Source organism: Dyadobacter sp. 22481, from assembly GCF_052044875.1.
GTDB lineage: Bacteria > Bacteroidota > Bacteroidia > Cytophagales > Spirosomataceae > Dyadobacter > Dyadobacter endophyticus.
In genome coordinates, this window is sequence record NZ_JBQENV010000001.1 from 2,074,027 (window position 1) to 2,131,124 (window position 57,098).

Genomic DNA, 57,098 nt, shown 5'->3' on the forward strand with positions numbered 1-57,098 from the left:
GTAGTAACCTATTGCACGGGCGGTATCAAATGCGAGAAGGCCAGTGCTTACCTGCTCGACCAGGGCTTTACGGATGTTTACCAGCTACACGGCGGCATTATACGCTACGGCCTTGAGGAAGGCGGCGAGAACTTCGATGGCAAATGCTACGTGTTCGACAACCGCATTACCGTAGACGTGAACAGCGTAAACCCGACGGTGATCTCCAAATGCCACATTTGCGAGGAGCCCTGCGACCGCATGGTGAATTGCGCCAATGCCGAATGTAACAACCATCTGCCCATTTGCGAAAAATGTGGCTGGGAAATGGAGGGCACATGCTCAGCGGAATGCAAATCGCACCCCGGCAAACGCACCTACGACGGAACAGGTTACTACGTGGTCAACAGCAACAACTACAATCCGTTACAAGGCCTGAAAAGCCAGCAGAAGAATATCAAAAAAATGAAACTCGCGTTGAAAACTGAATCGGCATAGCCGGTTCAGTTCAATGCTTTTTCGAGGATATAATCGTTCATCCAGTAGGGCCCGATGGGAATATCCTGCTCGTCCACGACGCGGAAACCCATTTTTTCGTAGAATGCCCGAGCCTTATTGTAGCGGTTGACATTCAGCGACAGCACAGTTCCTCCCACCGACTTCACGTAATTTTCTGTTTCGTGCAAAAGGTATTTACCAGCGCCGGTCCCCTGTGTGGCGGGAAGCACATATATTTTATGTAATTTGAACTTCCCGGGCTGCTCTTCCGACACCGACGAAAAGCCAACCGAGGTTTGGTCACTCAGCAGGATCATGAATTGCTGGCCCGATTGCATCTGTTGCGTGAGGGATTCCGGAGAATATATTTTTTCGAACATAAAATCGATCTGCTCCTTGCTAAGGATGTCACGGTAAGTCGGTTCCCATGTTTCTTCCTGGATTTCGATGATGGTCGGAATGTCCCTGACCGAGGCTTGTAGTGTTGCGAATGAAGGCATATTGCTTAAATTTGACAGCTTGAAGAGCGCAATTAAATATTTATTCACTAAAAAACCATGTTACTGAGCCGGCAGACGAGATCGCAAGAAGCAGCTAAGCACCCGATCAGTAGAAATATATGAAACCCCTCATTTTAGTTACTAATGATGACGGAATAACGTCAAAAGGAATCCGAACACTGGTTGAAATTATGCAGACGCTGGGCGAAGTGATCGTGGTCGCTCCCAATAGCCCGCAATCCGGAATGGGCCACGCCATTACCATCGGTGAACCGCTCAGGCTATATTCCACCCATATTTTTGATGATATAACGGAATACGAATGCTCGGGAACGCCGGCCGACTGTGTGAAGCTGGCGAAAAACTACGTGTTGCGCGACCGCAAGCCCGACCTCGTGGTGAGCGGGATCAACCACGGTAGCAACAGTTCGATCAGCGTGCTATATTCCGGCACGATGTCGGCAGCGATCGAAGCGGCCATCGAAGGCATTCCGGCCATCGGTTTTTCGCTTTGTGATTTCAGGGAGGATGCGGATTTCAGTCACGCAGTGCCCTTCATCAAGTCTATTACCGAGGAAGCTTTAAAAAATGGTATTCCAAACGGGATTGCTTTGAATGTGAACATTCCGGCAAAAACTGATCTGGCATTGAAGGGCGTCAAAGTTTGCCGCCAGGCGCATGCCAAATGGCAGGAGAAATTCGACTACCGCGTCGACCCGAACGGTCGCGGCTACCTTTGGATGGCCGGAGAGTTTGTCAATTTCGATACAGAAAAAGAAGATACCGATGTCTGGGCACTGGATAACAACTATATTTCAGTGGTGCCATGTCAATATGATCTGACAGAGTATGAAGCGTTGAAAAAGCTATCGACCTGGGATTTGTAATTTAACCAATAGCTATGGCATTAGTAGGCAGTTTATTAAAGAAAGGCATCCATTTCAGCAACATCGTTGCCAACCGCCGCAAGGCAAGTTTACATCAGCAGCAAAAGAAAACCCTGGCCAAATTGCTGGCCAAGGCCAGATATACCGAGTTCGGCGAGAAATACAACTTCGACGAGCTGCTTTCTTCGATTCTTTTCGGTGAAAAAGGCGCATTTTACGAGCTTTATAAGCGTACCGTGCCAGTTTACGACTATAACAAGATATTCAACGAGTGGTGGCACAAATCGCTCGAAGGCGAAAATGACGTGTGCTGGCCGGGAACGGTGAAATACTATGCATTAAGTTCGGGAACCTCGGAGGCTGCTTCCAAGCAGATCCCGGTTACCAAAGCAATGACAAAAGCCATTCAGAAGACCAGTATCCGTCAGATTCTGTCATTAGGCCATTACAAAGATCTTCCGCCGGATCTGTACGAAAAGGGATTCCTGATGCTTAGCGGAAGCACAAATTTGAATCCGCACGATACCGGCAGTCTGGCAGGTGATTTAAGTGGTATTCAGATCCAGCAAATCCCGCGCTGGTTCCGCCCCTATTACAAGCCCGGCCAGAAAATCGCCGCGCAGCGCGACTGGGGTTTGAAACTGGAAGAAATCACCCGCGTCGCGAGCGAATGGGACATTGGGTTCGTGGTAGGTGTACCCGCGTGGATCCAGTTGCTTTTCGAGAAGATCATCGCGCATTACAATGTGAAGAACATCCATGAAATATGGCCCAACTTGCAGGTTTTTGCACATGGGGGCGTTTCTTTCGAACCCTACCGCAAAGGTTTCGAGAAGCTTTTGGGTAAACCGATGACCTACATCAATACCTACCTGGCTTCCGAAGGCTTTATCGCCTACCAGTCGCGGCCGGGTGCGGCAGGAATGGAGTTGGTGTGCGACAACGGCATATTCTTCGAATTCATCCCTTTCACCCCTAAAAACTTCGATTCAGACGGTGTAATGCTCGATGACCCGGAGACGCTGATGATCGATCAGGTGGAAGAAGGGAAAGAATATGCATTGCTGCTCTCGACCTGCTCCGGTGCCTGGCGCTACCTGATCGGCGATACGCTGAAATTCGTGGACAAATCGCGCGGAGAGATAGTGATCACCGGCCGAACGAAGCATTATCTCAGCCTTTGCGGCGAGCACCTTTCGGTCGATAATATGAATAAGGCGATTGACCTGGTTTCCGATGAAATGGGGTTGACGGTGAAGGAATTCACGGTCTGCGGCATTGAGCACGGCACTTTATTTGCACACCATTGGTATGTAGGTGTGGAAGAGTCCGATGTGGACGCAGAAATTCTAAAACAAAAAATCGATGCGAAGCTTTCGGAACTGAACGACGATTACGCAGTAGAGCGCCGTCACGCATTGAAAGAAATATTCGTGACCGTGCTGCCCAATCAGGCATTCTACCACTGGATGGAATCCAAAGGCAAGCTCGGCGGACAAAACAAATTTCCCCGCGTTTTCAAGAAAGACCTGATCGGTGAGTGGCAAAACTTCCTGAAAGCCGAAGGTTATATTAAAGAATAGCCGCTACTTCAAAAAATTGGTATAAGCAATCTGACAGGCGATGAGAATGAAAACCACGCCTGTCACTTTGTTAAATATAGTGACCACTTTGGGCGTAAAAACCCTTTTCAGCCTGTGCGCGAAGACTGCGATAGCGCTCTCAACCAAAAATACGGCAATTACACTCGCCGTAAAAAACAGCAGTACCTGGTTCAGGTCATAATGCAGGTTCGTGCGGATGTACGAGGCGATAGTTACCCAGCTGATAAAATTCACCGGATTCAGGCCATTCAACAGGAAGCCGGTTGTAAAATAATATAGAAAATTCCCAAAACGCGTCTGCGGTTCTGCTATCTGAGGCTGGCCTTTGATGATATTGCTCAAACCTAATGCGGTCAGAAAGACAACCCCGGCGCCGGCCATCCATTGCTGAAAATTGGGGATATCGGGCAGCAAAGCCGTGCCGAAAATGGCGAAGAAAACGAAGATAATATCGCACACAAATACGCCCAGTGCGATCTTGACACCAGTCCGGTAACCGTTATCGACGCTGTTTTGTACTAATGAAAAGAAAACGGTGCCAAAAGTAAGACACAATGCGACGCCCGTCAGCGTCCCGTAAAGTAGCGCTTGCAGCATATCAGATACCTTTCAGTCTGGCAGTCATCAATATGGCCGCTACCGAAAGTGAATCGGTAATTTCGGATCGCATGACCATTTCTACTGCATCTTTTAAAGGCAGCTTCCATACCTGTAAATCCTCCGTATCTTCGGGCTCGGCCTGGTCTTGTGTGAGTTCTTCGGCAATGAACAGGAACCCTTCTTCGTTAGTTGCCGAGTTGGATGTATGAATGCGAGAGAGTCTGGTCCATTTGTTAGCCAAAAGACCGGTTTCTTCTTTCAGTTCACGCTTAGCAGCGTCGAGCGGGTCGGCGTTAAGCGCTCCGCCGCCTTCGGGGATTTCCCAGGAATACTCATCGATCGCGTAACGGTATTGGCCAACGAGGTAAATATTGTTGTCGCTATCCACCGGGATCACCCCTATCGCCTGATTTTTAAACTTAACCACACCGTAAATACCTTTATTGCCGGAGGGGTTAATCACGTCACGGTGACTGAGTTCCAGCCAGGCATTCTCATACACGGTTTCAGACGATAGTGTTTTCCAGTTATTTTCAGTGGATATAACCCGCATTTTCTTAGTATTTTTGGCTCCTTATTGACAAATCTCAAATGCAAATAAACCAAAATAAGCTTAAACAACGTCTCATCATGCTGTCTTTTGTAGCCAGCATCCTGTTGACAGGATTGAAGTTTTTTGCATTCTACCTCACCTCTTCGAACGCCATTCTGAGTGACGCGCTCGAATCGATTATCAACGTAATCGCCAGTGGTTTTGCGTTCTACAGCATCTATCTTTCGTCCCAACCCAAAGACCGGAACCACCCTTACGGCCACGGCAAAGTCGAATTTTTCTCAGCGGGCTTCGAGGGCGCGTTGATCATCATCGCTTCGATATTTATTGTCGTGGAGGCTGTGAAAAGGCTTATGGACCCCTCGCCAATCGAGAACCTGGCGCAAGGTTCGGTCTTTATCATTTTCACGATCTTTGTCAACACCGCCATCGGCTATAAACTGCTAACGGAAGGCCGCCGGGCGAATTCGCTCGCTTTGGTCGCGGATGGAAAACACTTAATGTCCGATAGCATCAGTAGTGTGGTGCTTATTTTAAGTGTCGGGTTAATCATGCTAACCGGCTACGTCTGGATCGACAGCGTTGCGTCCCTCCTTTTTGGCATTTTCTTGGCTTATAGCGGGTCTCAGCTGGTCGGCAGATCGGTCGCCGGGCTCATGGATGCTAGCGACGAACTGCTGCTGGACAAAGTGATCCATGTTTTAAATGAAAACAAAAAGGACGAATGGATCGACGTCCATAACCTCCGCGCCCAGCAATACGGTTCCGATTTGCATATCGACTGCCATTTGACACTACCCTATTACTGGGAATTACAAAAGGTACACGAGACAATCCACGACTTCGAGAATATTCTGAAAGGCTCGCAGCCGGGGGAAACTGAAATTTTCGTGCACGCCGATCCGTGCATATACCAATGTTGCTACTTTTGCAGGATCGACAATTGTCCCGTCCGCCAACACGAATTCGTGCAGGACATCGAATGGGACGCAGCCAAGCTCACCAAAAACGAGAAGCTGTACCGCGAAGCCAGAATCAATATTCAGGAATAATAATTAATCTAAATTCTAACCAATCATGGACTTTTCTCGTCGCGATTTCCTTAAAAAGGCCGGAGCCACTGCGCTTGCTGCCTCCGCATTCACTGATCTGTTCGCCGACCCGGCTGCAAAAAAACTCTGGTTTGACATTTCACTGGCCGAATGGTCGCTGCACAAGGCTCTTTTCGCGAAAAAACTCACCAACCTGGATTTCCCTGAGCTGGCTAAAAAAGAGTTTGGTATCTCTATCGTAGAATACGTAAACCAGTTCTTCAAAGACAAAGCAGAAGACAAAACCTACCTCGCCGAGCTTCTGAAAAGAGCGAAAGACAACGGCGTGACCAACAACCTGATCATGATCGACGGCGAAGGCGGGCTGGGCGAGCTAGACGCGGCGGTACGTAACAAAGCGGTTGAAAACCACTACAAATGGGTAGAAGCTGCCAAATACCTGGGTTGCAAAACCATCCGCGTGAATGCATTCGGTAAAGGTTCCGACGAAGAAATCGCAAAAGCAGCGGTGGAAGGCTTGGGTAAACTGGGCGAATTTGCTTCCAAAACCGGCATTAATGTAATCGTCGAAAACCACGGTGGTTCTTCTTCAAACGGCAAATGGTTGTCGGGCGTGATGAAGCAAGTGAACATGAAAAATGTAGGTACGCTTCCGGATTTCGGTAATTTCTGTATCAAACGTTCGGCCGATGGCTGCGCGGAGTCCTACGACCGCTACCTGGGAACGCAGGAACTGATGCCTTTTGCAAAAGGTGTGAGCGCGAAAACTTACGATTTCGATGAAAAAGGCAACTGTATCGAAACTGATTACACTAAAATCCTCAAAGTGGTGAAGGATAGCGGCTTCAAAGGCATCGCAGGTATCGAATATGAAGGAAGCAAGCTTTCGGAATATGACGGTATCAAGGCAACAAAGGCCTTGTTGGAACGTGTTGGACCGACCGTATAACCGCATCCGGAGCAACAAGTGACAACTTGACTATAAATGACAACACCTGACAAGCTATTTGTCAGGTGTTGTCATTTATAGTCAGATATTGCTTTGGGGATTACATTCCGAGGTAGCTCAAAAATTCTTTCTTGGTCATCTCCTCCTCGAACTTACCGCCATAATAAGCGGTAACGGTCGAGCTACCGGAATCGCGTATCCCTCGTGACTGTACGCACATGTGTTGCGCGTCGATTACCACGGCAACATCCTCGGTTTGCAACGCCTGCTTCAATTCATTGGCGATTTGAACGGTCAGCCTTTCCTGCACCTGCGGGCGTTTAGCATAATATTCGACGATGCGGTTCAGTTTCGACAAGCCGATCACCTTCCCGCTCGAAATATAGGCAACGTGCGCTTTGCCGTAAATCGGAACAAAGTGGTGTTCGCAGTTCGAAAACACGGTAATGTCCTTCTCAACCAGCATTTGGTTGTATTTATACTTATTATCAAAGAGCGCGATGGCCGGTTTGTTCTTGGGGTCCAAACCGCTGAAAACTTCTTTAATATACATTTTCGCAACCCGCTTTGGCGTGCCTTTAAGGCTGTCGTCGGTCATATCCAGACCCATGATCTCCATAATGTGGCGAAAATGCTTCTCTATAAGCTCCATTTTAAGCTCGTCCTCCATCGCGAACGCGTCCTTACGAAGGGGAGTCTCTATTCCTGAAAACAAATGATCGTCACCAACCTCCTCGATGTCCAAAGCTTCACTGGACTGGATACTCGACAAAATTCCGTTCTGTTTCATACAATCTGATTTTCAGGTCAAGACCTGCTTCTATTTGGGGTCTTATAATTGAATAAATAACGATCGCGATATTTTCCGCGGTCGGATTAAGGGTTTTGAATTCATCAACGTCGAGATTCAGGTTCCGGTGGTCAAACCGGTCGATAACGGATTCCTTCAATATGGCGCTCAACACTTTCATGTCCATCACATAGCCTGTTTCGGGGTCAACCGGACCCGTTACCTGCACGATCAGTTCATAGTTGTGTCCGTGAAAGTTGGGATTGTTGCACTTTCCGAAAACCTCCCCGTTCTTTTTCTCCGACCATTCCGGATTATGAAGACGATGGGCTGCATTGAAATGCTCCTTGCGGAACACCGCCACCTTTTGCACCATATTTTAAACCACTTAAAATTTTAGTTTGCCTTAAATGTCGTAACAAAGTTTGTGTCCAACACATTTAAGGGTCCGAGCATGCTGTGAGTCGCTCTCAGGAGTCTCTTGCTTTGGGTAAACGCTGTAAGCTAGCAAATTGTTCACTGCGTTCCTATTTCGTGTTATCGCAAAGCGTCCGCAATGTCAATTTTTAATTAATAAAAAAATTTAAAAATCTGGGTTTTGCGTGTAAATTGCAGCCCCGGACCGGATAAGACCAAATAATCTTCTACTATCCGTGCCGCAAACTTTCAAGAGATTTTGATATGGATAGACGTGATTTTCTGCAAAAAACAGCATTGGCGGCACCCATCACGGGGATCATCCCATCGCTTAACTTAAAAAAAGCAAAACCGGCAGGAAATGTACGCTTGGGATTTATCGGGGTCGGGCTGAGAGGCCGCAACCATGTGGAGCAGGCACTTTTCCGTCCGGATGTCGAAATCAATGCAATTTGCGATATCGACCCCGACGCCGTCAACATCACGCTTGACAAGATCAAAAAAGCGGGGCGCAAAGCACCAGCCGTGTATTCCAAAGGCGAGGAAGATTTTCTGAACCTCGTCAAACGCGACGATCTGGACGGTGTACTCATTGCTACACCCTGGCAATGGCATGTGCCGATGGCACTGTCGGCGATGAATGCAGGGAAATATACGGCGGTGGAAGTTTCGGCTACCGTTACGTTGCAGGAATCCTGGGACCTGGTCAATACTTTCGAGAAGACCGGCTCGCATTGCATGATCCTCGAAAATGTGTGCTACCGCCGCGATGTGATGGCCATTCTCAAAATGATCCGGGCAGGCATGTTTGGCGAAATGACTTACGCGCATTGCGGATACCAGCACGATTTACGGGCCATTAAGTTCAACACCGGCAAAAGCAATGAAGGCCACGGCGTCGAATTTGGTACGAAAGGCTTCTCCGAGGCAAAATGGCGCACCCAGCATTCCGTCGACCGTAACGGGGACCTCTACCCTACCCACGGGCTCGGACCAGTGGCGCATTGGCTCGATATCAACCGGGGCAACTGTTTTACGCATCTAACATCCACCAGCACCAAATCCAGAGGTTTACATAAATATATAGTAGACCACGGCGGCAAGGACCATCCTAATGCCAAAGTGAATTTTAAACTGGGCGACATCGTGACAACCGTCATTCAATGCTATAATGGCGAAAACATCGTGCTCGTCCACGATACCAACTCACCGCGTCCCTACTCGCTCGCATTCCGTGCACAGGGGACTGAGGGGATCTGGATGAACGACGGCCACACGATTTACCTCGAAGGCGTATCTCCCAAAGAGCACATCGGCGAACCCGACAAGCCTTACCTCGACAAGAACGATCACCCACTTTGGACAAAATATGCCAAAGAAGCCGAGAATGCAGGTCACGGGGGTATCGATTACTTTGTGTTAAGAGGCTTTGTAGAGGCTATCAAGCGCAAAACAGCCCCACCGATCGACGTTTACGACGCAGCGGTTTGGAGCGCGATCAGTCCCTTGTCCGAGCTTTCAATCGCCCGTGGAAGCTCGCCCGTTGAGATCCCGGACTTTACGCGGGGAAAATGGCGAACAAACAAGCCAATATTTGGCCTGAATGATGAATATTGAGTATTATAACAAATCCAAATTTTTACCCATACCGAATAACCTGAACAACTTATCCAAATACGACTTAAATGAGCAAAAAGAACAGTTACCTGGGTCCCCTCTTCATTATCGGCATTCTATTCTTTGTGATGGGTTTCGTCACATGGGTTAACGGAACTCTGATCACCTTCTTCAAGAAAGCATTCTCACTCGACAACACCAGTTCCTACCTGGTAACGTTCGCGTTTTTTATTTCCTACACAGTCATGGCAATCCCGTGTTCGATGGTTTTGAAAAAAACCGGTTTTAAAAACGGTATGTCGCTGGCGCTTGGGGTTATGGCAGTAGGTACGCTGATTTTCATTCCGGCTGCGGAAATGGCCTCGTATCCGCTGTTTCTGGTCGGCTTGTTCACGATCGGGATCGGCCTTACCGTGTTGCAAACCGCTTCCAATCCATATGCGACGATACTAGGGCCGCGCGAAAGTGCTGCACAGCGTATCAGTATTATGGGTATTGCGAACAAATCGGCGGGTATTTTCAGCCAGATCATCTTCGGTAAACTCCTTCTCGCAGGCGCGTCCACGGGAGATCCAAAGTCGGAGCTCGACAAAGTGGCAATGCCTTACCTGGTGCTGACAGCCGTATTGGTGATTCTGGCACTGGTGATCAGAATGTCGAAAGGACTGGTAGAAGTGAGCGAAGAAGAAGATGATGCGCCCGTAGTGGGCCAGCCGGTAGCGGCACAGAAAACAAGTGTATTGCAGTTCCCTAACCTCGTGTTGGGTGTGTTAGCATTGTTTTGCTACGTAGGTGCCGAGGTAATCGCCGGCGACACGATCATCAGCTACGGGGTTTCACTCGGTTTTCCTGAGGAAGAGGCCCGTTTGTTCGGAACCTATACATTATATGGTATGATGACCGGCTATTTGCTTGGTATTGTACTGATCCCCAAATATGTATCGCAGCAGGCCTATTTAAAATTCTCGGCTATTCTGGGACTGATTGTAACTGTGATAGCCATCAACTCTACCGGTTTCACCTCTGTGATCTGCATTGCAATACTCGGCTTTGCCAATGCAGTGATCTGGCCTGCATTGTGGCCATTAGCTTTGAGCGGCTTGGGTAAATTCACAAAGATCGCTTCTGCATTGCTTGTAATGGGTATTTCCGGCGGTGCGGTATTACCTTTGGTCTACGGAAGCATCGCCGACTCGATCGGCAGTACGCAGAAAGCTTACTGGATTTTGGTTCCACTTTACATTTACATGCTGTATTTCGGCTTTGCAGGCCACAAAAAGAAAAGCTGGTAGTTCAATGAGGATTTCAACTCCCGGCCGCATTTGCTTTTTCGGGGAACACCAGGATTACCTGGGGCTCCCCGTGATCGCAGCGGCCATATCGCGAAGGATTAGCGTTGATGGCGACCGTCGCGATGATCATAAAATAGTATTGCATTTGCCCGATCTGGGCACGACAGAAACGTTTTCGCTCGACACAACCTTCCCTTACGTCAAGCCGCGGGACTACTTCCGCAGCACGGTTAATGTTGTCAAAAGAAAAGGGCTGACATTCTCGAAAGGTTTCGAAGCGACCATCCACGGCAATATCCCTATCAATTCGGGAACGTCCAGCTCTTCTGCGCTGATCGTTTCCTGGGCAAAATTCCTGGACCAGCTAAGCGACAATCCCCTCAATTTCTCCAAAAAGGAATTGGGAGAAATCGCCAATGCCGCCGAGGTGCTGGAATTCGGCGAGCCCGGGGGGATGATGGACAATTATTCCACTGCCATTGGCAACGTCATTTACCTGGAGTCGACGCCCGTAATAAAGGTAGAAGCATTGACGCCCAAATTGGGGACATTCGTCCTGGGCGATTCGCTGGAACCGAAGGACACCCTAGGCATTATAGCCCGCTGTCGATACGGAATGGAGGATGTGATCAAAATCGTCACCGATTACGATCCCTCGTTTTCTATTTTCACGACAGCGATCGACCAGTTGGCAGATTACAAGTCATTGCTATCTACTGACCAGCTAGGCCTGCTTAAAGCGAACATTGAAGATCGAGATATTCTCATCGAAGGGAAAGCCCTGCTGATCGACAGCGCCGAAGACCACGCGACCCAGAATTTCGACAAGCAATTCGGAGGCTTGCTCTACAAGCATTACCAAAACCTCCGCGACCACAAACGGACCTCCACGCCGAAAATCGAACGTATGATGAACGCGGCACTCGGTGCCGGCGCATTGGGCGGCAAGATCAACGGCTCCGGCGGAGGCGGCTGCATGTTCGCATATGCCCCCACGCACGCAGAGGAAGTGGCCGAAGCCATCGAACGCGAAGGTGGCAAGAGTTATATCATTACAGTCGACGAAGGCACCCGGATTGAAGGATAATCTTCCATCCGGGGCGCTTTGTCGCCTCACTTCTCGATCAGCACTCGCTTTGTTTGGATTGTTCCGTCTTCGAAAGTTGCTTTTAAAAAGTAAGCTCCCTTCAATCCTGCTTTCAACTTGACCGTCGTTTGGTTCCCTTCGCCGTCTGGCAAATAATTCTGTACAACCTGCTGCCGGTCATCCAGCAGACTTAGTTTGGTCATTTTATTAACCCGATTATCGAGATTAACCGCTCGAATATCCTCCTGTGAATCAGACAGTATCGAGATAACACCTTCGTCCTGAACCGGATTTGGATAAACCTGCATTTTGGCTCCGCTTGGCTTGAAGAATGTAAACGAATGCCGCGGCGCTCCACAGAATGCGATCGAAACACCGCCATTATTCGAAGGGCCATTAAATGTAAAATTCACAGTACCTGAATTCTGATTATTGATGATGGTGCTACCGGCAGTTGAACTGAATATCGGGCCTGTATCAGGGTCGAGGCCCCAGAATATTTGCATATTGTGCGCTCCCCACGTCGTGTTTTGGAAGCTTCCGGAGATCAACTTGCCGTCGAGGTAGACACTGGTTAGCGGCGGGGCGTAGTTGCAGGTCCAGCAGGTCGACGGATTGCCGTAACCCGGCGGAACGTCGAGCGCATTGTGTTTAACCAATGGTCCGGCACCCCATTTGGAAATAAACTTTCCATCGTATGTGGTAATTGCCGAATGGTCTCCCGTATAGCGGACCCGCACTTTTCCCTTCGTGCTGTTGTAATTGGTTTGGGTATAACTCGGATTAACTCCCGAAACATAAGGCGTAATTCCGCCTTGGGCGCTTAAAATCACAACCTGATTACCGCCAGTTGAAACATGCCAGGCGTAACCATGACAATTATATTGTCTCGAATAATTCCCAATAACTAAGCAACTTGCACCGTAAAGTCCATTCTGTATCGCATTTTGCGCCGCCTGCAATTCCATATTCGTGTTGGGTGACACATTATCATATACGGTAATGGCACCAGGTGGTACCTGTACGCCATTAGGAGTATTGACTTGCGCCAACAACAACTTGGATAGAAAGTAGAGGAGCATTGTTGTTACAAAGTTTTTCATATGTCTTAGAATTTTAATTCTGCCAAGACCACTGCTAATCTTCTTCTATCCGAAAAATCCCTGACATCAATATCCAGGGAATCCAGAGGGACTCCTGCGCAATTGAAAACGTGACCTATCGGCGAACAATCAAACGGATGCATTATCGCAAGAAACTGCTTATCGTCATAAATGTACACTGCCGCATAGTAGCCCCCCATTCTCGGGTCTGAGTAAGGTTTTAATTCGTCCACAATCCATGGGACCGTTTCCAACGACTCTTTCGTAAAACATGGCTGATCTATGTCTTCCAAAGCAGTACTTTCCACGCAGGCAGTGGCTGCACTCAACAAGAACAGGGCTATGACTGCCCAGTGTTGCATAACTTTCGTTTGGTTCATGACTATTAGGTTTTAGTGAAATTGAATCATTTTTTTTCGACAAACTCCGCAAAATCGGCAAGTAACAGTTTCACCAGGTTTCCATCCGTTACAATCAGCTTCGATTCAAAAAGGTCGACATATTTAACATCCGAAATAATTGAAGGAAACTCATGGCCTATCGATTTGGCCAAAGCATAATAAATCAGGGCGGTAGCTGCGAGGCTGGTGCCGCCGAAAAACGTATTCAAACGTTTTTTCAACACGAGTTTTTCAAAGACTTGTTTGAGATAGGGAATACGTTCATCGCGCGACAATTGCGCTTGCAGCTTGGGATTGTTCATTAACAATTCAACGCCTGTCCATTTCAGCGTGTAGTCTCCTATTTGAATCGAATCCTTCATTTCCAACACTTTACTGAAATCTTCCCGGATATAAATTCCGGTAAGCGTTTTCATAGCGTCCTTGCGGGCTAGAAATTCCTGGAATCCATTAAACCCATCCACTGCATAATCTATTCCTTCAATTGCACTGTCATGGAAAACATAACTCCGAAAAAACGGATGTTCCATCGTGATCAGCAGCAACTCCTCGGTACTCAATGTGCTCAAATCGATACCCGTGATCTGACAGGCATTCTGCCTTTCCGCAACGGACGTAAGCGCATTCCAGCATGGAGTTCCGGGCTTGCACGGGTAGTTCCAGCGCGGTAATGCTTGCCCGGATGCGCCCAGTGATAGCAGTGTGATAACTAAACATAGACTTGCTTTCTTCATATAGCTCCGATTTACATGGTGAATAATGCATGCATATGCCGCGACCATTCAGCGGCCCTTTTCGGAACATTGAGTAAGTGATTTTTCCTATGTGCTATCGGGGTGGCGGAAACAAATATTTAACTTTTCAAATACAAAACATAACCATTCATATTTGATATGAGTGTCCGGCTGGAATTAATATACGACCGGTCGCCGCGTAGGAAATCTACGATACGATAAGCATTGGTTACAAACCAGCAGGCGGCAATGGAAAAATGCACCATTGGGATTCCAATTGTGTTTTAGTTTTAAGACCTTTGTCGATATTACCATTCCATGACCGTGATCACACCTTCTGAACAAAAGACTAATATTTACTGCCCGTCGCTGACCGCCTATGAACGGCGCCGGACGATCTCCATCCATATCGGCGATATTCCAATGGGCTCCGATTACCCGATCCGAGTGCAGTCAATGACGACCGTCGATACGATGGATACGCAGGGCTCGATTGACGAGGTGATCCGGATGGTGGAGTCTGGTTGCGAATACGTACGCATTACTGCGCCCAGCGTGAAGGAGGCGCAGAATCTTGAAAATATCCGCAATGGATTGCGGAAGCTGGGCATTCAGGTCCCTCTGATCGCCGATATCCATTTTACGCCCAACGCAGCCGAACTAGCCGCACGGATCGTCGAAAAGGTGCGGATCAACCCCGGTAACTATGCCGACCGCAAGCGTTTTGAAGTGATCGATTATACCGACGCTTCCTATGCCGCCGAGCTGGAAAGGATCAGGGAGAAGTTTATTCCTCTGGTGAGAATTTGTAAGGAATATGGCACGGCAATGCGCATTGGCACCAACCACGGCTCGCTTTCGGACCGGATTCTGAGCCGCTATGGTGACACCCCGCTGGGAATGGTGGAATCGGCGCTGGAATTTTTGCGGATTTGTGAGGAGTTCAATTACTATAACATCGCATTGTCGATGAAGTCGAGCAATACGCAGGTGATGGTGGAAGCTTATCGCTTGCTGGTGCAACGGCTGGCTGAGGAAGGTTTGAAGCCTTATCCGCTGCATTTGGGGGTTACCGAGGCAGGTGAGGCAGAGGATGGCCGCATTAAATCGGCGGTTGGCATCGGTACTTTGCTGGAAGACGGCCTGGGCGATACGGTGCGGGTGTCATTGACCGAGGCACCGGAAAAAGAGGCGCCTGTGGCTCGTGCGTTGATCGAGCGGTACACGTCGCGCGCTACGCATGCGCCGATCGAGCCGATTGACCATTGCCCGATCAATCCATTCCAATATACCCGTCGCGATACGCAGGAAGTTTACAATATCGGCCATTTGAATGTGCCGCGCGTTATTGCCGACTATTCGAATATCGATGTTCAGCAGCTCGACAATCTAAAAAGTATCGGGCACTTCTTTCTGCCGGTTCCCGACAAATGGGCCATGAACGACCAGGGTGCCGATTTTATCTACACAGGGCAAAAACCGGTGCCTTTCATGCTGCCAAACGGCCTGCGCGAGATATTGGACTACCCCCAATGGCTGGTACATCCTGAAAAAGGCAACAAATTCCCGCTGTTCGAAATCTCAGAATGGAATGCCGCAGCGGAAACTTCTTCCGGCCTGAATTTTATCAAAGGGGATATCCACACGTTCGACGAGGCATTTCTGAATGCTATTTCAGATAAAAAGAACGTTGTGCTCCTGCTACATACGCATAATGCGCACGCGATGCCGGAAATGCGGCGGTTCTTTTACAAACTGAAAGAGCTGCACATCAAAGTCCCGGTGATCATAAACGGGAGGTATCAAACTAATCTTGGCGATAAACTGACCTTATACTCCGCCACAGACATTGGCGGCTTGCTAGTGGACGGTTTCGGCGACGGAACGTTGCTTTCGCCTGAATTTGCGGAAGGCACTACGCACGCGGACAAGTTGAAAGCCGCCGCTTCCTATAATAGTATTGCATTCGGCATTTTGCAGGCGGCGCGCACGCGGATGTCGAAAACGGAATATATTTCCTGCCCTTCCTGTGGCCGCACCTTATTCGATTTGCAGGAAACAACGGCGATGATCCGCAAACATACGGAGCATTTGAAAGGTGTGAAAATCGGTATTATGGGCTGTATTGTGAACGGCCCGGGAGAAATGGCCGACGCCGACTACGGCTACGTGGGAATGGGCAAGGACAAAATTGCGCTGTACCGGGGCCAGGAAGTGATCAAACGGTCGGTACATTCATCCAAAGCGGTGGAGGAGCTGATCGAGCTGATCCGGGAAGATGGCCGGTGGATAGAGCCGGAGGAACGTGAAATTTTGGTTTAAACAAATACAATGAAAAAGTATTTTCAACTGGGCGAAGTGTTTTCTTACTTCATCCGCGTTTTCAAAAAGCGCGACCCGAATAACCCCGATTCGTTCAACTTGCGCATGATGCACGGGATCAATCGTATCTCGATCGTCATGTTTTTGATTTGTGTGATTATCATGATCGTCAGAGCCTTAACACGATGAACCTTGAATCGCTGCGGGATTACTGCCTGAAATTGCCCGGCGTAACGGAAGAATTACCATTTGGCCCCGATACGCTGGTATTTAAAGTGGTGGGAAAGGTATTCCTGCTTACGCCGCTGGATTCGCCGCAGCATCAGTTCAATGCGAAATGCGACCCGGAAAAAGCGGAAGAATTAAGAGAAAAATACCCCGACGTGAAGCCGGGGTACCATATGAGTAAAAAGCATTGGAATACGGTGCTTGTGACCGGCAGCATTCCGAGCGAAGCGCTTTTTGGCTGGGTGAAAGACTCCTACGACCTGGTTGTGGCCGGTTTACCGAAAAAATCGCAACTGGAATTAAAAGATATTGTGTAATGTCAGTCTGAGCGTATGGGGCCGTCCCATGCGCTCAGACTGATATCCGATTATTTCGCCGCTTTCATTTCTTCATCCAGTCGCTTGCTCAACGTGTCGCAAACGCCTTCGATCAGATCGGCCATTCCCCGGTCGTTTGTGGCAGTCAGCAGGGTGTCCGCGATACCGCTCATGAGTTCGATATAGAAGCGTTTCATTTCAAAAACCTCCATATCCTTGGTCCAGAGATCGATTTTCAGCGTTCCGCGGTGGTAATGGTCCCATACGCCGATCGCGATCGCGCGGGTGTCGTTGATACCTTCATTCGGGTTATCGGTCGCGTCCCAAAAGATCTTCTCCGGTATATTTTTTTCGTCTAGTTCAACGGTGAAATGTATTTCTGACTTTTTCATAAGAGGTGTTAATTTTTACAAAAGTAAGCATTTGAACCCAAACGGGCAGTCCAAATCAGGGAAGCCCAACTTACTTCCCCGACTGACTGAACACTTTTTTCAGTAAATCGGTCACCCGCGCACCCGGATTCTCACGGATTTTCTTTTCCTCCTGCGCGATCAACACGTACAGGCCGTCGATCGTCTTTTGCGTCGCGTACGCCTTCAAATCGGGGTTCACCTTTTTAACCAGGGGAATCTGATTATAAGTTTTGACAATGTCCGCATAATACTGCGTCGCTTTGTTGAGTTTCAAGGTACTGTCAACTACCGGAAAGAATGTCTTGAAAAGCTCATCGTTAGTACTTTTCTTCAAATATTGCGTTGCCGCGTCGTCAGAGCCTTTCAGAATGCCTAATGCGTCGGGGACGGTCATGGATTTAACCGCCTTAAAAAAAATCGGCTTGGATTTTTTGGCAGCGTCCTCTGCGGCGCGGTTGAGCGACAATGTAAATTTATCAACCTGTTCCCCAAGTCCCATTTTGCGCAGCGTTTCGGCCACTTTTTGCGCTTCGGGCGGTACAGCGATCTTAATCAGCTCATTTTTGAAGAAACCATCCAACTTCGAAGCGGAGTCCGAACCGATACTGACACCCACGTTCAACGCCTCTTTCAAGCCCTGAACGATCTCATTCTCACTGAGTCCGCCACTTTTCCCACCTCCCTTGCCGAGCAACTTCCCGAGATTGAACTGTGCTTGCGAAGTGTGTCCTAAAATGAGCCAAAACAGCGTTAATGAAAGGATTTTGTATTTCATTATAATAGAGTTTGTTAATATTTCACTACGGTTCAAACGTACTCAATAACGATTAATTTTACTTATTTTTGGGAAAATAACGGTCCCATTTAACCTGTTGAAAACCTATGATTTCCTCCGCCAGGGCTGAAATAATCACGATCGGTGACGAGATTCTTTTTGGTCAAATCGTCGACACGAATACGCAATGGATTGGCACCCAACTGACTGACATCGGTATCCGTCCGGCAAGGAAAACTTCTGTTGGCGACAACAAGCAGGACATCCTGGATGCATTTACGCAAGCCAGCCAGCGTGTGAATGTGGTGATCGTAACCGGCGGCCTCGGGCCCACGCGGGACGATATTACGAAGCACACGTTCTGCGAATATTTCGGTACCGAGCTAGAAATCCACCAGGACGCCCTGACGCTCATTACCGAATTTTTCGCCAAACGGGGCCGCGCCATGACCGAGCTGAACATTCAACAGGCAGCGCTTCCCAAAAACTGTACCTACATTCCGAACCTCTGGGGAACAGCCCCAGGCATGTGGTTCGAAAAGGACGGGGTCATTTATGTGTCGCTCCCCGGCGTTCCTTATGAAATGAAGAGTTTGATGGAATTCGAAATCCTGCCACGGCTCAAAGCCCGATTTTCTACCCACATCATTCAGCATAAATCGATTCGTACGATCGGCATTGGAGAATCTTTTCTTGCCGAAAAAATCTCCGCCTGGGAGGACGCATTGCCCGAGCACATTAAACTGGCTTACCTGCCGCATTTCGGGCAGGTAAGGCTGAGGCTTACCGGTACCGGCACGGATCAGGATGTTCTGGAAAAAGAATTGGCCCAGCAGGTTTCATTGGTTATGCCGTTGATCGAAGAACACGTATTCGGTTACGATTCAGACGAGCTCGAAACCGTGATCGGCAACCTTCTGATAAATAGCAATGCGACAGTAGGCACCGCTGAAAGTTGCACCGGAGGCTATGTTGCCAACCAAATCACGAGTATTCCCGGCTCATCGCGGTATTACGAAGGCTCGGTGGTGAGTTATAGTAATGATGTTAAAATGAATGTGCTGGGTGTATCGCACGAAACGCTTGAAGCCTACGGTGCGGTGAGCGAACAAACGGCGCGCGAAATGGCCGAGGGCGCACGCCGATTGCTGAACACCACATTTGCCATCTCAACTACCGGTATCGCAGGGCCCGACGGTGGCACAGCAGAAAAGCCGGTGGGCACCGTGTGGATCGCCTGCGCGACGCCCGAGGAGACCTTTACCCAATTACTGACATTAAGGAACAACAGAAAAATCAATATAGAATTAACCTGCTCTTACGCACTCAATCTGTTGAGAAAAACCATTTTAAAAACTTCTCTCGCAGTAAAGGGGTAAACGAAGATCAGCATCAAAGAGGTAACGAAAGCATGTTTTCATTACCTTCGAAAAAACACCCAGTATGAAAATAGTTGAAATGGTAATGCCTCCGATGGGGGAAAGCATCATGGAATGCACCGTGCTTCACCTGCTTGCAGAAGAGGGGGCGAAAGTGCGGATCGATGACTCCATCCTGGAAGTGGCTACCGATAAAGTAGATACCGAAGTCCCCTGCCCTTACGAGGGAACACTTACCAAATGGCTCGTCAAGATCGACGATGTGGTTCCGATCGGCAGTGCTGTCGCGCAGATAGAAGTTGACGATGATGTGGTTGCACAGGATGCCGGCTCGCCGCTTTTAACAGCTGTGGAGGAAGAAGCAGACGTAGCTGAAACGGTAGCGGTACTTGAAAAAGACTTTCAAACGGCTGTCAGCAGAACACCGGAGCCGGTTTATGAATATGCTCCAACAGATACCGCGGCCAACTCCTTCTATTCACCGCTTGTGCTTAGCATTGCGCGCAACGAACAAATCCCGGTGGATGAACTGAAAGTGATCAAAGGAACGGGGCTCGAAAACAGGGTTACCAAGGACGATATTCTCTCCTATGTGGAGCACCGGCGCAAAAAGGCACCGGTTATAGCTGCGCCAGCCACTTCGCTGAATGGCAGCAACGAGATCATCGAAATGGACCGCATGCGGAAGATGATCTCCCAGCGGATGGTGGAATCGAAAAGGATTTCAGCGCACGTTACCTCGTTCATCGAAACGGATATGACGCCGGTTGTCAGCTGGCGGGAGCACGTCAAGGCAGATTACCGTAAGAAAACGGGCGACAGCATCACATTTACCCCTATTCTCATTGAAGCGGTCGTAAAAGCCATCAAGGATTATCCGCTGATCAACATTTCGGTGGAGGGCGACAAAATCATCAAAAAGAAAGACATTAACATAGGAATGGCCGTGGCATTACCGGACGGGAACCTGATCGTACCGGTCATTCACAATGCCGACCGTTATGACCTGCCAGGCCTCGCCCGCAAAGTCAACGACCTCGCGAAACGAGCACGGGAGAATAGGTTAAAAGCTGACGACCTAGCAGGCGGTACCTATACAGTTTCAAACATCGGGGCATTTGCAAACCTGATGGGAACGCCGATCATCGTTCAGCCTCAAGTGGCGATCATGGCGTTCGGAGCGATCAAAAAGAAACCAGCGGTGATCGAAACACCGCAGGGCGATTTGCTCGGTATCCGCAGCATGATGTTCGTTTCACATTCGTACGACCACCGCGTGGTGGACGGCTCGCTGGGCGGCTTGTTCCTGAAACGCGTGAACGATTATCTCGAAAACTTCGATATTAGCCGAACCATAATCTGATGCTGAGATTGACCCTGGACATGGACGATGTGCTGGCGAATACCCACGAAAAGCTCGTCGACATCGTCCTCGCAGACTTTTCGACCGTGTTGAACCGGGAGGATTTCCAGACAAAGGGATTAAGGGAACTGCTGCACCCGAAACAGCTATCGAAGCTGCACAAGATCATGGATACGCCCGGCTTTTTTGCGGATATCCCGGTAAAAGAAGGCGCAATTGAAACCGTGCACAAGCTTTCCAGATATTACGAACTGTTCGTCGCCACAGCCTGCATGGAGTTCCCCAATTCATTTCGCGATAAGTTCGATTGGCTTAAAAAGCATTTTCCATTTATTCCGTGGACGAATGTAGTTTTCTGCGGATATAAAAGTATTATCCAGTCGGACTACCTGATCGACGACCATGTGCGTAACCTGGCGGCATTCAAAGGCAAGGGAATCCTTTTTTCAGCCCCGCATAACCTAAGGGAAACCAATTATAAGCGCGTTTCAAGTTGGAAGGATGTGTCAGAACTATTTTTGCATAGCGTATGAAACTGTTATTGATAGAGGACGAGCCGAAAACATTGCAATCAATTCGGCAGGGGCTGGAAGAGAATGGCTATGATGTCGATATAGCCTATGATGGGCTGATCGGAAAGCAACTGGCACGCAGCAATGTTTACCAGCTAATTATCAGTGACATTATCATTCCCGGCATTAATGGGATCGAGCTATGCAGGGAAATACGCAGCTGGGGCGATGAGACCCCTATCCTCATGCTGACAGCCCTTGGCACTACCGACGATAAAGTAACGGGCCTTGATGCCGGCGCGGACGATTACCTGGTCAAGCCATTCGAATTTAAAGAGCTGCTTGCGCGTGTACGTGCGCTTACGAAGCGTGGATCGACCATTTCGCATACGGCACAAGTTTTAAAATTTGCGGATCTTGAAGTATCGTTGGACGCCAAAACCGTTTATCGTTCGGGTAATAAGATTAATCTGACGGCTCGGGAATTTAACCTGCTCGTATACCTGATCCGCAATCAGGGAAGAGTTATTTCAAAGGTCGAGATTGCGGAACAGGTCTGGGACATCGGTTTCGACACAGGTACCAATGTCATTGAAGTATATGTAAATTACCTTCGCAAAAAGATCGATAAAGATTACCCGGTAAAACTGATCCACACCCAGTTCGGCATGGGTTATGTGCTCAAAGTAGAATAAGCTATGCAAATCCGCACCCGACTTACGGTTCAGTTTTCCTTGCTGGTAAGCGGTATTTTGCTGGTCACCTTTCTGGCCGTCTACTTTTTCACCTATTATAACGTAACCGAGGACTTTTACGACCGGCTACGCTCGAAAGCCAAGTCTCAGGCGGAGCTTCTGCTGAAAGTACAGGTGCCGCTCATCAATGCAGAGGTGCTGAAAGCCCTCGACGAAACCAACCGTGATCTGATCTACGACGAGAATATCTTCATTTTCGACGAAAAGAACCGGCTCATTTACAGTAACTCTACCTCTCCGCAGCTCAAAGCATTGCACGTCTCCAACTACTGGCTCGACGAAATCCGCAAAGCAGGCCAGATCCGGTACGACGACGGAGACTACAAAGTGGTTGGGCTCTACTACAAATACCCCTTCAACAAGGCGGTGGTTATGCTCGGGGCGAAGGATTTGTACGGGCAGGCCAACCTTTCGAACCTTAAAACGTTGTTGACCGTCCTTTACCTCATTGTCACGTTCGTGGTGGCGATCGTAGGATGGATATTCTCGAAACGTGCATTGAGGCCTATTTCAAAGGTTATGAATGCGGTGGAAGGCATCCTGCCCCAAAAGCTGGATACGCGGCTGAATGTACCTAACCAGAAAGACGAGATCGGGCGGTTGACGGTCACATTCAATAAACTGCTCGACCGTATCGAAACGGCCTTTCAGATGCAAAAGATCTTTGTTGCAAACGTCTCGCACGAATTGAAAAACCCGCTTACTAAGATCAAATCGCAATTGGAAGTCAGCATGCTGAAAGAACGGAATCCGCTCGAATACCAGATGACGATCCGCTCCGTGCTCGAAGACATTCAGGAGCTGGGCCAGCTCTCGAACACATTGCTGGAACTTGCCAAGGTAAGCGAAGATCAGCGCGACCTGCTTACGGAGCTTATCCGCGTAGACGACCTCCTGCTCGACTGCCGTATGAACCTCGCGGAGGCGAATCCGGCCTACAACATTTACCTCAACTTCGACGAGCTCCCGGAGGACGATACCTGGCTCGAAATCACCGGCAATACGACACTGCTCAAAACGGCTTTCCTGAACCTGATGGACAATGCCTGCAAATTTTCGGACGACAACACGGTGAACGTTTGCCTGCACCCGTCGCGCGGGCAGCTCGGGCTTACTTTTGCCGATACTGGAAAGGGAATTCCTGAGAAAGATAAAAGCCTCGTTTTCCAGCCATTTTACCGCAGCGACAACACCGCGAGCATCAAGGGCTACGGCATTGGGCTTTCCCTTGTCGAACGCATCGTAAAGCTACACAATGGCAGCATTAGCATCCAATCCAACATTCCCAAGGGTACTACCTTTCGCCTAACTTTTTTGCGTCTCTAAGCAAATTCTAACTTATTATTAACGCCTTTTTAAGTATTGTTGATCTTATTTGTATTGTCGATAGGGCGTAAAGATATCCCAATCGCAAATTCAAAGGATTTCATTTTTTGTGGTGTTAATAAGCAAATAGGCAGGCGTCTCTCACGCCTGCCTATTTTTTGTGGCTATTCTAGCGTCTTGCGGTTCTGGCTGTCTTCGACTACGCCCAGACCGACATACGCACTGCGCTCAGACTGACATAGGCACACACTCGGGGTGACCTATCGGAAATTGTCAGTCTGAGCGCAATCGAAGACGAGCTTTACAGCAAAAAGCCCCTCGCCGAATCGACGAAGGGCTTTGCAAAATGTCATTTTATCAGTTCTTCTTTCGAATCTCAATAATCTTCAACCTGCTCAGCAGCTTGATCACCGGGTAGGTCGGATCGACTTCGAACCATTTTGAACCGAAGTTGATCGAGTTGGGCCGTTTGTGGTGGTTGTTCTGGAAAAGTTCTCCCATCATCAGGAAATCGAAGATCAGGGAGTTTTTGGACTTATCGTCGTTATCGAAATTCTGGTAGCCGTATTTATGTCCGCTCCAATTAACGATCGCGCCGTGGATCGGGCCCATCAGGAAGTGGATCGGCAACAGGAAGAAGAACGCCCAGTGCATATCCAGATAAATGTAGGCAAGCACATAAAATGAGAGGTAGATAAGTCCCCAGCCAACCCGGGAAATCCAGGAATCACCGAGCTTCTCTACAAAATTCCATTCAGGGTAATTTCTTTCAAACTGCGACTCGATGGCGCGTTTGCGGTTCAGAACCGCATTGTAGATATTTTTCGTCTCCCACATCATCGTGAACACGTTTTTGGTATGATGCGGGGAATGGGGATCTTTTTCGGTATCGCTGAACGCGTGGTGCATCCGGTGCAGGATTGCATATGCACGCGGGCTCAGGTACGAGGAGCCTTGAGATAAATAAGTGAGCAAATAGAAGAACCGTTCCCAGGGCTTACTCATAATGAACATCTTATGAGCGGAATAGCGGTGCAGGAAAAAGGTTTGACAGAATAGTGACAAATACCAATGTACAACAAATACAATCAGGACTATATACATGGAACGGCGTAAAATAATAATATACTAAACTTTGTACAAAAGTAAGTGCCAAAGGTTAGAAAACCGAAATTTCCCAAACTAAATTTGGAATATAGCCATAGGCCTTACGGGCACCCGAAGCATCACTCGCCTACTCGATCATGAATGCGTAGCTAAGCAGGTTCGCCCCCATTTGTAACGCCTTCCGGCGCATTTCTTCGGGATCGTTATATACACTCTGGTCTTCCCAGCCATTTCCCAAATCGGTTTCGTAGCTGTAATAGCAGATCAGCCGTCCCTGCCAGATCAGCCCAAAGCCTTGCGGTTGTTTTCCGTCGTGTTCATGTACTTTGGGTAGGCCGTCGGGGAATTTGTATTTCATATTGTAGATCTGATGATCATACGGAAGTTCTACGAACGAGAGTTCGGGAAAGACCTTCTTCATTTCCCGGCGTATAAACTGGTCGAGCCCATAATTGTCGTCCACATGCAGGAACCCACCCGAAAGCAAGTAGTTTCTCAGGTTCTGTGCTTCCGCATCGCTGAAAACGACGTTCCCATGCCCGGTCATATGCACAAACGGGTAGGAGAAAATATCAGGACTGCCCACTTCCACCACGTCTTCAACCGGATTGATATTCATTTTAAGCTCCGCATTGCAAAACTTTATCAGATTGGGAAGTGATGTTTTATTGGCATACCAATCACCCCCTCCGCCATATTTGAGCTTGGCGATCTTTAGAGACGATTGCCCGTACGAGGTGACGGCGGTACAGAGTAAAAAGGCGATAACGAGGAGGCGGGGCTTCATGGGTTTAATGAGTGAATGTGCGAATAATTTTTAAAAGATTGAATGATTGACCGGGTCTCCGGTGCAATGATTGAATAATCTTGAGTTGATCCATGAAGACTAAAATTCCTTTGCTAAAACCTGAAAACAATTCAGTCATTGCACCGGCGGCCCGGTCAGTCATTCGGTCATTCAAAATTCACTCATGCCATCATTACAAAATCTGCGCCAGGTTAATGGCGTGGCATCCTGCGACGGCGGCGGTTTCTGTTCTGAGGCGAGTAGGGCCAAGTGAAACCGTTTGAAAACCGTTTTCAAGGGCCAACTCCACTTCTCTTGGACTGAAATCTCCCTCCGGGCCGATCAGCAGTCTGGTGTCGCTACCTTTTTTAATTCTACCAAAAACGTGCTCCACGATGTTTTGCTCAGGAACATAGGCAATCAGACGGATAGCGTCATCAATGCTTTTAATAAACGGCTCGTACTTGTTATTTACTGTAATTACCGGCATATAATATTGCTGCGACTGCTTCATGGCGGCGGCGGCGATGCGGTTCAGCCTGGTCAGGTTCACGACGCGATTCAAAGTCTCAGGGTTGGTATGTTCCGTCACAACAAAATCGATGCGCTCCACCCCTATTTCGGTCATTTTCTCCACCATCCATTCATTCCGTTCGGCCTTGCGCGTGGGCGCGATCGCCATATTGACGGCGAAATTCCTCCGGTCCGTCATTTTGGACTCTATCACTTCATAACCTACTTTACGTCCCTGAATGTTGAGCCGGCATTTTTGCAGCAGGCCTTTGCCATTTGTGACGTAAATCATGTCGCCGGAACCCAGCCTCAAAACCTTCGAACTATGCCTTGCTTCCTCTTCGTCGAGTTCAAAAACGTGAGGGTCAGGCTGGTAAAACAAATGCATTTTTCTAATATTGTAGTGATGTCGGCAAATACCAATGAAGCCTTCAAAAATATACAAAATATCGGCAACAGCACAAAATTTACAATCCCCGCAGAATTCTATCTGCACGAGGATTCAAAAGTTACAGTTTATAGGATATTCTCGCTATTTTATATTTTCAAAGGCATATTTTTAACCTGTTTCCGACTTTTTATCAAAAAAAACCTTCGAAACCGCGTTTTTTGAAACAGGGTTGTTTTATTGGAATAGTGCATTTTTTACTGACAATACTACCACGAACGCAATAATATTTTGTGGAAGGTTAATTTTTCCTAGCATTTATTTTTTGTAAATACATTTTTGCATTAATATTGTGCCGTTATAATTATTCGTCACCACTTTATCTAGTACTATTATGTCAAAGTCCAAGCTGGAATATATTTGGTTGGATGGCTACAAGCCGACCCAAAGTTTACGCAGCAAAACCAAAATTGAAAACGATTTTAGTGGAAAACTGGAAGATTGCGCAATGTGGTCGTTTGATGGTTCATCGACTGAGCAGGCTCCTGGCGGTTCTTCCGACTGTTTGCTGAAACCGGTTTACATTATTCCTGATCCACAGCGTAAGAATGGCTACCTGGTAATGTGCGAGGTATTGAACGCTGACGGAACTCCTCACGAATCAAACGGCCGTGCTACTATTGAAGATGGTGACAACGACTTCTGGTTCGGATTTGAACAAGAATATTTCCTTTGGGATAACGAAACCAACAAGCCTCTCGGCTTCCCTGCGGGCGGTTACCCTGCTCCACAAGGGCCATACTACTGCTCAGTTGGCGCAGCTAACGCGTACGGTCGCGAGATCGTAGAAGAACACCTTGACGCATGCCTCGAAGCAGGTTTGAACGTGGAAGGTATCAATGCAGAAGTAGCAGCAGGACAGTGGGAATTCCAGATCTTCGCAAAAGGTGCGCAGGAAGCTGGTGACCAGATCTGGCTTGGCCGTTACCTCCTGGAAAGAATCGGTGAGAAATATGGTGTTTCCATCAACTGGCACTGCAAGCCGCTTGGCGCGCTTGACTGGAACGGTTCAGGTATGCACGCTAACTTCTCAAACACTACTTTGAGAACTGCCGGAAGCAAAGATACTTTCGACAAAATTTGCGAAGCATTCCGTCCTGTGGTGAAAGAGCACATCGAAGTTTACGGTGCTGACAACCACCTCCGTCTGACTGGAAAGCACGAAACTGCTTCTATCCACGATTTCAGCTACGGTGTTTCCGACCGTGGTGCTTCTATCCGTATCCCTGTTACTGTCCCTGCAAAAGGGTGGAACGGATACCTGGAAGACCGTCGTCCAAACTCGGCAGCTGATCCTTACAAAGTAGCAGCTCGCATTATCAAGACTGTTAAATCTGCTATCTAATTCGCAGAACGAAACATATTTTTGCAAAATGACCACCTCGAAAAGGTGGTCATTTTGTTTTAACGCCTGAAAGATTTGCACAAAAAAAGAGCGCCTTCGGTAAAAGGCACTCTTTTACAAATTATGCATTGGAATCAGTCTTCGTCCTCGCTGCCAGTGAACGAGTACAACGTCGGATCGAGCTGTACATTACCGGTAGTGAAGGCTTTTACGAAATCGCTGATGATCTTGTCGTTGATCTCCGTTTTATTTAATCCCACTTCCAGGCCTACGCCGTATTCGAACTGGTCGTCGATCTCGACATGCTCGCGGACCGTAATTTCCTCATTTTCTTCGATCTCCTCGATGAATTCGGTCAGGAGCAGTTCAGCTTCGTCTTCCTGCTCGTCGCTGATCTTATAGTTTGCAGGGCGCTCATCAGGCGACACATAGTTTGGCATTTCCTTCTTCAACCGTTCCAGCGCTTCGTCGTACACGAGCGTTGAGTGGTGCAGGCGCAATGTAAAAATCAATGCGTCGTAAATGACCTCCTGATCTTTATACTTACCGACAAACTGGACGTGTGCATGTTCGTTATTATCGTCGTCATCCTCAAACTCGTCCTCTACATATATAAAGTTCGCATTCTCGGCCTTGCATTCCTCTTTAAGTTGAGCGATTTCTTCTGGATCAAATCCGGGATTCATATTCATTGTTTTTTGATTCAATTGCAAAATTACTCCAAAAATAACATTTCGCGGTACTTGGCAAGCGGCCAGTCTTCATCATCGATCAACAATTCGAGCTTATCGACGTGATAACGGATCTCATCGAAAAAGCCTTTCACCTCCGAACCATAGCATTTGGCGCGTTCGAACAGACCTTCGATATTGTTGGCCCTTTTGCGACTTTCGGTCATTTCGTGCACCAGCTTTTTTATCACCACCACGTGCGAAGAAATGTCGCGGATAATTTCCTTGATCGGCTCGGCTTCTTCCAGCATTTCAAGGTCGGTCAGCGAGCGGGCCGTCTGTGCGAGTTTGAATTGGTATTTCACGACCGTCGACACAATGTGGTTCAACGCCAGGTCACCGATCACGCGTGATTCTATCTGTAACTTCTTCACATAATTTTCCAGCTCGATCTCGTAGCGCGCGTGAAGTTCACGGGAGCTCAGCACACCGGTTCTTTCAAAAACCCCGACGGTCTTGTCTGTCTTATACGGGTATAGTGCATCATAAGTCTCACGGATATTACTTAACCCGCGTTTCGCTGCTTCCTCAATCCATTCATCCGAATACCCGTTTCCTTCAAAAAGGATGTTTTTAGATTCAAGGAAATAGCGTCTCAGTATCTCTACGGTTGCCACTTTCTTTTCCTCACCAGCTGCAAGGCGCTCATCCATTTCACGTTTGAAGTCGAGCAGCTGATTAGCGACGATCGTGTTCAGGATGATCATCGGCGACGCGCTGTTTTGTGAGCTGCCTACGGCGCGGTATTCGAATTTATTTCCCGTAAAACAGAATGGCGACGTACGGTTACGGTCGGTGTTGTCGCGTTGTAGGTTTGGAATACGGGTAATACCCAGTTTATAGTAGAAGTTCTCCCCTTTTTCAAGTGTAATTTCCCCTTTGTTAACGAGCTCTTCCAGCATGGTCGTAAGTTCTCCCCCCAAAAACACCGAAACGATCGACGGCGGTGCCTCGTTCGCTCCCAGGCGATGCTCGTTACCCGCGGACGATATGGAAGCCCGCAACAGATCGGCATGATCGTGAACGGCTTTCACCACATTCATCAGGAACGTCAGAAAGCGGAGGTTCTCTTTTGGTTTCGAAGTTGGTGCAAGCAGGTTAATGCCTGTATCCGTCGAAAGCGACCAGTTGTTGTGCTTTCCGCTCCCGTTAATACCGGCGAATGGCTTTTCGTGGAAAAGGACCTGAAAGTTATGCTTGTCCCCGATTTTCTGCATTAAGTCCATCAACAATGCGTTGTGATCGATAGCAAGGTTGACTTCCTCGAAAGTGGGTGCACATTCGAACTGGCCGGGAGCCACTTCATTATGGCGCGTTCTCACCGGGATACCGAGCTTCAACGCTTCGAACTCAAAATCCACCATAAATGCATTCACCCGTGGTGAGATCGAACCAAAATAATGGTCGTCGAGCTGCTGGCCGCGTGCGGGATTATGCCCGAAAACCGTCCGGCCGGACATCAGCAAATCGGGACGGGCATAGTACAATGCCTTATCGACCAAAAAATACTCCTGCTCGATGCCCAACGTCGGTGTTACCTTGGCAACATCGCGGTTAAAGAATTGGCAAACACCTGTTGCCGCCTTGTCGAGCGTCATCAGCGAGCGCAAAAGAGGCGCTTTGTAATCCAGTGCCTCTCCATTATAAGAGATAAAAACCGACGGGATACACAATGTCTTTCCGCCTGCACCATTGTCCATCAGGAATGCGGGCGAGCTTGGGTCCCAACCTGTGTAACCCCTTGCCTCGAAGGTAGCGCGCAAGCCCCCGCTTGGGAACGAGGAAGCATCCGGCTCCTGCTGCACCAACGCGCTGCCTTTGAATTTCTCTACCGCTTTACCATCCATAGTCAGGTCAAAAAACGAATCATGTTTTTCGGCAGTCGTTCCGGTGAGCGGCTGGAACCAGTGGGTATAGTGCGTCGCACCCTTGGAAATAGCCCACGATTTCATCGCGGCGGCCACTTCTTCGGCCACTTCGCGGTCGATGGTCGAGCCGGAGCGGATCGCGTTGGAGATTTTGGTATATGCCTCTGCCGAAAGCAGGGTCTTCATCACATCATCACTGAATGTATTGCTACCATAAAGGTCGGCTACTTTTTCTGTGGGAGGGGTCAAAACAGGCGAGACGCGGCCTTGCGCGATCTCAAAAGCTTTGGAACGAAAAGTCATGTATTTATTGATTTATATTAATTCTCCCCAAAATTATTTATTTACCGATACGAACCACAAATCCTCTCTACATTTTCACAATAGCTGTCCAACGGTTACCACAGGTTAACGCATTTTTAAGAACTTTGCAAATTGTTCATAGACACCAATGCTTAAGAGACTTGAATTTGTCGCCTTGTACGGGCTTGCCTGGGTTCTGATTTTCCAGTTTTTCCGTATCATTTTCCTGGCATATCATTATAAAAAGGCGCTCGAACTTCCCTCCTCGCTGTGGGTCGCAAGCGCGAGCCACGGCCTACCGATGGATATTTCCTTCGCCGCCTATATTCTGGCGATCCCTACATTGTTAATGATGTTCACGGGGCATCGCTGGGACTGGTACCGCAGGACGTTATCCATTTACACGATCATTATCGTATCGCTCATCACATTGCTGTCGGTCGTCGACCTCGAACTCTTCCGTGCCTGGGGTTTCCGGATCGACGCTACTTCGCTGCATTACCTCGAAACGCCCTCCGAAGCGATGGCATCGATGGGTGCGGCACCGGTTTTTCCGCTTCTTCTGCTGCTGGTCGGGCTTATTTTTCTGATCAACCGTATTTTACAAACCATTGTCCGGCGAATAACCGGCTCATTCCGGCGGTCGGCCCACCTATACATGATCCCCGCATTTCTTGTCATAGCCGGGAGCCTGATCATCCCAATCCGCGGCGGCTTCCAGCTCGCTCCGATGAACGAGAGTGCAGTCTTTTTCAGCGATAAGAGTTTTGCCAATTACGCGGCCGTGAACGTGCCATGGAATTACGTCCGGTCGTTGCTCAATGAGGGTTATTCCAATGAAAATCCTTTCAAATACGGTGAAGATTCGGAGGCTAACCATACGGTGGCGAATCTGTATAAAGCAAATGGCGAAACAACGCAAATCATCGACACCACCGGTAAAAAGAATGTGCTCGTAATTATTTGGGAAAGCTTTACGGCCAAAGCAGTGAGTTCGTTGGGGGGATTAAAAGAGGTTACCCCGCAATTTGACCGGATTGCGAAAGAAGGCCTGCTCTTTACCAATATATATGCGAGCGGCAACCGTAGCGACAAGGGTATGGTGGCTATTTTGAGCGGTTATCCCGCACAACCGACCACTTCCATCATTAAAATACCCAAAAAAACCGCCTCGCTGCCTTCTCTACCGACCATTTTCAAGGAGCGTGGCTGGCAAACTTCCTTTTATTACGGGGGCGAAACCGAGTTTGCGAATATGAAATCCTATTTCCTCCAACAGGGTTTCGACCGCATTATCGACAAAGCCGAGTTCGATTCCAAAGACATGAACTCTAAATGGGGGGCACACGACCATGTGGTTTTCAAGCGGTTAATGCATGATCTCGACCGTGAAAAGCAGCCATTTTTTTCAACAATATTTACGTTAAGCAGTCACGAGCCGTTTGAAGTACCCACCAAAACGATGATCCCGGGCAACGATCCGGAACACTTGTTCCTGAACGCATTACATTATACTGATGAATCTCTCGGAGCATTTTTGCGGGAGGCTAAAACCAAACCGTGGTGGAAGAATACGCTTGTCGTTATCATCGCAGACCACGGGCATCCGCTGCCGGAAACCCGGAAGGACAAGCCCTCGGAATTTCATATTCCCATGCTCTGGCTCGGCGGGGCGCTCACGGTCGCACCTGCCCGCGTGGACACATTGGCGTCGCAAACTGACCTGGCCGCCACGATTTTGAACCAAATGCACCTTCCCTCCGGAACTTTTGCGTGGAGTAACGACATTTTCAAGACAGGCCGCCACGATTTTGCCTATTTCGCATTCAACAACGGCCTGGGCTGGATGCGCCCCGGCGGGTTTCTCGTGCGGGACAACATCGGAGGGAATATCACCGAAAAAAAAGGCGCATTGCCACAGCAGGAAGAAGCGCTGGGCAAGGCCTACCTGCAATCTTCTTTTGGAGATTATTTAAAGCGTTGATAATAAAGGTGTAATTTTGCAGGATATTTAAAAACAATGAAAAAAGTCGCTTTTTATACATTAGGGTGCAAGCTGAATTACTCCGAAAGCTCTTCCATCGGCCGGATGTTCGAGGATAAAGGGTATACCAAAGTGGAATTCAACGAAAACCCGGATATATTTATCATCAACACCTGCTCTGTTACCGAGAATGCGGACAAGAAATGCCGCAAAATCGTACGTGAGGCCCAAAAAATCAATGCGGACGGCTACGTGGCGATCATCGGCTGCTACGCGCAGCTGAAACCGAAAGAAATTTCCGAGATACCGGGCGTAGATGCGGTTTTGGGCGCCGCAGAGAAATTTCGGCTGGTAGAATTGATCGATACATTCGAGAAAACGCCATCAGGGCAGCCCGCACAGGTAATCGCTTCGACGATTGACCATGCCGTAGAATACCACACCTCCTATTCGCTCAACGACCGCACACGTACGTTCCTGAAAGTGCAGGACGGCTGCGACTACCCGTGCGCCTACTGTACGATTCCGCTCGCACGGGGAAAAAGCCGCTCGGACAGTATTGAAAATATCGTAAAAGCCGCCCGCGACATCGCCTCCCGTGATGTGAAGGAAATCGTTTTGACCGGCGTCAACATCGGTGATTTTGGCTTGCGTAACGGTGTACGCGAGGAAACTTTCCTCGACCTGATCAAGGCTTTGGACGAAGTGGAAGGCATCGAGCGCTTCCGCATTTCTTCCATCGAGCCCAATCTGCTCACCGACGAGATCATCGAATTCGTGGCGCAGTCCAAACGTTTTGCCCCGCACTTTCATATTCCGCTGCAATCGGGTTCGAACAAGGTACTGGGGCTGATGAAACGCCGCTATAAACGCGAATTGTACACCGAGCGTGTTGCGAAAATCAAGGCGCTTATGCCGGATTGCTGTATTGGCGTGGACGTAATCGTAGGCCATCCAGGTGAAACAAAGGAGCTTTTTGAAGAAACCTACCACTTCCTGAATGAACTGGAAGTATCCTACTTACACGTATTTACCTACTCTGAAAGGGAAAATACAACGGCGCTGGCTATTCGCCCCATAGTTTCAAAAAGCGAACGCGCCGAACGCTCGAAAATGCTGCATATCCTTTCGGACAAGAAAAAACGCTTCTTCTACGAAAGCCAGATTAGCAAAGAAGGCAAGGTGCTTTTTGAAGACGAAGTGCAGAATGGCCGGATGCTCGGCTTCACAGGCAACTACGTTCGCGTAGCCGTGAAATATGATCCGCTGCTGATCAATGAGACCAAAGATGTGCGGTTTGATCATATCAATCCGGAAGGCTTGATGGAAGTCACTGAAGTTGCCGAAGAGATACTGGTACACTAGGCTCCGCGCGAGCGGCTTGGGCTAAAGCCCATGTCCGTGGGCAGCCGTCGAACCCCAGGCTGAAGCCCGGGGTTGAGGGATATCGTAGCCCAACCCAAGGCTTCAGCCTGGGGATAGGATAGCCTGGGGATAGCGTAGTAGCCAAAGCCCAATAGCATAAAAGCCCGGCCAAATTGGCCGGGCTTTATTATTTATTCTTATAGTTTAGATTAAGCTTCTACAAGAAACTCGTCGTGCTGGCTTACATCCAGACCTACTTTCTCATCTTGTTCAGACACACGAAGCGGGAGGATCAGGTCAGTGATTTTCAGCAGCAGGAATGAACCGCCGAACGCGAATACCGATACACCTACCAGCGCAATCACGTGGTTGATGAACAGTTTCGTTTCTCCGAATGCCAGACCCTGGTCAACTACCAGTGAGTTAACACCGCTGGTTGCGAAGATACCGGTCATGAGCATACCTACCATACCACCTACACCGTGGCAAGGGAATACGTCGAGTGTATCGTCCAATGTCGAACGTGTACGAAGGTGAGCGATGTAGTTAGAGGTGATCGCAGCCACAGTACCGATGAAAAGAGATGCAGGAACAGTTACGAAACCGGCAGCAGGCGTGATGGCAACCAAACCCACTACGGCACCGATACAGAAACCAAGGGCAGAAACTTTTTTGCCTCTTGCAGCATCAAAAAGAACCCACGCCAAACCAGCAGCACCGGCAGCGGTATTAGTAGTAGCGAAAGCCGAAACCGCCAATGGAGAAGCTGTCAGAGCAGAACCTGCGTTGAAACCGAACCAACCGAACCACAGCAAACCTGTTCCCAACAATACGAATGGAATGTTTGCAGGAGGAAGCACGTGGTCTTCCAGGAGCGACTTGCGACGTTTCAGGTACAAAGCACCAGCGAATGCAGCCCAACCGGCCGACATGTGAACAACAGTACCACCAGCGAAATCAAGCACACCCATTTTGAAAAGGATGCCATCTGCATGCCATGTCATGTGAGCCAATGGCGAGTAGACGAAAACACAGAACAGGATAATGAAAAGAACGTAAGAGCGGAAGTTGATACGCTCAGCCATCGAGCCAGTAACGAGCGCAGGAGTGATTACCGCGAACTTCAACTGGAACATTGCGAACAGGGCGAAAGGAATAGTACCCCAAACCGGGCCGTCCAAAACACCTTTGAACATGAAGTGTGACATTGGGTTTCCTACGAAACCGCCGATGTCTTCACCAAACGCAAGGCTGAAACCGAAAACTACCCACACCACACTGATTACACCCATCGCGATAAAGCTTTGGAGCATTGTGGAAATGACGTTTTTGGTATTGACCATTCCTCCGTAGAAGTAGGCAAGACCGGGAGTCATGAGCAGTACCAGCGCTGACGAAACCAGCATCCATGCCGTGTCGCCGGAATTGATGCCCTCCGTCACGATCTGTGTCGGAACATTGGGGACGAAGGCACCGAGGATGCTGATTACCAGGAGGATAATCAGTGGGATAAAGTTACGTTTTTCCATTGTAGTAAATTATTGTTGTTGTATTAGATTAAGAAGGTATTCCTGAAATGCTGTGTGTGTCTCTCTTAGAATTTGTAAATGAATGCCAATCCGAAAGTAGTTTGGCTGTTTTTGGTCCATGCACCTTTCGAATCTTCAAATTGTTGCGCTTCTCCTGCACCGCTCAGTTTAGGATATGCATCCAGGCGGAATTCAGGTTTTACGAGAATGTGTCCGTCGGCGAGGCTGATGTTACCGGTCAAAGTAACCGAATTAACTTTGGTCCCTGTTTTGGCGGCTGTGAGCAAACCTCTTACTCCGTTATCGTTATTGAAGTACTCGTAACGTGCTCCAATTCCGAAGTTTTCTGTGATAGCTGTGTTGGCATATACCGCAACACCACCCCATGATTCGGTCTTAAGAGGACCACCTGTGCCTTGATAGTCACCTTTTTGAGATCCGTACGCGGCGTTCAGACCCAATAGGAATTTCTCGGTCACCTGGAAGCTGGTAGTCAGGTCAAATACCTGGTAGAAACCGTCTGGCTGCTTACCCAGGGAATCTGTGTTAGCTTCGTTGCTTCCGATATAGTTCAGATAAACGTTCCAGTTTTCAACTGGCTTGAAGTACAGCTGGCTGATAATCCCCTTTGCGCGGTTGTTATCGCCTAATCCATCTACGTTGTTTACCACACCCACCATTAAAGATGCTTTGTCGGAGAATGCGTAAGTCGCTTTCAAACCTGCATGGTAGAATGGACCGTTGTTGAACAGGTTCGAAAGAGAGTAGTTGAAGTTGGCCGGTGCGTCGATCACTTCGTACCCGATATGCGTACCGAATTGTCCCGCTGTCATCGAGAATTTATCGGTAAACTTGTATGTAAAGTATGCTTGCTTGATCGCCAATGCGGTGCTGAACAGCGCGTTGCCGTAGTTACCCAGGTTGGCGTTGGGACCGAAAGTAAGGTCTACCACCGCTTCTGACTTCGCGTTGGTGTAAGCCACCTTAGCTTGCACGAGCCCGAGCGAGAACTGGCCCGATTTCTGATCGAACACCCTCGCATTTGAGGCACCCATGTTGGAACGGGATGCAGGTTTGTTGAAATTAGCCATGTAATAGGAATCCAGATAGCCAGAGAAAGCGAATGCTCCTTTTGCTTCTTCCCCATCCTTTGCTTCCGTCACCACTGCAGTATCTGCCTTCACCGCTTTCTTATCTTCTTCCGCCTTCGCAAAACCCAAAAAAGGAACCATCAAAGATAATACTGTACAATAGACTTTTTTCATAATTATATTCTGTTTAAGTTAATATTGTTCTCCGGCTGCATTACTGGATCAAATATTGTACTTAAATTATATTTATCAAATAATCTAGTCAAAATTTATATCAAAAAATCCAATTTTCTGATTTTTATCATGTTTTTTATCGTTTTTGAAACACAAAAACTAAAAAAATGCGATTTATATGAAAAATCGAATATTCTGCATAAGTCTGACAAAACAGAATTTTCTTCAAAAGGAGCTATTGTATTTATTAAGAAATTTTATTATTATAATGCCATTTGCAGAATCGAAAGGGCACAAAAAAAGCCTGCTGTGGAGCAGGCTTCGCATTTTTTATATTCAGCAGGGTCTATTCACCGTGCATCCATGCTTTTTTGGCAAGCAAAGTTTCTTCTTCCTCCTCGTTGTCCGGATCAGGCACACAGCAATCTACCGGACAAACCGCGGCGCACTGTGGTTCTTCATGAAAACCAACGCACTCCGTACATTTATCTGAAACTATGTAATAAAATTCGTCTGAAACAGGGGACTGCTTTTCCTTGCCGCTAACGATGGTGCCATCTCCAAAGTCCACTTCGTCTAAACTCGTTCCATCTCCCCAAGTCCATTCTACACCTCCCTCATAAATTGCTGTATTTGGGCATTCTGGCTCACACGCCCCACAATTTATGCATTCATCGGTTATCATTATAGCCATAGTCGCCGGATTGTTTATATTTGTTGCTATTCTTCTGATTAGGGTAACAAATATAACTATTTATAGTTTCCCAACAATCAGAAAAATAAAAACGGCACATGCCATTTAACTTTTTAGAGTCAGAGTAGAATGATATCAAGAATTCGGAGGATAAATGCATTCATCCGTCTGGGCCAGTTCATCGGCGACCCGGCTAACGAGGAAACGATCGCGGAATGGGTTGCAGGCGCCAAGAGTAAGAATAACTGGTTTACGCCCGCTAACGTAAGGTTGTCACTGAATGCGATTGCCGAACACTACTTAAACGGGGAAAAACTGAAAAGTTGGGCTGAAAGCTACCCCGAACCCGCCCAATCCCGCAAAATAGGCGTGGTAATGGCTGGAAATATCCCAGCGGTTGGCTTTCACGATGCCCTGTGCGTGCTGGTAAGCGGGCATACTTTACTGGCCAAACCCAGCTCCGACGACCCGCTGCTGATCCGCGCGCTGCTTGGCAAACTGACAGAAATCGAACCGGAGTTTGAGAAATACATTGATTTCGTAGAAAGACTGAACGATTCGGACGCATACATCGCCACCGGAAGCAATAACACGGCACGCTATTTCCATTATTATTTCGCCAAAAAGCCTAACATCATCCGTAAGAACCGGACTTCTGTGGCGGTGCTCACCGGCCATGAAACGCGTGAGGAACTCAGGGACTTAGCTACCGATATTCTCCAATATTTCGGGCTCGGATGCCGCAACGTTTCTAAAATCTTCGTTCCGTCCGGATATGATTTTACCGGGTTTTACCAGTCGATCGAAGAAATGGCGGACGACTTTGTAAATCACCACAAGTATTTTAATAATTACGAATACAACAAGTCCATTTACCTCGTAAACCGCATCGCCCATTCGGACAATGGCTTTTTACTGGCCACCGAAAGCGAAGCACTGGTCTCGCCCATCAGCGTGCTGCATTACCAGCCCTATGATTCGGTAGAACAGCTAAAAGTACTATTGCGGGAATGGGAGGATAAGATCCAATGCATTGTGGCCGGGCCCGAACTGCATTTGCCGGAAGCCCTGCCATTTGGCGGCGCGCAAACACCCGGCCTCTCGGATTATGCCGACGGTATTGATACGATGGCTTTCCTGGCGGAGATCGCCTAAGCCTTCCCTGACCTTCCTGATGCCCACACAAGGAAATCAGGAAGGACTCTGGCCCACGTTTCGGGATTGTGCATTCCTTCTTTCACCTCCACATAGCGGATATCCCGGCCCCAGACATAGCCTTTCCGTTCCAGCTCGGCAATGCATTCGAGCGTATCCTGTATCGAGTCGATCACCCCGTCGCCGTCGCGATCGTCGTACTCGTCCCAGGTCCCGCATTGAAACCAGAAATTCAGCGGAGCAAACCTTTTGGCGTCCCGGATTTGTCGATGCATAATTCGATCCGCCTCGGAATAACCTTTATCCAGCGCCTTTTGCCGCCACCACAGCGAGCCGGAAAAGGTCCCTGCTTTTGAAAATACCTCAGGATGGTTCCAGACCGCGTCCAGCGCCATTAACCCACCCAGCGAGCATCCGGCATAGGTTATACCGTTTGCAACGGTATAATAATGATGTGCCAGATACGGCAGCAATTCATCCAAAATAAATGAGGTGGTAAGGCCTGCTTTGCTCCCTCGGCCCGCGTAATCGGGCTGGCGGGCGGTCCCGTACTCAGATATGCGTGCATCGTGCGCGTGTACGCCCGCGATTACGCACGGAGCGATCTTCCCTTCCGATTGCAGCGTCGTCGCAGTTTCGGCCATTCGCAATGCTTCGAAATCCTGGCCGTCGTTGAAAAGTATCAGCGGATATTTGTCCGCCCCCGAAAACCCCGGCGGCAACAATACGGTCACAGTCACCTCCCTTTCCAGGAAGGCGGAATGCAAGGCGATTTTGACGGACACTATTTCGGAGGAAGACGCGGCTCGATTCACTGCAAATACTCGGCTATGGATGAAAATAAAACCTGAAAGTTAATAATTTGCTTCCTATGATTTGTTTTGTATATTTCATTTATCAACTATAAACCGTCTTTGTTTGGAAGAGAAGCACATTAAATACTATTCTCATCATCTCGACAAGGAAGTGGAGATGCTTGTTTTCGGCAACTGGGGCTACCCTATCCTTCTTTTCCCAACAACCCTCGGCCGGTATTATCAGGCCAAAGACATGGGGCTGATCGAGTCGGTCCGGTGGCTCGTCGAATCGGGTAAATACAAGATATATTGTGTGGATACGATCGATGCCGACTCATGGTACGGAAAGCATCTCAACCCGGAGTTTCGCGTCGCGAACCATATTCAATATGACAAATTCCTTAAAAACGAGCTGGTACCTTATATCAGTAGGGAATGCAATGTGGATAAGATTGGCGTTGCGGGTTGCAGTTTCGGCGGTTTTCATGCAGCTAATTTCGCCCTTCGTCATCCCGACCAGGTTGCCTACCTGATCAGTATGAGCGGCATATTCGATATCCGCGGTTTTCTCGACGGCTTTTATGATGATACGGTGTATTTCAATAATCCTGTTGATTTTATGCCTAATGAACAAGGCTGGCGTTTCGGCCACATGAAGATCGTTCTTGGTACTTCCGACTGGGACATTTGCCTGAACAGCAATATCCGGATGTCCAACATCCTCAACAACAACGGTATCGAACACTGGCTCGACATTCGCGGCTGGGAAAAGCACGATTGGCCGCTCTGGAACAAAATGTTTCCAGATTACCTGTCACGTATCGTTTTGCAATAATCAAAACACAACTCAAAAGCCTGATATGAAAAAGATTGGAATCCTGTTTGGAATGGAAAACACCTTCCCGAACGCATTTATCGAAAGAGTCAACAGTAAAGGTGAGGACGGCATTATCGCAGAGGCCGTCACCATCGATAAAGTGATACAAGCCGCGCCGAGCGAATATGCCGTGATTATAGACCGCATTTCGCAGGACGTGCCTTTTTACCGTTCGTTCCTAAAAAATGCCGCAATTTCCGGCACGGCGGTGATCAACAACCCGTTCTGGTGGAGTGCTGATGAGAAGTTCTTCAACAATGCATTGGCAGAGAAGATCGGTATCCCTGTGCCTAAAACAGTGCTTTTACCTTCCAAACAACGCCCTGACAACACGACCGAAACCTCATTCCGTAACCTCGCATTTCCGATGGCGTGGGAGGAAATATTTCAATATGTAGGTTTCCCCGCCTACATGAAGCCCCATGACGGCGGTGGCTGGAAGAGCGTTTACCGGGTCGTAAACCCACAGGATATGTGGATCAAACATGAGGAAACGGGCCAGCTGGTGATGATGTTGCAAGAAGAGATCATCTTCGACGACTATGTGCGCTGCTATTGCATTGGCCAGAAAGATGTGCTCGTAATGCCTTATGAACCGCGTAACCCGCACCATTTACGCTACGCCGCCGATTTGAAAGCCCAGGGCGAGGAGCGGGAAAAGCTGCTGGAAACCATTAAAGATTACACATTGAAACTCAATGTCGCATTGGGTTATGATTTCAATACGGTCGAATTTGCGGTACGTAACGGGGTTCCTTATGCGATCGACTTCTGCAACCCTGCACCGGATGCCGACATTTACTCGGTTGGCCGCGATAATTTCGAATGGGTGGTGGAAGCCGCGGCCAATATGGCCATCGAAAGGGCAAAAACGCAAGTTCCGGGGCAAATTAACCTTACCTGGGGCACATTCATTAATCAGGCGGTGAATGGCATTCCGGCGGCAGTAGCCCCGCCGACCGTAGCGGCAGCTGAACCAGTGGCGGCCCCAGCCAAGACAGCCAAGACAAAAGCTCCGGCAAAACCAATTAAAACGGCAGAAAAAGCGCCGGCACCCACAAAAGAGGCTGGTCCTTCTAAAGAAGCCTCCGCCACCGAAGTGAAGGTAAAAACGGTAACGCCGAAAAAGCCGGCCAAATCCCTGGGCCCCATCGCTACGGAGCCTATCGCCGTAGCCGAACCGGCAGAACCCAAAATCTCTACTACCAAAGCGACCGCGACGAAAGCGCCTGCGAAAAATTCCAAATTGAAGAAATCCTGATAAATTAAAATTCAGCCGCTTTTGCACTATGGCAACATTCACCCTGGGAATTGAAGAGGAATTTCAAACGATCGACCCGGTTACCCGGAACCTGCGGTCGCATATGTCAAAGCTGGTTGAGGATGGAAAAATAACGTTGAAGGAGCGTGTGAAGGCCGAAATGCACCAGGCCGTAGTGGAAGTCGGGACAAATATCTGCCACAATATTCAGGAAGCGCGAGAGGAAGTGACCTACCTGCGCCGAATGATCCTGGACCTGGCCGAAAAGCAGGACCTGCAAGTGGCCGCCGCCGGAACGCACCCTTTTGCAGACTGGGTCGACCAGTTGATAACGCCCGACCCACGCTACGACGAGATCATCGACGAAATGCGCGACGTGGCACGTGGCAACCTCATTTTCGGGCTGCACGTGCATGTAGGCATCGAGAGCCGAAACGAGGGGATACAAATCATGAACGCGGTTCGTTATTTTCTGCCCCACATCTACGCATTATCTACCAACTCGCCGTTCTGGTGCGGGCGCAATACCGGTTTCAAATCGTACCGTTCCAAGGTTTTTGACAAATTCCCCAGAACCGGTATCCCCGATTTCTTTTCGAGCGCGGCCGAGTATGACGAGTATGTTGCATTACTGGTCAAGACCAACTGCATCGACAATGGCAAGAAAATCTGGTGGGACATCCGTGTCCACCCGTTTTTCAACACGATCGAGTTCCGCATGTGCGACGTACCCATGCGCACAGACGAGACCATTTGCCTGGCCGCGATCATGCAGGCGCTCGTAGCCAAAATCCACAAGCTGCATAGCCAGAACCTGAGCTTCCGCCCCTATCGCAGGATGCTCATCAACGAAAACAAATGGCGGGCTGCGCGGTACGGCATCAGCAGCAAACTGATCGATTTCGGGAAACAGCAAGAGGTGGAGTACAAAATCCTGATCCACGAACTGCTGGAATTTATCGATGATGTGGTGGACGAGCTAGGCAGTCGGAAGGAAATCGAATACATTCATCAAATACTCGAAATGGGCACCGGCGCCGACCGCCAGCTAGCCGTTTTCGAAGAAACCGGTAGTTTGAATGCGGTTGTAGATTATATTGTTTCCGAAACCAAAATCGGTATCTAGGTAGAATTAAATCAAACTTTTTACCCGGAAACCGAACTAATCAGTAACACATTTGTTTAAGATAGGTTACCCGATTCTATAACACTAACGGCCCGATTGCTGACACGTCGGGCCCCATTTGACAATGACCACTCATGAAAATCATTTCCGGATCGCGATTCTGGACATGTATGCCGGGCACCCCAACGAGGGAATGCGATGTATCAAAAAAATCATCACCGCATTCGGAGAGCAGGAAAGCACGCCCGTCGAATTCACTGTCTTTGATGTAAGGCAAAAGCTCGAAGTGCCTGGAATGGACTTTGATGCATATATTTCCACCGGCGGTCCGGGCAATCCCGCCCCTGTCGGTGAGGCCTGGGAAAAGAAATTCTTTGGCTTCCTGGACAAAATACTGGCTTACAATACCAAACGGCAAAATCGGGTTAAGAAGCATCTGTTCCTCATCTGCCATTCATTTCAAATGGCCTGCATCCACTGGAACCTGGCGGCTGTGAGTAAGCGACGCAAAACGTCGTTCGGGACGTTTCCGGTCCATAAGACATCGATGGGCCGCAAAGATCCGCTTTTAGGCGCGCTGAGCGATCCTTTCTGGATAGTGGATTCCCGTGATTTTCAGGTTACCCAGCCAAATCAATATGCATTCGACGGTTTAGGGGCCAAATTGCTTTGCCTGGAAAAGATACGTCCCCACGTGCGGCTAGAACGCGCCGTGATGGCCATCCGGTTCTCCAACGAGGTTGTGGGTACACAGTTTCACCCGGAAGCCGATGCAGAAGGGATGCTCCGTTATTTTTTGAAAGAAGACAAAAAGGAAGCTATTATCAAAGCGCACGGTGAACAGAAATACAATGATATGATCGCACATTTGAACGACCCCGACAAGATTTCATTGACCGAGGCTGTCATTATCCCAACATTTCTGAAAAACGCATTCACAAAACGTTCCAGCCAGCCTATGCATAAGCAAGCCCGGGAAGCGTTCAACAACTCCTTCACGGAGGAAGGCTACGAGCAATTCGTATCGTCACTTAGTTCTGCGTTTCCCGGCCACCTGGATTTCAGGGTTGCAGAAACGCCTGTTTTTGTACCCAAAGAACTGGCTGAAAGGATTTCCCGAGCCTCTGATGAAATTATTAACACATTAATATCACCTGACTTCCGTGCAAAAACCGATCGTGCCGTCGCTTCCAGCCAGGATGTGCCCGGTGAAAATGCACATACCTCGTTCCTGGCGATCGACTATGCGATTTGCAGGAATGCTGCCGGCGAACTTGTCCCGCAGCTTATCGAATTACAGGGCTTCCCATCCATATTCGGATATCAGGCATTATTGTCCGAGACATTCAGGAAGTTTTTTGATATACAGGAAAACTTCGGTTACCTCTTGGGTACAAATTCCTTTGATGAATATGTGTCAACACTAAAAGCTTTGATCCTCGGTGATGAGCAACCGGAGAATGTAATCCTGCTTGAAATCTTTCCCGAAAAACAGAAAACGCGGATCGATTTTGCGGTAACCGAGCAAATGCTGGGCGTTAAAGCGGTTTGTTATACTAAACTGATCCGTGAAGGAAGGCAATTATTCTATGAAAAAGACGGCCGGAAAATACAGGTCAATCGTATCTACAACCGACTCATTTTCGACGATCTCCTCAATTATCCCGATTTGCAAACCAGCTACCATTTCACCGATGACGTAGATGTGCAATGGGTGGGGCATCCGAATTGGTTTTTCCGGATCAGTAAATTCGCTATGCCATTTCTCAATGGGGAATTTGTCCCCGAAACCCGTTTTTTGAGCGATTATGGAGGTAGCTTTCCTGACAACCTTCAAAATTATGTATTGAAACCCCTCTTCTCTTTCGCCGGCTCGGGCGTACAGCTGCACCTCACAAAAGCGGATCTGGAAGCCATTGCCGACCCGGAAAATTATATATTGCAGCGAAAAGTTGTCTACGAACCCGTGATCCAGGCACCCGACGGCCTCGTCAAATGCGAGATCCGCATGATGTACGGTTGGCCCGACGACGCCGAAAAACCCGAACTGCTGATCAGTCTCAGCCGGTTAAGTCGCGGCGAAATGATCGGCGTGCGTTACAACAAGGATTTCACCTGGGTAGGCGGCAGCGCCAGTTTTTTTGAACAATAGAATGCATATTTCACATCGCCAGTACTTTTTCGACCATCTGGCGCAAACTTCCGATTTTCCGCTTGCCCTTGAAATTGAAAAGGCCGAGGGCGTTTATATGTACGGTCCGGACGGCAAGTCCTATATGGACCTTATTTCCGGCATCGGCGTCAGCAACGTCGGCCACCGGCACCCGCAGGTACTCGCCGCCATCCATGCGCAACTCGACAAGCACATGCACCTGCTCGTGTACGGGGAGTACGTGCAAAGCGCGCAGGTGCAGCTTGCACGGGCATTGACTGAAACCCTGCATTTCGAAGCCCCGCACCCCTCTCCTTTCGGCCTCGTCGATAATGTGTATTTCACCAACTCGGGTACCGAGGCAGTGGAAGGTGCGATGAAACTTGCGAAACGGTTTACCAAACGGCGTGAATTTATTTCCTGCTATAATGCTTACCATGGAGCTACACAAGGCGCATTGAGCCTTGCAGGGGCCGAGTTTTTCAAACGAAATTTCCGTCCGCTGCTACCGGGAGTAAAGCACATCCGGCACGGCTATTTGCCCGACCTGGAAAAAGTTACGGAAGAGACGGCCGCTGTGGTCATTGAAGTAGTCGGAGGTGAGTCGGGTGTGCGTGTGCCTGAGGCGGGTTATCTGGTCGCGTTGCGCGAGAAATGCACGCAAACGGGTACTTTGCTGATACTGGATGAAATTCAGACCGGTTTTGGACGGACGGGAAGCTTCTGGGCATTTGAACAATACGGAATCTATCCGGATATTTTGTTAAGCGCGAAAGGAATGGGCGGCGGCATGCCGATCGGTGCATTTATGGCTTCGCGGAAGATCATGAAAGTTTTGAAAACCAACCCAATCCTGGGCCACATCACTACTTTTGGCGGGCATCCGGTTAGCTGCGCGGCATCGCTGGCAGCATTGCGCGTAACAATCGACGAGCAACTTCCCGCAGCCGCGGTTACCAAAGGAGCGCTATTCAAATCATTATTAATTCACCCGGAAATCAAAGAAATCCGCGGAAAAGGCCTTATGCTTGCAGCCGAAATGGAATCCTTCGATAAACTAAAGACTACCATCGACCGATGCATTGCGCTGGGCGTGGTCACGGACTGGTTCCTGTTCTGCGACAATTCCATGCGCATTGCACCTCCGCTGACCATCACAGAAACCCAAATCCGCGAGGCTTGTACAATCATTCTCAACGTCCTGAATTCTTGAACCATATGACCTATTCCATTCAAAATAACCATCTAAAAATCTCCGTGCAGGAAACCGGCGCCGAACTTTGCCAGATCCAGTCGACCATAACCGGTAAGGATTTTCTCTGGAATGCCGATCCCGCCGTTTGGGGCAGCTATGCACCGGTACTTTTCCCGGTGATCGGCGCCATAAAAAATGGGTTTGTAAAATATAAAGGCGGTGATTACGCCGTACCCCGCCATGGAATGGTGCGCAATAACGCAAATGTAAAACTAACCCATCAAACAGCTGACAGCCTTACATTTACCTTAAAATTCAGCAAAGAGACGCTTGCCATTTACCCTTTTGAATTTGAATTTCAGATTACTTACCGCCTCGACGGCAAGAAGGTTTTCGTCGACCATAAGGTTATCAATCACGGCAGTTCCGAAATGCTTTTCTCTCTCGGCGGTCACCCGGCATTTAAATGCCCGTTGCATGACGACGAGACTTATGAAGACTACTATCTTGAATTCGAGGCCATCGAAAACGACTCTACTTGGCTCCTCGAAAAGAACGGCCTCGTTGGAAACACAACCAAACCGGTTCTTGAACATACCAATGTATTGCATTTGAACCAGCACCTGTTCGATAAGGATGCATTAATTTTCAAGCACTTAATCTCAAAACAGGTAAGTCTGAGAAGTACTAAATCGGGGCAGGTAGTGACGGTATATTATAAAGATTTCCCTTACCTGGGCATCTGGGCGAAACCCGGCGGTCATTTCGTGTGCATCGAGCCATGGCTAGGCATCGCCGACAGCGACGACTCGGATCAGAATTTTGAGACCAAGGAAGGGATATTGAAGCTGGAAGCTGGCGGGACTTTCGAGGCCAGTTTTACCATTGAGATTAACGAGTAGCGGCCGGCAACGCTTATAATTTACCTGGTCGTCAAATCATCCCTATAGGATTCAGGTGGAGGGCATAAAAAAGCCCCGAAAATTCCGGGGCTTTTAACTCTTTCAGAAATCAGCGATCATCAAACGGTCGCTTCGATCTGTGCATTCAATTTATCTTCAAGGGTTGTTTTTGGAACAACGCCTACTACTTTATCTACCAGCTGGCCGCCTTTGAAAATCATCAGCGTAGGGATACTACGGATACCGAATTTTGCAGGTACCGACGAGTTCATATCCACATCCATTTTACCGATAACAGCTTTGCCGTCATATTCACCTGCGAGTTGCTCCACAACCGGTCCGATCATTTTACAAGGCCCGCACCACTCTGCCCAAAAGTCAACAAGTACTGGTTTGTCGCCCTGGATCAGTTCGTCGAAGGTGCTATCGGTAATTTCAAGTGCTTTTCCCATGTTTTAAGTGTCTAAATGTTATTTATCAATCTGCGTTAATAAGGAATATTAATATCTAAAAGTTCCTCGTTTAAACCAATACAAATCAGTTTAAGGAGAAATTCACACCATGGAAGCCCCTTAGCACCTTAAACAGCTCACTACTAGGCGCTACGCGGTAACCACGTGACAACATTTCCACTTCCAGATGTGTCTCCGGATCCTTCACGGTCATGCTTACCTGACATCCTCCGGGGTGGCTTCCGAAGGTCTCATTAAGCACATGAATGAACTGTGCGTCGATCTGATCCAGCGTAAGGTTGATCCTAATTTTCCTGCACATTTTCTCCATGATTTCAGGCAACAGTTGGATCTGTGAGATCTTGAATTCAAACTGGTCTTCCTGCTTCCAACGGTTTTGAACTTTTCCTTTGATATAAAGGAATTGGCCCACCTGCAGGTAATTCTTGAACCGGATATAATCCTCCCCACCGATCAGCATTTCCATCGCTCCCTGGTAATCTTCAATTTTGAAAATCATGAAAAGGCTACCGTTTTTCGACATCCTTTCCTGCGCACTGGTGACAATACCGCCAACATTGATTTCCTTTCCATAAAACCGCGGCGCACGCTCACCCTCATGGATTTCCAATACTTTCCCGACTGTGCAACTGCAAAAATTGTCCAGCTCGGTCCGGAAAGTGTCCAGCGGGTGACCTGAAATATAGAAGCCTACCACCTCCTGCTCATACCGTAGCTTCGCCAGATCGTCCCATTCGCCCACGTCGGCAGCTTTGGGTTTAGCGAGCGTAGAGCCGCTATCACCCAGCATGCCGAACAGTGATGCTTGTGCGGATGATTTTTCGGCGTGATAATTGTTGGCGTAGCGGATCAGCTTTTCGATAAAAGTACCTGTCTCACCCGTCTCCACAGCAAAATATTGAGCTCTATGATATTCCGGGAAACAGTCGAACGCCCCTGCATAGGCAAGGCTTTCCAATGTTTTTTTGTTGACCGTGCGAAGATTGACACGAGTCATAAAATCGAAAACATCTTTAAAAGGCCCGTTGTTTGTGCGTTCTTCGATAATCGACTCGACCGCTGCGTCGCCACTTCCTTTTACGCCTGCGAGCCCGAAACGAATCTCTCTTTTCTTGTTTACACCAAACTGACGCTCCGATTCATTGATATCGGGCCCCAAAACGGTAATACCTAAGTTTTTACATTCTTCCATGAAGAACGTGATCTTGTCGATACTGCCCAGCGAGCTGGTCAATACCGCCGCCATGTATTCCGACTGGTAATGCGCCTTCAGATAAGCCGTTTGATAAGCCACGAAAGCATAGCAGGTCGAGTGGGATTTATTGAATGCGTACGATGCAAATGCCTCCCAGTCGGTCCAGATCTTTTCCAGCTTCTTCGCGTCGAGGCCCTTTTCGGTGCCACCTTTCATGAAGTCGCCTTTCAACTTGTTCAGCGTCTCTATTTGCTTCTTACCCATCGCCTTCCGCAGGGTATCCGCCTGACCTTTCGTAAAGCCTGCCAGCTTCTGCGACAAAAGCATTACCTGCTCCTGATAAACCGTAATCCCATAGGTATCAGCCAGATACTCCTCCAATTCCGGCAAATCGTAGGTCACTTCTTCTTGTCCGTTTTTCCTGCGGATGAAGTTAGGAATGTAGGCGATCGGCCCTGGGCGGTACAATGCGTTCATCGCGATCAGGTGCTCGAAACGGTCAGGGATGAGGTCGCGCATGTACTTCTTCATCCCGTCGGATTCGAACTGGAATATGGCGTTGGTCTCGCCACGCTGGAACAGCTCAAAAACCTTGGGGTCGTCCAGCGGCACGTCATCAATGACAATATCCACCCCGTGGTTATTCTTGATCATCCGAAGAGCTTCCTTAATGATCGAAAGGTTTCGAAGCCCCAAAAAGTCCATCTTGATAACGCCGGCGTCCTCGATGATTTTCCCCTGGTATTGGGTAATCAAAAAGTCGGAGTCCTTCGATGTACTTACCGGAATAATCTCTGTCAAATCGCTCGGTGCGATGATAATACCAGCGGCGTGGATACCTGTGTTCCGTACCGTTCCTTCCAGTCGTCGGGCTTCCTGCAAAACACTGGCCTGCAAATCATTACCCAATGCAATAGCCCGCATCCGCTTCACATTCTCCAATTCGTCGGGTGAAATACCTTCCTTTTTCATCAGGCTGCCCTCCCCTTCCAATGGCGCTGTGAAAATGCGGTTGAGCGTCATATTATAAGTAGGCTTGTCGGGAACAAGCTTCGCGAGCATATTCGCATCCGGCAGTGGCAGGTCCATTACGCGCGCCACGTCCTTGATCGCCGATTTGGCGGCCATCGTACCATAAGTCACGATCTGCGCAACCTGGTTGTAGCCATATTTTTTAACCACATAATCAATCACCTTCTGACGGCCATCGTCGTCGAAGTCGGTATCGATATCGGGCATGGAGATACGGTCGGGGTTGAGGAAACGCTCAAAAAGAAGATCGTACTTCACGGGGTCGATGTTCGTGATACCGATCGCATAAGCCACCGCGGAGCCTGCCGCCGAACCACGGCCCGGCCCGATGAATACACCCATTTTGCGCCCCGCATCGATAAAGTCCGCTACAATCAGGAAGTAGCCGGGGAAACCCATGTTACGGATCGTTTGCAGTTCGAAGTTGAGCCGCTCCTCGATCTCCGGCGTTACCACCTCATATTTCTTTCTCGCTCCTTCGAATGTCAGGTGTCGCAGGTATTCCCATTGGTTCAGAACATCGGCGGTAAGCTCCTTTTTGCCCACCATTTCCGATAAAGTATGCGTCTTGAACTCGTCGGGGATCGGGAAGTTAGGGAGCAGAATATCTTTCCTCAGATCGAGCGTTTTGATTTTGTCTACAATCTCGTTGGTATTGTCCAGCGACTCGGGCAGGTCGTTGAACAGTTGCAGCATTTCACTCGTTTTTTTGAAATAGAACTGATCGTTATAGAATGCGAAGCGCGAGCCTTTCGGAATACCTTTATCATCGTCAAAATCCTTGGCCGAGGGCGTGCTCTGTTTATCACCGGTATTGATACACAGCAAGATATCGTGCGCATTCCAGTCCTCTTGATCAACATAATGCGAGTCGTTCGAACAGATGATCTTCACATTGTATTTCCTCGCAAACTTGATAAGCACCTCGTTTACAATATACTGATCACGAATATCGTGGCGCTGTAATTCGACATAAAAATCCTCGCCGAAGAGGTCCAGCCACCAGCGAAATTCCTTTTCCGCAGCCTCTTCTCCCTGGCGAATAATCGTTTTCGGGATCATCGCACCGATACAGCATGTCGTGGCGATCAACCCTTTGTGGTATTTCACGATCAGCTCCTTGTCGATCCGCGGATATTTACCGTACATGCCCTCCATGAACCCCAGGGAGCACATTTTTACGAGATTTTTGTAGCCTATCTCATCCTTTGCAAGCAGCAACTGGTGGAAGCGGACGTCCTTTTTATCCTTGGTAAACTGCCGCACATGCCGGTCTTCCACCACATAAAACTCGCAACCGACGATCGGCTTGATGCCCTGCTTGTTCCCCTCGGCCACAAACTCGAACACTCCGAACATATTACCGTGGTCGGTAATGGCGACGGCGGGCATATTGTCCTCCTTGGCCTTTTTGAAAAGCTTTTTGATATCGGCCGCACCGTCAAGCAGCGAGAACTGTGTATGGCAGTGCAAATGTGAAAATTGCATATTAACTGGGTTGTAATAGGTCTTGCGGCTTACAGCTCTTCCGCCTCTTGGTACAATACATAATTCATATAATCGGTAAAGGGTTTCAGCAATTGAATGCCTTTCAAAACCAGGTTACCGAAGTCTTTGGAAGCCACCTCTTTATCGGTATAGCGGTGCATAAAAAACAGTTGTTTGCGTTTCAGCAACTCAATTTCCGGGTGATCTTTGGAATAACCCTTAGGAACCGTTTTCAGGCTTTCGCCGTGGATTTCAGGAAAATAGTCATGAAATTCCTTTTCTTCAATGATCGTTTTGAGCTCATCCGCATTGTAATCGATCTCCTGGCGGAAGCGTGCCAGTTGCTCGGTCGTCACCTCCCACATTCCCCCGCCGAGGAACGTCTGGTCGCCCGGCTGAATTTGCAGGTAATAATCGATTTTGCCTGAACTCTTCCCGCCCGGACCGATGCCCGCAGCCAGGTTGTTCTTGTAAGGAGCTTTATTTTTAGAAAAACGGACGTCGCGGTAAATCCGCAGCATGCAATCCTTTACCTGTACATTTCCGAGGTCCTCAAACTTCCCCACCTCGCCGATCAGGTACCCGACCAGCTTCTCCATATCCGCCTTCGCGGCCTCAAAATGTTTCTTGTTTTCCTGAAACCACTCCCTGTTATTGTTTTCGGCTAATTGACTGAGAAAGTGCAGCGTTTTAGAATCCATGTCGTGTTGGTGAAGGTATAAAATTCAAATTTACTACGTTTTCTGGTTCAATTTACCGAATTTTGAAGCCTTAGCATCAAATTTAAAGACGATTAATGGCCAGAATCCTAACAGGCATTCAAAGCAGCGGGCGACCTCACCTGGGTAACATCCTGGGAGCCATCAAACCTGCGATCGAACTCTCCAAAAATCCGCAGAACGAATCTTTTTTCTTTATCGCCGACCTGCATTCGCTCACTACGCTGAAAAACGGCGTGGAACGTGCCGAATACGTCCGCGCAATCGCAGCCACCTGGCTCGCATTCGGATTCGATTATCAAAAAAATGTATTCTGGCGCCAGTCCCGGGTACAGGAGCATACCGAGCTTAGCTGGTACCTGAACTGCTTCACCCCGTTTCCGATGCTGGCAAATGCCACCTCTTTTAAGGACAAATCGGAGAAACTGGCTGATGTGAATGCGGGACTTTTCACCTATCCCGTATTACAAGCGGCTGACATTCTGCTATATAATGCCAACATTATCCCGGTAGGCAAAGATCAGAAACAGCACCTGGAAATGAGCAAAGACATTGCCCACCGTTTCAATATTCTGGCGGGTGAGGATATTCTGGTGCTGCCGGAGCCGCAAATCGACGAGCGCATTATGACCATCCCCGGCCTCGACGGACAGAAAATGAGCAAGTCGTATCATAATTACATCGATATTTTCCTGCCGGAAAACGAGTTGAAAAAGATCACGAAAAAGATCCTTTCCGACTCGAAACAGCTCGAAGAACCCAAAGATCCCGACAACGACATTACATTCCAGCTTTACAGCCTGGTAGCCAGCCAGGCCGAGGTGGAAACCATGCGCCAGAATTACCTGAATGGCGGCTATGGGTACGGGCACGCAAAACAGGCGCTTTTTGAGTGCTTTTTGGAGGTTTTCGCTGAGCCACGCCGCATTTTCAATTATTACATGGAAAACACCGAAGAGCTGGAAGGCATTCTCGTGGAAGGCGAAGCGAAAGCCCGCGAAATTGCGCAGGATACGATCGGTAAGGTGAGAAAAGTGCTCGGCTTCAGTTCATGACGGATGCGGTACATAGCATAGTCCGCGCCGATCAGGAGCTGTTTTTATGGCTGAATGGCCTACACACGCCCTGGCTCGATTCGGTGATGAACTGCATTACCTACAAATACACCTGGATCCCGCTCTATATTTTGCTCATCGCACTGACGATCCGCGCAGAAGGCTGGAAAAAGGGGGGATTGATCGTCATCGCGGTTGTATTGGCCGTTGCAGCCGCCGACAAGATCACTTCCGGGTTAATGAAGCCCTATTTCCTAAGGTTACGGCCCTGCCATGACCCATCGATCCGGATTGTAATGCACCACGTCACCGATTGCGGCGGCATGTACGGTTTCGCCTCTTCGCATGCGTCGACAAGTTTCGCGCTGGCCATTGCCTGGTTCAGTTTGCTGCGCCGGAAGGTGCCGCAAATGGTTTTTTTGTTCCTGTGGGCGGTCGTTTATGCGTATAGTCGCGTATATGTAGGTGTGCATTATCCGCTTGATATTCTCGTTGGAGCGCTGGTTGGATTGCTCGTCGGGTACAGCTTTGTGCAGCTTTATTATATTTTTTTAAAAAGATACTATCATAGTTAACTCGTTTTTGTTAATTTTGCGCAAATTTTAGTTTGGCCATGGGTTCATTCAATACAGTAAAAATATTTTCGGGGAGTCAGTCCGAATATTTGGCCAAAGATATTGCCAGGTATTATGGTAAGGAACTGGGAGGCTACACGTTGCGCAAATTCAGCGACGGCGAATTGTCCCCTAGTTTCGAGGAGTCGATCAGGGGTTGCGATGTTTTCCTCATCCAATCCACCTTCCCTCCTGCCGATAACCTGATGGAGTTGCTGCTGATGGTGGATGCGGCCCGTCGTGCTTCGGCGCATTACGTGACGGTAGTGATCCCCTATTTCGGCTACGCACGCCAGGACAGGAAAGATAAGCCACGCGTGGCTATCGCAGCGAAAGTCGTTGCCAATCTCCTCACAGCAGTAGGAGTCGACCGCGTGATGACCATAGATTTACATGCCGGACAGATCCAGGGCTTTCTAGACCTGCCTGTCGACCACCTCGAAGGAACCTCGATTTTTGTTCCCTATATCAAATCCCTGAAACTTAAAAACCTCCTGATCGCATCTCCTGACGTGGGTGGCGCTGCCCGGGCACGGAATTTTGCCAAATTCCTGAATGCGGACATGATCCTTTGCGACAAGCACAGGAAACGTGCCAATGAAATCGCGAGTATGCAGGTGATCGGAGACGTGGAAGGGATGGATGTAGTGCTGGTAGACGACCTGATCGATACGGGCGGGACGCTTTGCAAGGCAGCCGAGATTATCATGGAAAAGGGGGCTTCGTCCGTTCGGGCGATCAGCACACACGCGATCATGTCGGGCAAGGCGCATGAAAATATTGCCAATTCGGTGCTGCAAGAGTTGATTGTAACAGATACTATCCCTCTTAAGCAACAGAATGAAAAAATCCGCGTACTGTCAGTTGCAGAAATTTTTGCAAAGGCAATAGGCAGGATCCGCGATCACGAATCTATTAGTTCATTGTTTATAAATAATCAGTAAATTTTCTTTTATTTAACTTATAGTAAAAAAATCTTATGAAAAGTATTGAGATTGTAGGGTTTAAAAGAGCGAATCTCGGCAAGGTGGAATCACAGAACTTGCGCGCTCAAGGTTATGTTCCATCTGTGCTGTACGGAGGTGACGAACAAGTGCATTTCTATGCACCAACAATGTTGTTCCGTGAATTGCTTTTCACACCGGATATTTTTAACGTTACACTGAACATCGAAGGTACAGAGTACAATGCGATTCTTCAGGAAACACAATACCACCCTGTAAACGATGCGTTGATCCATGCGGATTTTCTGCAAATCATTCCCGGAAAGGAAATTAAAGTTGAAGTTCCTGTTAAATTGACAGGCACATCAAGCGGGGTTATGAAAGGTGGTAAAATGAACCAAAAATTGCGTAAATTGCGCGTACAAGGTCTTGCGGAAAACATCCCTGACTATGTAAATGTTGACGTAACTGAACTGGATTTAGGAAAATCTGTGAAGGTTGGTGCACTGAAAGCTGAAAATTTTGTTATATTGACAGCGGCAAGCAACCCGATCGCATCAGTTGAAATCCCACGTGCGCTTCGCGGTACACTTGGTAAGTAAGTATTTTATTTTTCATGGCTAATAGATGCAAACGTGCCGACCATTGGTCGGCATATTTGTTTATAGCCAGTTTCGGATTTGTTCAACCAGTACTTCATTGATCCGGACATAACTTTCATGGGTCCAGCCGCCGATATGCGGCGTGAGCACCACGCGATCCGAAGCCCGCAGGTCGTCAAACACTTCCTGCTGTTCGGCGGTCAGCTTTGCGATCTTTTCGTTTTCCAGCACATCCAGGCACGCACCTTTGATTTTGCCGCTTTCCAAAGCTTCGGTTACCGCCTTTAATTTTACGACTTCACCTCTGGATAAATTCAACAAATAAAATGGCTTGGTAAAAGCGCGAATAAATTCTTCATTTACGAGGTAGCGCGTAATGTCGGTCAATGGAATATGCAGGCTGAGAATGTCGGCCTCACGCTGAATTTCTTCCATGGATGATTCCACGGCGAACGCGTCGCCATAATGATCACGGTACTTGTCATACGCGAGCACTTTGCAGCCGAAACCACTGAGGCGTTTCGCGGTAGCAGAGCCATTATTTCCGTAACCGATCAGCCCGACGGTTTTACCCATCAGTTCCACTCCCCTATTGCCTTCTCGGTCCCAGACGCCGTTGCGCACCTGCTGGTCGGCGCGCAGGATGTTGTTAAACAAGGCCAGCAGCATGCCTAATGCGTGTTCCGCGACGGCGTCGCGGTTACCTGTACCCGCATGAAACACTTCGATATTCCGCTCTCTGGCCACTTCAAGGTCAATGAGGTCGAGACCAGCACCGGCGCGCGCGATAAAACGCAGATTTCGCGCATTTTCGAGCATTTCGCGATCAAGGAAGGTCTTGCTTCGGATCACGAGCCCGTCGTAGCGGGGCAATGCATTTTTTATGTCTTCTCTTTTGTATTCAGGATGGTAATCATACTCCCACTTTTGCTCATCCAGCATCCCGAATAGTGAGGTATGCATGGAGTCTGCGATCAGGATTTTCATAGTAGCACAGGATTTTTTGTAACTTGCCGGTTGAACCGTTCGGCAAAAGTAATACAGAATTACGCAGGAGAACACATACAACAGCATTTACCTACATGAGCGAACAACAGAGTGATAAACCGGTAATCGGGATCACAATCGGCGATTATAACGGCATTGGCCCGGAAGTAATCCTTAAAGCATTAGAAGGGAACCAGTTATCTAAATTGTGCACACCAATCATCTACGGCTCCCTGAGAGTATTGAACCAATATCGCAACCTGCTTGAAATGAAAGACTGGAACCTGCACGGCATCCAGAAGCCCGAGCAGGTCAACCATAAACTCACCAACGTAATCACCTGCTGGCACGACCATCAGACGGAAATAGAGCCCGGAAAGATCACCGCGGAAGCCGGCCAGGGTTCCTTTGCCTCCTTAAAGCGGGCAGTTGAAGACTTGAAAGAGGGAAAAATACAGGCACTCGTCACCGGCCCTATCAATAAAGACAACATTCAGAGTGAAGATTTCAAATTCCCCGGCCATACAGAATTCCTGGCCGAGGCATTCGGAAAGGACGACGCGCTCATGTTCATGGTAGCTGGCGACTTACGTGTAGGTGTGCTTACCGGCCATATGCCATTGCAAAACGTCCGTGAACACATTACGGCTGAAAAACTTGCCGCCAAGATCGAGCAGATATTACAATCATTGAAAGGGGATTTCGGTATAAAAAAACCTAAACTAGCTGTATTGGGCCTAAACCCCCACGCGGGCGAGAACGGTTTGCTCGGATCTGAGGAAATCGAAATCATTCAGCCGGTAATCAAGCAGTTCAAAGAAAAGGGCCATCTCGTGGTAGGCCCATTCCCCGCCGACGGCTTCTTCGCAGCAGGCACTTACCGCCAGTACGATGCCGTGCTCGCCATGTATCACGATCAGGGGCTTATTCCATTCAAAACATTGGCATTCAACGAGGGTGTGAATTTCACCGCAGGACTTTCGGCCGTCCGCACCTCGCCCGACCACGGAACTGCCTACAACATCGCAGGAAAAAACCTTGCAGAACCCGGTTCATTGCTTCAAGCGCTGTACCTGGCCTGCGACATATCGAGGTTCCGCATTTTCAATGCCGATATGGAAAAAAATGCATT

At 48.6% G+C, this 57,098-nt stretch carries 54 protein-coding genes (2 of these 54 only partly in view); 31 read left to right on the forward strand and 23 right to left on the reverse strand.

The genetic code is table 11. The annotated features are described in order from the left end of the window. A protein-coding gene (gene trhO, locus ACTJJJ_RS08055) for an oxygen-dependent tRNA uridine(34) hydroxylase TrhO (protein ID WP_426294161.1) crosses the window boundary here: on the forward strand, positions 1-477 show its 3' end. It extends 510 nt beyond the left edge of the window; 477 of the gene's 987 nt are visible here — the last part of the coding sequence; the start codon falls outside the window, past its left edge; the stop codon is at positions 475-477. A 5-nt stretch (positions 478-482) separates the two neighbouring features. On the opposite strand, the gene ACTJJJ_RS08060 is transcribed toward trhO, so the two are convergent. Next, complete coding sequence (locus ACTJJJ_RS08060; protein WP_188928784.1) at positions 483-977, reverse strand: GNAT family N-acetyltransferase; 495 nt, start codon at positions 975-977, stop codon at positions 483-485. Positions 978-1,096: 119 nt separating this feature from the next. On the opposite strand from ACTJJJ_RS08060, the gene surE reads away from it, so the two are divergent. Together surE and ACTJJJ_RS08070 are read left to right on the forward strand one after the other, a co-directional pair. Further along, positions 1,097-1,864: a 5'/3'-nucleotidase SurE gene (gene surE, locus ACTJJJ_RS08065; protein WP_188928783.1), complete on the forward strand. Its 768-nt coding sequence runs from the start codon at positions 1,097-1,099 to the stop codon at positions 1,862-1,864. A 14-nt stretch (positions 1,865-1,878) separates the two neighbouring features. After that, the gene (locus ACTJJJ_RS08070; protein ID WP_188928780.1) at positions 1,879-3,447 is read left to right on the forward strand and encodes a GH3 family domain-containing protein; all 1,569 of its coding nucleotides are present in this window, start codon (positions 1,879-1,881) and stop codon (positions 3,445-3,447) included. A 3-nt stretch (positions 3,448-3,450) separates the two neighbouring features. Here the strand turns inward: ACTJJJ_RS08070 and ACTJJJ_RS08075 are convergent, their stop codons facing one another. Together ACTJJJ_RS08075 and ACTJJJ_RS08080 are read right to left on the reverse strand one after the other, a co-directional pair. Then, entirely contained in the window at positions 3,451-4,065 is a 615-nt protein-coding gene (locus tag ACTJJJ_RS08075; RefSeq protein WP_188928778.1) for a LysE family translocator, read from the reverse strand. Between the two features lies 1 nt (position 4,066). Next, positions 4,067-4,621, reverse strand: a complete 555-nt coding sequence (locus ACTJJJ_RS08080; RefSeq protein WP_188928776.1) for an NUDIX domain-containing protein — start codon at positions 4,619-4,621, stop codon at positions 4,067-4,069. A gap of 38 nt (positions 4,622-4,659) precedes the next feature. Between ACTJJJ_RS08080 and ACTJJJ_RS08085 the strand changes: the two genes are divergently transcribed. After that, the gene (locus ACTJJJ_RS08085) at positions 4,660-5,673 is read left to right on the forward strand and encodes a cation diffusion facilitator family transporter (protein ID WP_188928775.1); all 1,014 of its coding nucleotides are present in this window, start codon (positions 4,660-4,662) and stop codon (positions 5,671-5,673) included. A gap of 25 nt (positions 5,674-5,698) precedes the next feature. Next, positions 5,699-6,622: a sugar phosphate isomerase/epimerase family protein gene (locus ACTJJJ_RS08090; RefSeq protein ID WP_426294160.1), complete on the forward strand. Its 924-nt coding sequence runs from the start codon at positions 5,699-5,701 to the stop codon at positions 6,620-6,622. 100 nt (positions 6,623-6,722) lie between these two features. On the opposite strand, the gene folE is transcribed toward ACTJJJ_RS08090, so the two are convergent. Both folE and ACTJJJ_RS08100 read right to left on the reverse strand, forming a co-directional pair. Then, positions 6,723-7,412 (reverse strand): GTP cyclohydrolase I FolE, encoded by a 690-nt coding sequence (gene folE, locus ACTJJJ_RS08095; protein ID WP_188928771.1) that lies wholly within the window; start codon positions 7,410-7,412, stop codon positions 6,723-6,725. Further along, positions 7,372-7,788 carry a 6-pyruvoyl trahydropterin synthase family protein gene (locus ACTJJJ_RS08100; RefSeq protein WP_188928769.1) on the reverse strand — a complete coding sequence of 139 codons (417 nt, stop codon included), beginning with the start codon at positions 7,786-7,788 and terminating at the stop codon, positions 7,372-7,374. The genes folE and ACTJJJ_RS08100 overlap by 41 nt, the downstream gene beginning before the upstream one ends. A 305-nt stretch (positions 7,789-8,093) precedes the next feature. On the opposite strand from ACTJJJ_RS08100, the gene ACTJJJ_RS08105 reads away from it, so the two are divergent. The 3 genes from ACTJJJ_RS08105 (at position 8,094) to ACTJJJ_RS08115 (ending at position 11,825) form a co-directional block, all read left to right on the forward strand. Continuing rightward, positions 8,094-9,446 carry a Gfo/Idh/MocA family protein gene (locus ACTJJJ_RS08105; protein ID WP_188928766.1) on the forward strand — a complete coding sequence of 451 codons (1,353 nt, stop codon included), beginning with the start codon at positions 8,094-8,096 and terminating at the stop codon, positions 9,444-9,446. 68 nt (positions 9,447-9,514) lie between these two features. Continuing rightward, positions 9,515-10,738 (forward strand): sugar MFS transporter, encoded by a 1,224-nt coding sequence (locus tag ACTJJJ_RS08110; protein WP_188928764.1) that lies wholly within the window; start codon positions 9,515-9,517, stop codon positions 10,736-10,738. A 4-nt stretch (positions 10,739-10,742) separates the two neighbouring features. Next, positions 10,743-11,825, forward strand: coding sequence for a GHMP family kinase ATP-binding protein (locus ACTJJJ_RS08115; protein WP_426294159.1), 1,083 nt, complete (start codon positions 10,743-10,745; stop codon positions 11,823-11,825). A 26-nt stretch (positions 11,826-11,851) separates the two neighbouring features. Here the strand turns inward: ACTJJJ_RS08115 and ACTJJJ_RS08120 are convergent, their stop codons facing one another. From ACTJJJ_RS08120 to ACTJJJ_RS08130, 3 genes are read right to left on the reverse strand one after another with little or no spacing between them, the layout of a single operon-like run. Then, the gene (locus tag ACTJJJ_RS08120) at positions 11,852-12,928 is read right to left on the reverse strand and encodes a T9SS type A sorting domain-containing protein (RefSeq protein WP_426294158.1); all 1,077 of its coding nucleotides are present in this window, start codon (positions 12,926-12,928) and stop codon (positions 11,852-11,854) included. Between the two features lie 5 nt (positions 12,929-12,933). Further along, positions 12,934-13,308, reverse strand: coding sequence for a hypothetical protein (locus tag ACTJJJ_RS08125; protein WP_426294157.1), 375 nt, complete (start codon positions 13,306-13,308; stop codon positions 12,934-12,936). 26 nt (positions 13,309-13,334) lie between these two features. Continuing rightward, positions 13,335-14,063, reverse strand: a complete 729-nt coding sequence (locus ACTJJJ_RS08130) for a hypothetical protein (protein ID WP_426294156.1) — start codon at positions 14,061-14,063, stop codon at positions 13,335-13,337. A gap of 318 nt (positions 14,064-14,381) precedes the next feature. Between ACTJJJ_RS08130 and ispG the strand changes: the two genes are divergently transcribed. The 3 genes from ispG to ACTJJJ_RS08145 are packed head-to-tail and all read left to right on the forward strand — an operon-like array spanning position 14,382 to position 16,930. Next, a complete protein-coding gene (gene ispG / locus ACTJJJ_RS08135; protein WP_426294155.1) occupies positions 14,382-16,385 on the forward strand; it encodes a (E)-4-hydroxy-3-methylbut-2-enyl-diphosphate synthase in 2,004 nt (667 codons plus the stop codon). A gap of 9 nt (positions 16,386-16,394) precedes the next feature. After that, entirely contained in the window at positions 16,395-16,574 is a 180-nt protein-coding gene (locus ACTJJJ_RS08140; protein WP_090379576.1) for a DUF6728 family protein, read from the forward strand. Further along, entirely contained in the window at positions 16,571-16,930 is a 360-nt protein-coding gene (locus tag ACTJJJ_RS08145; RefSeq protein WP_188928752.1) for an MmcQ/YjbR family DNA-binding protein, read from the forward strand. Before ACTJJJ_RS08140 ends, ACTJJJ_RS08145 begins: the two co-directional genes overlap by 4 nt. Before the next feature lie 50 nt (positions 16,931-16,980). On the opposite strand, the gene gldC is transcribed toward ACTJJJ_RS08145, so the two are convergent. Then, on the reverse strand, positions 16,981-17,322 hold the full coding sequence (gldC, locus tag ACTJJJ_RS08150) for a gliding motility protein GldC (RefSeq protein ID WP_188928749.1): 342 nt from the start codon (positions 17,320-17,322) through the stop codon (positions 16,981-16,983). A 70-nt stretch (positions 17,323-17,392) separates the two neighbouring features. Beyond that, positions 17,393-18,118: a DUF4197 domain-containing protein gene (locus ACTJJJ_RS08155; protein ID WP_426294154.1), complete on the reverse strand. Its 726-nt coding sequence runs from the start codon at positions 18,116-18,118 to the stop codon at positions 17,393-17,395. A 107-nt stretch (positions 18,119-18,225) separates the two neighbouring features. Here ACTJJJ_RS08155 and ACTJJJ_RS08160 point away from each other — a divergent pair, with 107 nt between their 5' ends. From ACTJJJ_RS08160 to ACTJJJ_RS08180, 5 genes are all read left to right on the forward strand, one after another. Further along, a complete protein-coding gene (locus ACTJJJ_RS08160) occupies positions 18,226-19,497 on the forward strand; it encodes a competence/damage-inducible protein A (RefSeq protein ID WP_426294153.1) in 1,272 nt (423 codons plus the stop codon). Between the two features lie 64 nt (positions 19,498-19,561). Then, the gene (locus tag ACTJJJ_RS08165; RefSeq protein WP_188928744.1) at positions 19,562-20,860 is read left to right on the forward strand and encodes a dihydrolipoamide acetyltransferase family protein; all 1,299 of its coding nucleotides are present in this window, start codon (positions 19,562-19,564) and stop codon (positions 20,858-20,860) included. Further along, positions 20,860-21,393, forward strand: a complete 534-nt coding sequence (locus ACTJJJ_RS08170; protein ID WP_188928742.1) for a 5' nucleotidase, NT5C type — start codon at positions 20,860-20,862, stop codon at positions 21,391-21,393. Before ACTJJJ_RS08165 ends, ACTJJJ_RS08170 begins: the two co-directional genes overlap by 1 nt. After that, positions 21,390-22,067 (forward strand): response regulator, encoded by a 678-nt coding sequence (locus ACTJJJ_RS08175; protein ID WP_188928740.1) that lies wholly within the window; start codon positions 21,390-21,392, stop codon positions 22,065-22,067. The genes ACTJJJ_RS08170 and ACTJJJ_RS08175 overlap by 4 nt, the downstream gene beginning before the upstream one ends. 3 nt (positions 22,068-22,070) lie before the next feature. Continuing rightward, positions 22,071-23,453: a sensor histidine kinase gene (locus ACTJJJ_RS08180; RefSeq protein WP_188928739.1), complete on the forward strand. Its 1,383-nt coding sequence runs from the start codon at positions 22,071-22,073 to the stop codon at positions 23,451-23,453. A 357-nt stretch (positions 23,454-23,810) separates the two neighbouring features. Here the strand turns inward: ACTJJJ_RS08180 and ACTJJJ_RS08185 are convergent, their stop codons facing one another. The 3 genes from ACTJJJ_RS08185 to ACTJJJ_RS08195 form a co-directional block, all read right to left on the reverse strand. Continuing rightward, positions 23,811-24,557 carry an acyl-CoA desaturase gene (locus ACTJJJ_RS08185; protein ID WP_188928737.1) on the reverse strand — a complete coding sequence of 249 codons (747 nt, stop codon included), beginning with the start codon at positions 24,555-24,557 and terminating at the stop codon, positions 23,811-23,813. A gap of 130 nt (positions 24,558-24,687) precedes the next feature. Beyond that, on the reverse strand, positions 24,688-25,347 hold the full coding sequence (locus ACTJJJ_RS08190) for a DUF4159 domain-containing protein (protein ID WP_188928735.1): 660 nt from the start codon (positions 25,345-25,347) through the stop codon (positions 24,688-24,690). A gap of 193 nt (positions 25,348-25,540) precedes the next feature. Next, positions 25,541-26,248 carry an RsmE family RNA methyltransferase gene (locus ACTJJJ_RS08195; RefSeq protein ID WP_188928733.1) on the reverse strand — a complete coding sequence of 236 codons (708 nt, stop codon included), beginning with the start codon at positions 26,246-26,248 and terminating at the stop codon, positions 25,541-25,543. A gap of 394 nt (positions 26,249-26,642) precedes the next feature. Here ACTJJJ_RS08195 and ACTJJJ_RS08200 point away from each other — a divergent pair, with 394 nt between their 5' ends. After that, positions 26,643-27,653: a glutamine synthetase beta-grasp domain-containing protein gene (locus ACTJJJ_RS08200; RefSeq protein WP_188928731.1), complete on the forward strand. Its 1,011-nt coding sequence runs from the start codon at positions 26,643-26,645 to the stop codon at positions 27,651-27,653. Positions 27,654-27,787: 134 nt separating this feature from the next. On the opposite strand, the gene ACTJJJ_RS08205 is transcribed toward ACTJJJ_RS08200, so the two are convergent. After that, a complete protein-coding gene (locus ACTJJJ_RS08205; protein ID WP_188928729.1) occupies positions 27,788-28,339 on the reverse strand; it encodes a hypothetical protein in 552 nt (183 codons plus the stop codon). A gap of 29 nt (positions 28,340-28,368) precedes the next feature. After that, positions 28,369-30,555: a glutamine synthetase III family protein gene (locus ACTJJJ_RS08210; protein ID WP_188928727.1), complete on the reverse strand. Its 2,187-nt coding sequence runs from the start codon at positions 30,553-30,555 to the stop codon at positions 28,369-28,371. Between the two features lie 148 nt (positions 30,556-30,703). Between ACTJJJ_RS08210 and ACTJJJ_RS08215 the strand changes: the two genes are divergently transcribed. Together ACTJJJ_RS08215 and mtaB are read left to right on the forward strand one after the other, a co-directional pair. Then, the gene (locus ACTJJJ_RS08215; RefSeq protein WP_440701697.1) at positions 30,704-32,539 is read left to right on the forward strand and encodes an LTA synthase family protein; all 1,836 of its coding nucleotides are present in this window, start codon (positions 30,704-30,706) and stop codon (positions 32,537-32,539) included. Between the two features lie 36 nt (positions 32,540-32,575). Then, positions 32,576-33,904 (forward strand): tRNA (N(6)-L-threonylcarbamoyladenosine(37)-C(2))-methylthiotransferase MtaB, encoded by a 1,329-nt coding sequence (gene mtaB / locus ACTJJJ_RS08220; protein ID WP_426294151.1) that lies wholly within the window; start codon positions 32,576-32,578, stop codon positions 33,902-33,904. A gap of 209 nt (positions 33,905-34,113) precedes the next feature. Here mtaB and ACTJJJ_RS08225 read toward each other — a convergent pair whose 3' ends face one another. The 3 genes from ACTJJJ_RS08225 to ACTJJJ_RS08235 form a co-directional block, all read right to left on the reverse strand. Beyond that, entirely contained in the window at positions 34,114-35,433 is a 1,320-nt protein-coding gene (locus tag ACTJJJ_RS08225; RefSeq protein ID WP_188928721.1) for an ammonium transporter, read from the reverse strand. Between the two features lie 65 nt (positions 35,434-35,498). Next, positions 35,499-36,698 (reverse strand): porin, encoded by a 1,200-nt coding sequence (locus ACTJJJ_RS08230; RefSeq protein WP_426294150.1) that lies wholly within the window; start codon positions 36,696-36,698, stop codon positions 35,499-35,501. A gap of 346 nt (positions 36,699-37,044) precedes the next feature. Continuing rightward, positions 37,045-37,392 (reverse strand): 4Fe-4S binding protein, encoded by a 348-nt coding sequence (locus ACTJJJ_RS08235; protein WP_188928719.1) that lies wholly within the window; start codon positions 37,390-37,392, stop codon positions 37,045-37,047. 129 nt (positions 37,393-37,521) lie between these two features. Here ACTJJJ_RS08235 and ACTJJJ_RS08240 point away from each other — a divergent pair, with 129 nt between their 5' ends. Further along, on the forward strand, positions 37,522-38,547 hold the full coding sequence (locus tag ACTJJJ_RS08240) for an acyl-CoA reductase (protein WP_426294149.1): 1,026 nt from the start codon (positions 37,522-37,524) through the stop codon (positions 38,545-38,547). Here the strand turns inward: ACTJJJ_RS08240 and ACTJJJ_RS08245 are convergent. Next, positions 38,544-39,332: an alpha/beta hydrolase gene (locus ACTJJJ_RS08245; RefSeq protein ID WP_426294148.1), complete on the reverse strand. Its 789-nt coding sequence runs from the start codon at positions 39,330-39,332 to the stop codon at positions 38,544-38,546. The genes ACTJJJ_RS08240 and ACTJJJ_RS08245 overlap by 4 nt on opposite strands. A 133-nt stretch (positions 39,333-39,465) precedes the next feature. On the opposite strand from ACTJJJ_RS08245, the gene ACTJJJ_RS08250 reads away from it, so the two are divergent. The 6 genes from ACTJJJ_RS08250 to ACTJJJ_RS08275 all read left to right on the forward strand — a co-directional run bounded on the left by ACTJJJ_RS08250 (position 39,466) and on the right by ACTJJJ_RS08275 (position 46,857). Then, a complete protein-coding gene (locus tag ACTJJJ_RS08250; RefSeq protein WP_426294147.1) occupies positions 39,466-40,179 on the forward strand; it encodes an esterase family protein in 714 nt (237 codons plus the stop codon). 25 nt (positions 40,180-40,204) lie between these two features. Then, on the forward strand, positions 40,205-41,482 hold the full coding sequence (locus ACTJJJ_RS08255) for an ATP-grasp domain-containing protein (RefSeq protein ID WP_426294146.1): 1,278 nt from the start codon (positions 40,205-40,207) through the stop codon (positions 41,480-41,482). Positions 41,483-41,510: 28 nt separating this feature from the next. Continuing rightward, complete coding sequence (locus ACTJJJ_RS08260) at positions 41,511-42,608, forward strand: carboxylate-amine ligase (protein WP_426294145.1); 1,098 nt, start codon at positions 41,511-41,513, stop codon at positions 42,606-42,608. A 958-nt stretch (positions 42,609-43,566) separates the two neighbouring features. Next, complete coding sequence (locus ACTJJJ_RS08265; RefSeq protein WP_426294143.1) at positions 43,567-44,760, forward strand: hypothetical protein; 1,194 nt, start codon at positions 43,567-43,569, stop codon at positions 44,758-44,760. 1 nt (position 44,761) lies between these two features. Beyond that, positions 44,762-45,973: an aspartate aminotransferase family protein gene (locus ACTJJJ_RS08270; RefSeq protein WP_188928702.1), complete on the forward strand. Its 1,212-nt coding sequence runs from the start codon at positions 44,762-44,764 to the stop codon at positions 45,971-45,973. 5 nt (positions 45,974-45,978) lie between these two features. After that, positions 45,979-46,857: an aldose 1-epimerase family protein gene (locus tag ACTJJJ_RS08275; protein WP_426294142.1), complete on the forward strand. Its 879-nt coding sequence runs from the start codon at positions 45,979-45,981 to the stop codon at positions 46,855-46,857. Between the two features lie 119 nt (positions 46,858-46,976). Here the strand turns inward: ACTJJJ_RS08275 and trxA are convergent, their stop codons facing one another. From trxA to ACTJJJ_RS08290, 3 genes are all read right to left on the reverse strand, one after another. Then, positions 46,977-47,309, reverse strand: a complete 333-nt coding sequence (gene trxA / locus ACTJJJ_RS08280; RefSeq protein WP_090157505.1) for a thioredoxin — start codon at positions 47,307-47,309, stop codon at positions 46,977-46,979. Between the two features lie 85 nt (positions 47,310-47,394). Then, positions 47,395-51,045, reverse strand: coding sequence for a DNA polymerase III subunit alpha (gene dnaE / locus ACTJJJ_RS08285; protein ID WP_188928698.1), 3,651 nt, complete (start codon positions 51,043-51,045; stop codon positions 47,395-47,397). Between the two features lie 29 nt (positions 51,046-51,074). Further along, complete coding sequence (locus tag ACTJJJ_RS08290) at positions 51,075-51,746, reverse strand: DUF2461 domain-containing protein (RefSeq protein WP_188928696.1); 672 nt, start codon at positions 51,744-51,746, stop codon at positions 51,075-51,077. A gap of 95 nt (positions 51,747-51,841) precedes the next feature. Between ACTJJJ_RS08290 and trpS the strand changes: the two genes are divergently transcribed. The 4 genes from trpS to ACTJJJ_RS08310 are packed head-to-tail and all read left to right on the forward strand — an operon-like array spanning position 51,842 to position 54,979. Next, the gene (trpS, locus tag ACTJJJ_RS08295; protein ID WP_188928694.1) at positions 51,842-52,819 is read left to right on the forward strand and encodes a tryptophan--tRNA ligase; all 978 of its coding nucleotides are present in this window, start codon (positions 51,842-51,844) and stop codon (positions 52,817-52,819) included. Then, a complete protein-coding gene (locus ACTJJJ_RS08300) occupies positions 52,816-53,394 on the forward strand; it encodes a phosphatase PAP2 family protein (protein WP_426294141.1) in 579 nt (192 codons plus the stop codon). The genes trpS and ACTJJJ_RS08300 overlap by 4 nt, the downstream gene beginning before the upstream one ends. A gap of 38 nt (positions 53,395-53,432) precedes the next feature. Continuing rightward, entirely contained in the window at positions 53,433-54,377 is a 945-nt protein-coding gene (locus ACTJJJ_RS08305; protein WP_188928690.1) for a ribose-phosphate pyrophosphokinase, read from the forward strand. Between the two features lie 35 nt (positions 54,378-54,412). Continuing rightward, complete coding sequence (locus ACTJJJ_RS08310) at positions 54,413-54,979, forward strand: 50S ribosomal protein L25/general stress protein Ctc (protein WP_188928687.1); 567 nt, start codon at positions 54,413-54,415, stop codon at positions 54,977-54,979. Between the two features lie 60 nt (positions 54,980-55,039). On the opposite strand, the gene ACTJJJ_RS08315 is transcribed toward ACTJJJ_RS08310, so the two are convergent. Continuing rightward, entirely contained in the window at positions 55,040-56,053 is a 1,014-nt protein-coding gene (locus ACTJJJ_RS08315; protein WP_188928685.1) for a 2-hydroxyacid dehydrogenase, read from the reverse strand. Between the two features lie 8 nt (positions 56,054-56,061). Here ACTJJJ_RS08315 and pdxA point away from each other — a divergent pair, with 8 nt between their 5' ends. Next, positions 56,062-57,098 carry the 5' portion of a 4-hydroxythreonine-4-phosphate dehydrogenase PdxA gene (pdxA, locus tag ACTJJJ_RS08320; protein WP_188928683.1) on the forward strand. Its footprint extends 70 nt past the window's final position, so 1,037 of the gene's 1,107 nt are visible here — the first part of the coding sequence; its start codon is at positions 56,062-56,064; its stop codon lies beyond the right edge, outside the window.

What these genes read in the sequence shown, in the direction of transcription:
- ACTJJJ_RS08060 (WP_188928784.1), bottom strand. Translation starts at nt 977, where the DNA reads ATGCCTTCATTCGCAACACTACAAGCCTCGGTCAGGGACATTCCGACC.
- surE (WP_188928783.1), top strand. Translation starts at nt 1,097, where the DNA reads ATGAAACCCCTCATTTTAGTTACTAATGATGACGGAATAACGTCAAAA.
- ACTJJJ_RS08070 (WP_188928780.1), top strand. Translation starts at nt 1,879, where the DNA reads ATGGCATTAGTAGGCAGTTTATTAAAGAAAGGCATCCATTTCAGCAAC.
- ACTJJJ_RS08075 (WP_188928778.1), bottom strand. Translation starts at nt 4,065, where the DNA reads ATGCTGCAAGCGCTACTTTACGGGACGCTGACGGGCGTCGCATTGTGT.
- ACTJJJ_RS08080 (WP_188928776.1), bottom strand. Translation starts at nt 4,621, where the DNA reads ATGCGGGTTATATCCACTGAAAATAACTGGAAAACACTATCGTCTGAA.
- ACTJJJ_RS08085 (WP_188928775.1), top strand. Translation starts at nt 4,660, where the DNA reads ATGCAAATAAACCAAAATAAGCTTAAACAACGTCTCATCATGCTGTCT.
- ACTJJJ_RS08090 (WP_426294160.1), top strand. Translation starts at nt 5,699, where the DNA reads ATGGACTTTTCTCGTCGCGATTTCCTTAAAAAGGCCGGAGCCACTGCG.
- folE (WP_188928771.1), bottom strand. Translation starts at nt 7,412, where the DNA reads ATGAAACAGAACGGAATTTTGTCGAGTATCCAGTCCAGTGAAGCTTTG.
- ACTJJJ_RS08100 (WP_188928769.1), bottom strand. Translation starts at nt 7,788, where the DNA reads ATGGTGCAAAAGGTGGCGGTGTTCCGCAAGGAGCATTTCAATGCAGCC.
- ACTJJJ_RS08105 (WP_188928766.1), top strand. Translation starts at nt 8,094, where the DNA reads ATGGATAGACGTGATTTTCTGCAAAAAACAGCATTGGCGGCACCCATC.
- ACTJJJ_RS08110 (WP_188928764.1), top strand. Translation starts at nt 9,515, where the DNA reads ATGAGCAAAAAGAACAGTTACCTGGGTCCCCTCTTCATTATCGGCATT.
- ACTJJJ_RS08115 (WP_426294159.1), top strand. Translation starts at nt 10,743, where the DNA reads ATGAGGATTTCAACTCCCGGCCGCATTTGCTTTTTCGGGGAACACCAG.
- ACTJJJ_RS08120 (WP_426294158.1), bottom strand. Translation starts at nt 12,928, where the DNA reads ATGAAAAACTTTGTAACAACAATGCTCCTCTACTTTCTATCCAAGTTG.
- ACTJJJ_RS08125 (WP_426294157.1), bottom strand. Translation starts at nt 13,308, where the DNA reads ATGAACCAAACGAAAGTTATGCAACACTGGGCAGTCATAGCCCTGTTC.
- ACTJJJ_RS08130 (WP_426294156.1), bottom strand. Translation starts at nt 14,063, where the DNA reads ATGAAGAAAGCAAGTCTATGTTTAGTTATCACACTGCTATCACTGGGC.
- ispG (WP_426294155.1), top strand. Translation starts at nt 14,382, where the DNA reads ATGACCGTGATCACACCTTCTGAACAAAAGACTAATATTTACTGCCCG.
- ACTJJJ_RS08140 (WP_090379576.1), top strand. Translation starts at nt 16,395, where the DNA reads ATGAAAAAGTATTTTCAACTGGGCGAAGTGTTTTCTTACTTCATCCGC.
- ACTJJJ_RS08145 (WP_188928752.1), top strand. Translation starts at nt 16,571, where the DNA reads ATGAACCTTGAATCGCTGCGGGATTACTGCCTGAAATTGCCCGGCGTA.
- gldC (WP_188928749.1), bottom strand. Translation starts at nt 17,322, where the DNA reads ATGAAAAAGTCAGAAATACATTTCACCGTTGAACTAGACGAAAAAAAT.
- ACTJJJ_RS08155 (WP_426294154.1), bottom strand. Translation starts at nt 18,118, where the DNA reads ATGAAATACAAAATCCTTTCATTAACGCTGTTTTGGCTCATTTTAGGA.
- ACTJJJ_RS08160 (WP_426294153.1), top strand. Translation starts at nt 18,226, where the DNA reads ATGATTTCCTCCGCCAGGGCTGAAATAATCACGATCGGTGACGAGATT.
- ACTJJJ_RS08165 (WP_188928744.1), top strand. Translation starts at nt 19,562, where the DNA reads ATGAAAATAGTTGAAATGGTAATGCCTCCGATGGGGGAAAGCATCATG.
- ACTJJJ_RS08170 (WP_188928742.1), top strand. Translation starts at nt 20,860, where the DNA reads ATGCTGAGATTGACCCTGGACATGGACGATGTGCTGGCGAATACCCAC.
- ACTJJJ_RS08175 (WP_188928740.1), top strand. Translation starts at nt 21,390, where the DNA reads ATGAAACTGTTATTGATAGAGGACGAGCCGAAAACATTGCAATCAATT.
- ACTJJJ_RS08180 (WP_188928739.1), top strand. Translation starts at nt 22,071, where the DNA reads ATGCAAATCCGCACCCGACTTACGGTTCAGTTTTCCTTGCTGGTAAGC.
- ACTJJJ_RS08185 (WP_188928737.1), bottom strand. Translation starts at nt 24,557, where the DNA reads ATGTATATAGTCCTGATTGTATTTGTTGTACATTGGTATTTGTCACTA.
- ACTJJJ_RS08190 (WP_188928735.1), bottom strand. Translation starts at nt 25,347, where the DNA reads ATGAAGCCCCGCCTCCTCGTTATCGCCTTTTTACTCTGTACCGCCGTC.
- ACTJJJ_RS08195 (WP_188928733.1), bottom strand. Translation starts at nt 26,248, where the DNA reads ATGCATTTGTTTTACCAGCCTGACCCTCACGTTTTTGAACTCGACGAA.
- ACTJJJ_RS08200 (WP_188928731.1), top strand. Translation starts at nt 26,643, where the DNA reads ATGTCAAAGTCCAAGCTGGAATATATTTGGTTGGATGGCTACAAGCCG.
- ACTJJJ_RS08205 (WP_188928729.1), bottom strand. Translation starts at nt 28,339, where the DNA reads ATGAATCCCGGATTTGATCCAGAAGAAATCGCTCAACTTAAAGAGGAA.
- ACTJJJ_RS08210 (WP_188928727.1), bottom strand. Translation starts at nt 30,555, where the DNA reads ATGACTTTTCGTTCCAAAGCTTTTGAGATCGCGCAAGGCCGCGTCTCG.
- ACTJJJ_RS08215 (WP_440701697.1), top strand. Translation starts at nt 30,704, where the DNA reads ATGCTTAAGAGACTTGAATTTGTCGCCTTGTACGGGCTTGCCTGGGTT.
- mtaB (WP_426294151.1), top strand. Translation starts at nt 32,576, where the DNA reads ATGAAAAAAGTCGCTTTTTATACATTAGGGTGCAAGCTGAATTACTCC.
- ACTJJJ_RS08225 (WP_188928721.1), bottom strand. Translation starts at nt 35,433, where the DNA reads ATGGAAAAACGTAACTTTATCCCACTGATTATCCTCCTGGTAATCAGC.
- ACTJJJ_RS08230 (WP_426294150.1), bottom strand. Translation starts at nt 36,698, where the DNA reads ATGAAAAAAGTCTATTGTACAGTATTATCTTTGATGGTTCCTTTTTTG.
- ACTJJJ_RS08235 (WP_188928719.1), bottom strand. Translation starts at nt 37,392, where the DNA reads ATGGCTATAATGATAACCGATGAATGCATAAATTGTGGGGCGTGTGAG.
- ACTJJJ_RS08240 (WP_426294149.1), top strand. Translation starts at nt 37,522, where the DNA reads ATGATATCAAGAATTCGGAGGATAAATGCATTCATCCGTCTGGGCCAG.
- ACTJJJ_RS08255 (WP_426294146.1), top strand. Translation starts at nt 40,205, where the DNA reads ATGAAAAAGATTGGAATCCTGTTTGGAATGGAAAACACCTTCCCGAAC.
- ACTJJJ_RS08260 (WP_426294145.1), top strand. Translation starts at nt 41,511, where the DNA reads ATGGCAACATTCACCCTGGGAATTGAAGAGGAATTTCAAACGATCGAC.
- ACTJJJ_RS08265 (WP_426294143.1), top strand. Translation starts at nt 43,567, where the DNA reads ATGCATAAGCAAGCCCGGGAAGCGTTCAACAACTCCTTCACGGAGGAA.
- ACTJJJ_RS08270 (WP_188928702.1), top strand. Translation starts at nt 44,762, where the DNA reads ATGCATATTTCACATCGCCAGTACTTTTTCGACCATCTGGCGCAAACT.
- ACTJJJ_RS08275 (WP_426294142.1), top strand. Translation starts at nt 45,979, where the DNA reads ATGACCTATTCCATTCAAAATAACCATCTAAAAATCTCCGTGCAGGAA.
- trxA (WP_090157505.1), bottom strand. Translation starts at nt 47,309, where the DNA reads ATGGGAAAAGCACTTGAAATTACCGATAGCACCTTCGACGAACTGATC.
- dnaE (WP_188928698.1), bottom strand. Translation starts at nt 51,045, where the DNA reads ATGCAATTTTCACATTTGCACTGCCATACACAGTTCTCGCTGCTTGAC.
- ACTJJJ_RS08290 (WP_188928696.1), bottom strand. Translation starts at nt 51,746, where the DNA reads ATGGATTCTAAAACGCTGCACTTTCTCAGTCAATTAGCCGAAAACAAT.
- trpS (WP_188928694.1), top strand. Translation starts at nt 51,842, where the DNA reads ATGGCCAGAATCCTAACAGGCATTCAAAGCAGCGGGCGACCTCACCTG.
- ACTJJJ_RS08300 (WP_426294141.1), top strand. Translation starts at nt 52,816, where the DNA reads ATGACGGATGCGGTACATAGCATAGTCCGCGCCGATCAGGAGCTGTTT.
- ACTJJJ_RS08305 (WP_188928690.1), top strand. Translation starts at nt 53,433, where the DNA reads ATGGGTTCATTCAATACAGTAAAAATATTTTCGGGGAGTCAGTCCGAA.
- ACTJJJ_RS08310 (WP_188928687.1), top strand. Translation starts at nt 54,413, where the DNA reads ATGAAAAGTATTGAGATTGTAGGGTTTAAAAGAGCGAATCTCGGCAAG.
- ACTJJJ_RS08315 (WP_188928685.1), bottom strand. Translation starts at nt 56,053, where the DNA reads ATGCTGTTGTATGTGTTCTCCTGCGTAATTCTGTATTACTTTTGCCGA.